Source organism: Shewanella insulae, from assembly GCF_009831655.1.
GTDB classification, from domain to species: domain Bacteria; phylum Pseudomonadota; class Gammaproteobacteria; order Enterobacterales; family Shewanellaceae; genus Shewanella; species Shewanella insulae.
In genome coordinates, this window is record NZ_WRPA01000005.1 from 54,858 (window position 1) to 112,060 (window position 57,203).

A 57,203-nucleotide genomic window follows, 5' to 3' on the forward strand; every position below is an offset into this window, starting at 1 on the left:
TGACCCTAAATGGCGAGAACCCAACTCTCTTGTATGCCTACGGAGGTTTCTCTATCTCACTGACACCAAGATTCAGTCCGGCAAACATTGCCTGGATGGATATGGGGGGCATCTACGCCGTGCCAAACCTGCGCGGCGGTGCGGAGTATGGCGAGAGCTGGCATCAGGCAGGCATGTTCGATAAGAAGCAAAATGTGTTCGATGACTACTTTGCCGCAGCAGAGTATCTGCTCGATAACAAATACACTAATCGCAGCAAGCTTGGCGCCTATGGCCGCAGTAACGGCGGTCTTTTGATGGGCGCTGCCGTGACTCAGCGTCCGGATCTGTTTGCCGCCGTACTGCCTGCAGTAGGTGTTCTGGATATGCTGCGTTTCCACAAGTTTACTATCGGCTGGGCTTGGACCAGCGAATATGGTAGTGCCGATAATGCCGAGCAGTTCCCAGCGCTACTGGCCTATTCGCCTTATCACAACATCAAAGAGCGCGATTATCCAGCGACTATGGTGATGACGGCGGATCATGACGATCGCGTGGTGCCGCTCCACAGCTTCAAGTTTGGCGCGCTGCTGCAGGACAGACAGACAGGTGATGAGCCTATCATCATGCGTATCGAGTCTAAGGCGGGCCATGGTGCAGGTAAGCCAACGGCGATGAAGATAGATGAATTTGCCGATATTTACAGTTTCTTAATGCATAGTTTCGGCCTTGCGGTGCCGAGTAAGATAGGCAGCTAAGTAAATGCACCTAAAAAGGGAAGTGAATAACTTCCCTTTTTTATTAACAAAATTTTATGCACTAAGTCCCAGTCACCGGGGTGTCAAGCATTCACAATTGCCTGGGCACTCGGTATAGTAGGCCTCTGTTTAATCTGAATGCTGAGCCTTTGTTCTCTATGTTTCGTTGGCCTATATCCGTTTACTACGAAGATACCGATGCCGGTGGAGTGGTGTATCACTCTAACTATCTTAACTTCTTCGAACGCGCCCGCACCGAGTGGTTAAAACAGATAGGAGTGAAGCAGACGCAGCTGCTGGCCGACGATATCGCCTTTGTGGTGAAACACGCCGACATCGATTTTAAGGTGGCTGCGCGTTTCGAGCAGGACCTTTTCGTCGAGTCTGAGGTCATAGAGATGAAGAAGGCCTCCATGGTGTTTCGCCAGCGTCTACTGGACCAAGACGAAACCCTCTATTGTGAAGCACACATTCAGGTGGCCTGTGTGGCGCTATCGCGCATGCGGCCAAAAGCCATTCCCCATCATATTGTTCAGGAGTTAAAGGGTGGAAGCTGATATCTCTTTTATCGGGCTGTTTTTACAGGCCAGTCTATTAGTTAAATTCGTCATGTTGACGCTGCTGACATTGTCCGTGGTGTCTTGGGCGGTGATTATTCAGCGTAGACGCCTGCTGACATCGGCTCGTCAGCGTTCGCTCAAGTTTGAAGATAAGTTTTGGTCTGGTGTCGATCTCAATAAGCTCTATAAGGAACTGTCCGCTAGGCAGGAGAATATCACCGGCCTAGAAGCGATGTTTTATGCCGGCTTCAAAGAGTATGCCCGTCTGAGTAACCTCAATGGCAAGGTGCCGGCCGCCGTGATGGATGGTAGTTATCGCGCCATGCGCGTCTCGCTCTCCCGTGAGCTTGAGAAGCTGGAAACCCATCTGCCATTGCTGGCGACAATCGGTTCGACCAGTCCTTATATTGGCCTGTTTGGTACTGTATGGGGGATCATGAACTCCTTCATCGCCCTGGGCGCCGTTGAAAACGCTACCCTGGCCATGGTGGCGCCGGGTATCGCCGAGGCACTTATCGCCACGGCCATGGGCTTGTTTGCGGCGATCCCTGCGGTTATTGCCTACAACCGCTTCTCCACTCAGGTGGAAAAGATTGAGATGTCTTACGCCAACTTTATGGAAGAGTTCTCCAGTATCTTGCATCGTCAGGCCTATAGTGAGAAGGAAGCCGGTTAATGCAGCAGGGTTATCAACGTAAGAGGCGTCGCCCGGTAGCCGAGATCAACGTTGTACCTTATATCGACGTGATGTTGGTACTGCTTATCATATTCATGGTAACGGCGCCTATCGTAACTCAGGGGGTAAAGGTAGATCTGCCCCAGGGGGAGGCCGAGAGTCTACCTGCCGATAGCAAGCCGCCCGTGGTGGCCTCAATCGATGCCGATGGCGATTATTATCTGGATATTGGCAGTGCCAGCAGCAAAGAGGTGCTGGATCTCGAAGAGATCGCCGTCAGAGTCAGCGCCATAGTACAGTTGGAGCCCGAGCGCCCGGTGGTGGTCAAGGCCGATAGAAGCATCCCCTATGAGCGGGTGATCCAGCTGATGGTGACGTTACAAAAAGCAGGCGTACCTTCGGTAGGCCTGATGACAGATTCGCCTGAGGAGTAGCAGGTGGCAGGGAAATCAGATTTTACCGTTCCATTCATTATTTCAGCCGGCATTCATGTTGGCGTGATAGTGATCTTGGCCATGGGCGTCGATTTTAGTGAGAAGCCCAAGGTGGTGCCTCAGGCCAGTGCCCCGGCGGTGCAGGCCGTGGTTGTGGATCAGAAACGGGTCAATGCACAGGTTGAGAAGTTAAAAGCCGAGAAGCTGGCGGCTGAGCGCAAGGAGAAGGCGCGTCAGGAGGAGCTAGACCGTAAGGCCAGAGAGGCGCGTCAGGCCCGCGAACGAGAGCAGGCTCGGATCAAGAAGCTGGAGCAGGAGCGCAAGCAGAAAGAGCTAGAGACCCAAAACGCGGCTAAGGCAGCAAAGGCGGCCAAGCTCAAAGAGCAGCAGGAAAAGGAGAAGGCTGCTAAGGCGGAGGCTCAGCGTAAGAAGAAGGAAGCCGAGCGCAAGGCAGCCGAAGAGGCTGCTGCTAAAGCCGAGGCCAAGCGTAAGGCAGAAGAGGCAGCCGCTAAGAAGGCCGCCGAAGAGCGTAAGCGTAAGGCGGAAGCCGAGGCGAAACGTAAGGCGGAAGAGGCCGCGCGCCGTGAGCAGGAGCGTATGATGCAAGAGGCGTTGGCCGCCGAGCAGGCCGCACTGTCTCAGACCCGCAACAAGCAGGTGATGAGTGAGGTGCAGCGTTATACCTCGATGATCCGCGCCACGATTCAGCGCCACCTAGTGGTCGACGAGTCGATGCGAGGCAAGAGTTGCCGGGTATTCATTCGTCTGGCTAAAGATGGCTTTGTGACCGGTAACGAGATAGTGTCTGGCGATCCGGTTGTGTGCCGTGCGACTAAGGCGGCAATCAACAAGGCGGGACGTCTGCCTGTTTCGCCCGAGGCCGATGTCTATAACAAGCTAAAAGAGATTAATCTCACCGTACAACCGGAGTTTAATTAGAGGAGTTCCATGAAAAACTTGGGAAGATGGCTCATCTTGGGGCTGGCATTTTTAACCATTCCGGCCAAGGCGGCACTGGATATTGTGATCACCGAAGGGGTCGATGCGGCGCGTCCTATCGCAGTGGTGCCTTTTGTGTGGCAGGGGAGTACACCCATGCCGCAACAGATCTCTGATGTGGTGATGTCGGATCTGACCCGCAGCGGTACCTTTAAGCCGATGGACGAGTTGGGTCTGCCGCAGCGCAATTTAGGTTCGCTGGCGCAGATGGATTTAAAAGCCTGGTCGAACGTGGCCGCCGAGGCTGTGGTCATGGGAACGGTTAAACCCTATGGCCCAGACCAGTATCTGGTGAACTTCGAGCTTATCGATCTGGTTAAAGCCCAGATGCAGTCAGGTGGTCCACAGTCGGCCAGTGAGTACCTGCTCGACAGCCGTGAGACAGTGATCAGCAGCGCCCAGTTTAGGCAGTATGGTCATCGAATCAGTGATATCGTGTATGAGAAGCTCACCGGTATTCGTGGTGCCTTCCTGACCCGTATCTCCTACGTGGTGGTAGATCACAAGGCGAAATCGCCTTACAAGCTGATGATCGCCGATTACGATGGTTATAATGAGCAGATGTTACTGCGCTCGCCCGAGCCGCTGATGTCGCCAGTCTGGTCACCGGATGGTCGCCGTTTGGCTTATGTTAGTTTTGAGAACAAGAAGGCCGAGGTTTTTGTTCAGGATATCTATACTCAGCAAAGAACCAAGGTTACCAGCTTTCCTGGGATCAATGGTGCGCCTTCCTTCTCGCCAGACGGCAAGAAGTTAGCACTAACCCTGTCGAAAGATGGTCAGCCAGAGATCTATGTGGTCGATATTGCCACCAAGGCGATTAAACGTGTTACCAACCATTATGCCATCGATACCGAGGCCTCTTGGACGCCTGATGGTAAGTCGCTGATCTTCACCTCGGAGCGTGGTGGTCGTCCGCAAATTTATCAGGTGGCCTTGGCATCGGGTAAGGTCACACGACTGACCTTCGAGGGGGAGTGGAACCTGGGTGGCTCTATCTCGCCCGATGGTCGGAGCATGGTGTTTGTGAATCGCACCAACGGCAAGTTCAATATTGCCCGCATGGATCTTGAGACGCGTTTTATGCAGGTGCTGACCTCTACACGTTTGGATGAGTCGCCAAGCATAGCGCCTAACGGTACCATGGTTATCTATGGCACTACCTATCAGGGTCAACAGGTGTTGGCGGCGGTCTCTATGGATGGACGATTTAAGGCAAGATTGCCAGTAGGTCAAGGGGAGGTAAAGTCTCCTGCTTGGTCACCTTTCTTATAAATTTACTACTGAGAACAAGATTAAGGATTACAAAATGGATCTGAATAAGCTGTTTAAAGCTATGGTTGTTGCCCTGCCGATTATGGCGATCAGCGCATGTAGCTCAACATCTGAGTCACAAACCGATGCGACCAGCTCGATGAGCGGCAGCGAAAGCAGTGAGATGAATGCCGGTGGTGGTGTTGAGACTGGTGGTGTAGCACCTATTCTGACGCCAGAAGAGCAGCAGCGTATTAAGTACCAGGAACTGCGTAAGGAACATATCATCTACTTCGATTTCGACCGCAGCTCGGTATCGTCTGACTTCTCAGAAGTGCTTAATGCTCATGGTGAGTACCTGCTTGAGCATCCTAATGTTCGCGTGATGATTGAAGGTCATGCCGATGAGCGCGGAACCCCTGAGTACAACATCGCTCTGGGTGAGCGCCGTGCCAAGGCCGTTGCCAAGTACCTGCAAAGCATGGGTGTACTGCCGAGCCAGATGAGCATAGTGAGCTATGGTGAAGAGAAACCACAAGATTTCTCTCGCACCGATGATGGCTTTGCTAAGAACCGTCGTGCGGTATTGGTTTACTAAGCGTTAAATAGGGTTAACTATGAAGACTGCCGTTGTTACCGCGGCGATTCTGATGAGTGTAGGCGTCGCGGTAGCGGCGCCTGCGCCCGTTGAGGATGTTGCCGGTGGTTCCTCCGAAGATAGGGTTGCGCGCCTTGAGCGTATTATAAAGGCCAAGCAGGCCGCAGAGTTTGAGATGCAGCAGCGTTTAGATACGCTCCAGCAAGAGGTGCTTGATCTGCGTGGCTTAGCTGAGCAGCAAAGTTATCAAATTAATCAGATGCTGCAGCGTCAGCGTCAGCTTTATGATGACATCGCAAACCTGAGTAAGGCCAAGACGACTCAAGTGGTGGCAGCGCCAGTGGCTTCGAGTTCTGAGACCTCCTCACTCGGGGAAACCGCCAGCTATGAGCGCGCCGTTAATCTGGTGCTGAAAGAGCGTCAGTACGACGAAGCGATTCCTGCGTTTCGTGAGTTTATTGTGCAATACCCCAACTCGACCTATGCGGCGAATGCTAATTATTGGTTAGGCCAGTTACTCTATAACAAGGGTGAACTTGCCGATGCGGCCAAGGCCTTTAATACTGTGGTGAACCAGTTTAAAGAGTCGAATAAGCGTGGTGATAGTCTGGTGAAACTTGGCATGATTGCGCAGAAGCGTAACGATAATGCCGCTGCAAAACGTTACTACCAGCAAGTCGTTAGCGAGTACGCTAATAGCGCTGCGGCGCGTATCGCCAAACAGCAGATGGTGGGGCTTTAATCTCTATTTAACCAAAAAACATACTCTTAGTCTGTTTTTCATGCAAACAAAAAAAAATGGGGAATTTGCACTTGCATGAGAAGATGAAAAAGGTATTATAGGCGCCCTCGAAGCGACGTAGTCGTTTGGGCGCTAAATCAAAGAGATTTAGTTGGAATTGGGTCGTTAGCTCAGTCGGTAGAGCAGTTGGCTTTTAACCAATTGGTCGAAGGTTCGAATCCTTCACGACCCACCACTTTTCTAGCAGTGGTTAAACAGTTAGGCACCTAAGATGGGTCGTTAGCTCAGTCGGTAGAGCAGTTGGCTTTTAACCAATTGGTCGAAGGTTCGAATCCTTCACGACCCACCACTTCTCTGACAGTGGTTAAACAGTTAGGCATCCAAGATGGGTCGTTAGCTCAGTCGCTATTTTTAGAGAAAGGGCAGTTGGCTTTTAACCTCTGATACAAGGTTAATCTTCATCAGTATCAACAATATGGGTCGTTAGCTCAGTCGGTAGAGCAGTTGGCTTTTAACCAATTGGTCGAAGGTTCGAATCCTTCACGACCCACCACTTTCTCTAGGTGGTTAAATCAAGAGAGGGATTTAGAAAGTTGTTCGCTCGGTCGATGCTTTTAAAGCAAAGAGGTAGTTGGCTTTACTTTTTAACTCCACATTGGTCGAAGGTTCGAATCCTTCACGACCCACCACTTTCTCTTGCTAGTTAATTCCTTCATTGCATTTTCCTATTTGAAATCGTTTTAACTGAGCAGATATTAATTCTTTGAGATTAGCATCTAGTCAGTTGACTCTACTTTTTACCGCTATGTTGGTTTAAGGCTTGAATCCTTCGCGATCCCCCCCCCTTTCTAGGTGGTTAAATCAAGAGTAGGATTTAGGCAGTTGTTAGCTCAGTCGATGCTTTTAAAGCAAAGAGGCAGTTGGTTTTACTTTTTAACTCCACATTGGTCGAAGGTTCGAATCCTTCACGACTCACTTCTTCTGTTTTCAGTTGTCTCGCTTACCTAATTTTTTACTTTGCAGATTCAGTTCTAAGTCGCTAAGCATTGGTTGCCTTATTCAGCCGCATGGCTGCGAGTTAGGTTTGATGATGATTGAATTTGCCCCAACCTAGACTAATTCACTAGGTTTTTCTCGCATATTAGTCCTAGCTGTTCGACCTTGGTCTTATAGACGTTTTGCTAATGTTACTTGTTTGTTAACTCCGTCATATTCATTGCGATAATAATGAAAAGGGAGAGGACAGATGAAAAATGCAAAAGTGTCTTTGCTGGCTGCGGCGACCTTACTGGCGCTAGGTTCCAGTGCTGCAATGGCTGAGACAGAGTTCAAGTTTGGTGGCTATGTGAAGGCCGATGTCATGTTCAGTGACTACAGCAATGGCGCACCGGACTCAGGCAATCTTTCTCGCCAGTTTTATGTCCCTGGTACCATTTATGGTACGCCGGGCAATGGCAAACAAGTTGTCGATTTCCAAGCGAGAGAGTCTCGCTTTAATTTTAAGACGACGACAGATCTCGATGGTCATAAGCTGACAGGTTTTATCGAGTTGGACTTCATGACCCATTCAGACGGTAACGAGAGGGTATCTAACAGCTACTCTCCCCGTATTCGTCATGCATTTGTGAGTTTTGACAACTGGACCGTGGGTCAGACCTGGAGTACCTTCATGAATCCAGGCTCTCTGCCCGAGAACCTCGACTTTGTGGGCGCGGCCGAAGGTACACCTTTCGTACGCCAGACGCAGGTTAGATACACCAATGGCGGTTTCCAGTTTGCCTTGGAAAACCCTGAAACCACAGTGACCCCTAATGGCGGTGGGGCGCGTATCACCAGCGGTAGCGGCATAGTGCCAGATTTCGTGGCGCGTTATAACTTCAAGACCCAAGGTGGTGCAAAGTTCACTCTGGCAGGTATTGGGCGTCAACTTAATCTTGAGAAGAATGGCATTGACTCTCAGACCATGGGCTATGGCGTGAACTTTACCGGGGTGATTCCGGTTGGCGATGATGACCTTAAGTTATCGGCGACCGCGGGTGATGGCTTAGGGCGTTACATGGCGCTTAACTATGCCAATGCCGGAGTGCTGGACGCCGACGGTGACATCAAGACCATCAGCTCTTTCGGCGGTTTTGTCTCTTATCGCCACTGGTGGAATGATAAATGGCGTTCAAGCTTTACCCTGTCAGGCTTTAAGGCCGATAACGATGTGGCCTTGACCGGCGGTGCGGTGAACGAAGAGTCTTACTCTGGTTACATTAACCTGCTCTATTCTCCAGTGAAGCCTATGACGGTTGGGGTGGAGTATATGTATGCGGAGAACACTAAACAAAATGGTGACAAGGGCGAGTTGAATCGCGTGATGTTCTCGGTGAAATATGTCCTATAAGGGCGTGAAGTGAGCATAAAAAAGGAGGCTTAGCCTCCTTTTTCTTTGCTGTCGTTACAGCAGATTGTTGTCGCGAACATATTGTTCAAATTCGGTGCAGCCACCGATATGCTCTTGATCGATGAAGATCTGCGGCACGGTTTCAACTGGCTTGCCTACCGTCTTTTCCAGATCGGCCTTGGTGATACCCTCTGCATGAATATCGACATACTTAAATTTGAAATCATCGCGAGATTCAACCAGTTGCTCTGACAGTTGAACGGCTCTAACGCAGTAAGGGCAGCCTGGACGGCCGAAAATTACAACAAACATATTCGCTCCAGAAGTAAATGTTGGTGACTTTATACCATAGGCCGGCGGCGTTTGCATATGACTGATCATACAAACTTATGCTGGCTGTCGAATCGGCCACGATAGTCGAAGAAACGCTCGACAAGTTCCCAGCCTCGTTTGCCCTTCTTGAGGAGCAGCAGATCCGGCATGCGAAAATGATCCCGGGCTGCGACCACCTGGTCAACCTTGTTAAAGGTGGGTTGTTTCTGGCCAGGAGTGCGGGTGTGTTGATGCACAAACACGCCATAGAAGGCGCGGATCTGCGCCTTGGTGGCAAAATTGAAGTAACAGCAGAAATCGTTGCCTTCGATATCTAGGTAACGCACCCTGAGTCTGTCGTTGTCGGCCTCAAGTAGCATCTCCTGGCAGCGGAACAGGTGATGATGTTTCTGTTGCAAAACCTCTTTAAGGCGCTTGTCGGGGTCGATCAGTGTCGACTGGCAATGCTGACACACCTTGGCGGCTATATCATTTTCTTCGCCGCAATTTGGGCAGGCCTTGGAGCGGAATCGAAAGTCGCACTGGTGTTTGCCGTTGCTGTCATCGATCACGGCCTGACAGCGTCGTCCGAAGTGCTCGATAATATCACCATCATCATCTACCAGCCCCCAGAAGATGTTGGCAAAGCCACAGACGGGGCAGGGGACCTGTACTGGTACGCTCTTGCTGTCGGGTTTTGGACGACCCACCTCGGGAAAGAAGAGGTCGAAGCCATTGGCGGCATAGTCGATCACCAAACAGTCCCGCTTGCCTTCACAGATCCTCAGGCCTCGGCCGACCATCTGCTGGAACAGGCTCACGGAAGCTGTAGGTCTCAAGATGGCGATAAGGTCTACATGGGGGGCGTCGAAGCCTGTGGTGAGTACGGCGACATTGACCAGGTAGCTGAGCTCGCGGCGTTTGAAGGCTTCGATAATGGCATCGCGCTCCTGGCTAGGTGTGTCTGCCGTGATGAGCCCCGCCTCGGGGCTGTCCAGCAGCGTCATGATCTCTTGGGCATGACGCACGGTTGCCGCGAATATGATGGTGCCGGCGCGGGTGTTGGTGAGCTGTTTTATCTGCTCCACAATCGCCTTGGTGGCGCGTCCCGCATGATGTAGCAGGGAATCGACTTCGGCCTCACTGTACTCGCCACTTGCATTGGGTGAGAGTTCGCTAAAGTCATACTGGGCCGACAGGCCGTCGAGCACCTTGGGTGGTGTCAGAAAGCCCTGTTTAATCAGTGGACGCATCGGCAGTTCGAAGATGCAGTGCTCGAACACAGGGTGCTCGGTGTTGCCAATCTTGCCATGGTAGTGATAACGGTAGATCCAACCGCTTCCCAGGCGATAGGGTGTGGCCGTCAGGCCCAAGAGCCTGAGTTGCGGATTCTGTGTTCTTAGATGGCTGATAAGCTGTTGATATTGGCTCTCTTTCTCGTTGGAGACCCGGTGGCACTCATCGATGATCACCAGGGAATAGGGCTCATCAAACTGCTTAGGGTTACGCACCGCCGACTGGATGCTGGCCACGACCGTCTTGTTACGAGTCGATTTCTGTTTCAGGCCGGCGGAAAAGATGCTGGCCTCATCGGCCAGTAACCCTACCTTCTCGGCGTTTTGCGCCACCAGTTCCTTCACGTGGGTGAGCACCAGGGTGCGTCCCTTGGCGATGCGGGCAAGTTCGGCGATGACAATACTCTTGCCGGCTCCCGTTGGCAGCACGAGTAGGGCAGAGTCATCGCAGCGTTTAAAGTGGCTGATGGCCGCATCCACGGCTTGGCGTTGGTAATCTCTGAGTTGCAAAGCAAATGCTGGTCTGTGATTGGGGCTATCAGGATACCAGCGGCTAACATGGCCTGCTAGGGTAGGCATAAAAAAAGCCCCTCATAGAGGGGCTAGAAGAGAGAATCTAGTGCTGCGAGCTGTTATTCGCTGCGATTGAGACGTGTCTCGATCAGGGTATCGATCACCGCTGGATCGGCGAGTGTCGACGCATCGCCTAAGTTGGTCACTTCGTTGGCGGCGATCTTACGCAGGAAGCGGCGCATGATCTTACCCGAGCGGGTCTTAGGCAGACCGCCGGCCCATTGGATCAGATCCGGCGTCGCCAGTGCACCAATCTCTTTTCTGACCCATTGACGCAGCTCTTGACGCAACTCTTCGCTCTCCTGAGTGCCCTTGGTCAGGGTGACATAGGCATATATACCCTGGCCCTTGATGTCGTGGGGATAGCCCACCACGGCGGCCTCGGCGACATGCTCATGAGCCACCAGGGCGCTCTCGACTTCGGCGGTACCCAGGCGGTGGCCCGATACGTTAATTACGTCGTCGACACGGCCTGTGATCCAGTAGTAGCCATCTTCGTCGCGGCGGGCACCGTCACCGGTAAAGTACATGCCACGGAAGGTCTTGAAGTAGGTCAGGGCAAACCTGTCATGGTCGCCGTATACGGTGCGCATCTGTCCAGGCCAGGAGTCGAGGATCACCAGGTTACCCTCGGCCGCGCCATCTATGATGTTACCCATGTTGTCCACCAGGGCTGGCTGCACGCCGAAGAAGGGGCGAGTTGCAGAGCCTGGCTTAGTGTCTGTCGCGCCCGGGAGCGGCGAGATCAGGATGCCACCGGTTTCGGTTTGCCACCAGGTATCGACGATAGGGCAATTCTCATGGCCGATCACCTCATGGTACCAGCGCCAGGCCTCCGGGTTAATGGGTTCACCCACTGAGCCCATGATGCGTAGTGAGCTGCCATCGAAACCATCGAACTGCTCCTTGCCCTCGGCCATCAGGGCTCGGATAAGTGTCGGTGCCGTGTAGAGGATGTTGACCTTATGACGGTCGATCATCTCACCTAGACGGGCCGGGCTTGGATAGTTAGGGACACCTTCGTGGATCAATATGGTCGCGCCGTTGGCAAGCGGCCCATAGACCATGTAGGAATGACCCGTGATCCAACCCACGTCGGCAGTACACCAATAGATCTCACCCTCTTTGTAATCAAATACATATTCGTGGGTCATCGAGGCATAGACCAGGTAGCCGCCCGTGGTGTGTAGCACACCCTTTGGATTACCGGTTGAGCCTGAGGTATACAGCAAGAAGAGGGGATCTTCGGCGCCCATCTCTTCGGCCACGCAATGCTCAGAGGCGGTTTCCATCAGTGAATCCCACTTGATGTCGCGTCCCTCTACCCAGTTGACGGGGTTGCCGGTACGCTCAAGTACGATCACCTTCTCGACACAGTTTACGTCTGGGTGAGACAGGGCGGCATCTATGTTGGCCTTTAGTGGAATGGTGCGGCCACCGCGCACGCCTTCGTCGGCGGTGATCACTACCTTGGACTTACCGTCGATCACACGTGAGGCGATAGAGTCAGGCGAGAAGCCACCGAATACCACGGAGTGGATTGCGCCGATGCGGGCACAGGCCAGCATGACCACGGCAGCCTCGGGGACCATTGGCATGTATACAGTTACCACGTCACCGCGACGCACCCCTTGGCTGCGCAGGGCGTTGGCAAACTTACACACTTCTTTGTGGAGTTCACCATAGGTGAGGGTGCGTTGCTCGGCGGCATCATCACCTTCCCAGATGATAGCCAGCTTATCGGCATTTTGTTCGAGATGACGATCGAGACAGTTGACCGAGGCGTTCAGGGTGCCGTCATAGAACCAGTTGATCGACAGGTTGTGATCGTCGAAGGAGGTTTTCTTGACCTTAGTAAAAGGCTTCATCCAATCGATGCGCTGGCCATGCTCTCTCCAGAAACCTTCGGGGTTAACCACAGATTCCTGATACATCTTCTTATATTTCTCGTCATTGATATGGGCATTTGCCGCGATTTCGCTTGGAACTTTGTAGAGAGACTGGGTGCTCATCTGACTTCCTTTTATTTCTAATTGTGCGTGGATAAAGTATGGAATGCTTAGGCTATTTACCTCTATTAGACCTTGGTCTAGTAAAAAAATATCCTTTATTTTTAGTCTGTTGTGATTATATTTGAACGAGATTTAAGCTAGTATTTAGCGCAGAATAATTAAAAGAATTGGAATTGCTATGAATCTGACTCTGGTTGTCGGCGTGATCGCCCTGTTATACGTGTCGCTACTCTTCCTGTTGGCCTGGGGAGCAGAGCGCTGGTTTGGACGGATCACCAAGAAGATACAGACCTGGATTTATGGTTTAAGTTTAGCGGTTTACTGCTCCTCATGGAGCTTTCTCGGCACAGTCGGTCAGTCGGCCCAGGATCTCTGGTCCTTCCTGCCTATCTTCGTTGGCCCCATACTCATCTTTACCTTCGGCTTCGGCCTGCTTCGTAAGATGGTGATCGTATCCAAGGCGCAAAACATCACCTCCGTCGCCGACTTTATCGCCGCCCGTTATGGTAAGTCCCAGACCATCGCCGCCATAGTTACTCTGATCGCCCTGTTTGGCATCATGCCCTACATCGCCCTGCAGCTTAAGGCCATGGTGTTCAGCCTCAACCTGTTTCAGCCAGAAGACGCCCAATACGACGGCGCCTGGGTCTCATTGATCGTTACCGCTATCCTTGCGATGTTTGCCATCTTGTTTGGTACCCGTAAGCTCGACGCCACCGAGCACAATCCCGGTATGATGTTGGCGATTGCCTTCGAATCTTTGGTCAAGCTGGCGGCCTTTCTCTTGGTGGGCTGCGTGATCAGTTTCGGTTTCTTCGATGGCTTTGGTGACATCTGGGCTCAGGCCAGTGAGCGTCAGTTGATCAGTAACCCCGAGTTACGGCTGGAAAACCTGATGCCCCAGCTACTGGTGGGCATGGCGGCGTTTCTCTGTATGCCGCGCCAGTTCCACGTGATGATGGTGGAATGTAAAGACGAGCGCACCTTAGTTAAGGCCAAGTATCTGTTTCCCCTCTATCTGCTGCTCTTCGGCATGTTCGTGGCGCCCCTGGCGCTGGCGGGTAAGCTGATGTTAGGGGATAGCGTGGCGGCCGATACCTATGTGATCAATCTGCCGCTTGCACTGGATCAGCCCATGCTGGCGGTGATCGCCCTGTTAGGCACGCTGTCGGCTGCCACCGGCATGGTGATCGTTGCCGTGGTGACCATCAGTGTCATGGTGAGTAACGAGTGGCTGGTGCCTCTGATGTTGCACTCGGGCAAGATCCGTCAGAAGAACTTCAGTCAGTTTTCGCAGTTTCTGCTCAACGCCCGCCGCATAGCCATCGTATTGATCTTAGGGCTTGGCTATTTCAGTTACCTCTCCTTCATGAACAGCGACTCGCTCTCGGCGCTGGGCATGCTCTCCTTCGGTGCCTTCGCCCAACTGGCGCCTGCGCTGATAGGTGGCATGTACTGGAAGCACGGCAATCGCGGCGGGGTGTACCTGGGGCTTATCGTTGGCTTCGGCCTCTGGTGTTACATACTGGCGCAGGGGATGAGCTACAGCCAGGGGGTCTTTGGCGGCGAGCTAGCACTGCTCGAAAGCATCAACCCCAATATTCGAGACATTCTCACCGCGCTGCTGGCAAACCTTGCCTGTTATGTGCTCGGCTCCATCTGGTTTCGCGCCGGGGTGGCCGAGCGTATTCAGGCCAGCGCCTTCGTGACCCCGGGAGAGCTGAAGAACACCAGCAACCGCAAGACATCGCCCATCTCTCAGCAGGATCTCTTGATCCTGGCAAGTCGCTTCGTCAGCCCTACACGCGCCTACGAGAGTTTCTCCCGCTTCTCCGATGAGGCGGTGCGCAGCGATAGCTGGCACAAGGTGGCTTCACCTGAGCTTATCGCCCACACCGAGCATATGTTGGCAGGCGTCTTGGGGGGCTCAAGTGCCTCCTTGGTAATGGACTCTGTGCTGCAGGGGCGCGACTTGGCGCTCGATGAGGTGTTCAGCCTGGTGGATGAGGCTTCCTCTAAGATCATACTCAGCCAGGATATGCTCAGAGGCGCCATAGAGCACGCCTATGAGGGGATGAGCGTGGTGGACAAGGAGCTGAATCTGGTGGCCTGGAACTACAAGTATGTGGAGCTCTATGATTACCCTGAGGATTTTCTACAGGCGGGCATGCCCATTGCCGATGTGGTGCGTTTCAACGCCGAGCGTGGCTATTGTGGCCCTGGAGACGTGGAGGAGCAGGTGGCCAAGCGGGTGCAGCATATGCGTAATGGCACGCCCCATGTGTCTGAGCGTGAACGCCAGGATGGTAAGGTGATCAAGATCCAGGGTAACCCCATGCCCAGTGGCGGTTTCGTGATGACCTTTACCGATATTACTCAGTATAAAGAGCAGGCCAAGGCGCTGCAGGAGGCCAATGAGACCCTGGAAGCCAGGGTGAAGGAGCGTACCTATGAGTTGGCACTGCTCAACAGTCAGTTGCTGGAGGCCAAGGCCCAGGAAGAAAATGCCAACGCCTCCAAGAGTCGCTTCCTGGCGGCTGTCGGTCATGATCTAATGCAGCCTCTGAATGCCGCCCGCCTGTTTACCGCGTCCCTGGCGCAATACCCAAACCTGGATCAGGAGGGACGTACCACGCTCTCTCACGTCAATAGCTCGCTCAAGATCGCCGGCGAGCTGCTGACGGATCTGTTGGATATCTCTAAGCTGGATTCCGGCATGGTGGAGGTAAACCGCCGTGACTTCTCGGTAGCCGAGTTGCTAGAAGGTTTGGCGGTAGAGTTCGATGCCATGGCCAAGGATTACGGTATCAAGTTCTCCATGGTGGCCAGCTCCTGCATAATCAGCTCAGATCTCAGCCTGCTCAGGCGGGTGCTGCAGAATTTTCTCACCAATGCCTATCGTTATGCCAAGGGTAACCGGGTACTGCTGGGTTGTCGTCACCGCGCCGGGGCGCTGGAGATCCAGGTAATCGACACTGGCTGCGGTATCGACGAGCAGGAGCTGGGGGAGATCTTTAAGGAGTTCAAGCGTCTGGAGAACCCTGAGAGTAAGAGCGTCAGCGGCTTAGGGCTGGGCCTTGCCATCGCCGATCGCATCGCGCGGGTGCTGGATCATGATATTAAGGTGGTCTCCAAGTTGGGACTGGGCTCCATGTTTTCTATCACAGTGCCGCTAGGGGAGAAGGCCAAGGTGGCGCCGCCTAAGAAGGCCAATCCCGTCATGCAGCCGCTTGCTGGGGTGAAGGTGCTCTGTATCGATAACGAAGAGGCGATACTGGCCGGACTCGAGAGTCTGCTTAGCCGTTGGCAGTGCGAGGTGATCTGCGCCAGCGATCTGGCCGATGCCCGTATCAAGCTGGGGCTCAAGGGGGTCGCTCCCGATATCGTGCTGGCCGACTACCATCTGGATCATGGCCAGAATGGCGTCGATGCCATGGATGGGATCCGTGCCCTCTATGGCGCTCATCTGCCGGGGATCTTGATCACCGCCAATACCCGTAAAGACTTGGTGGAAGATGTGCAGCAGCGCGGCTATCACTACATGGCCAAGATGGTTAAACCCGCGGCGCTGAGAGCGCTGATATCCAGTTTAGTAAAGTAAGAATAAATAAGTAGTAAAGGAGTGAAGATTGCGCTTGGTTAAATATCTAGAGCAACAAGTGACACCGAGTAAGATAGTCTGCGTCGGGCGAAATTATGTCGAGCACATCAAGGAGCTTAACAACGAGATGCCCGAAGAGATGGTGCTGTTCGTTAAGCCTAATTCGGCTATATCCGAGACGCTACTCAGTACAGATCAAGAGCCGCTTCACTATGAAGCCGAGCTTTGTTTCTTGGTGAAGGAAGGGCGTTTCGAGGGGGTGGGTGTCGGCTTAGATCTCACCAAACGCCATTTGCAGAGCCGGCTCAAGACCAAGGGGCTGCCCTGGGAGCGGGCCAAGTCTTTCGATGGCGCCGCGCTGTTTAGCGAGTTTGTGCCTTTTGATGGCGATCTCGACTCACTCTCATTTCGCCTGATCGTCGACGGTGAGCTGCGCCAGCAGGGAGATGTGGCCCTGATGCTCAATCGCCCCGAGGCCATGTTAGCCGAGATAGCCAGTTTCATGACCCTCGAAGATGGCGACATACTAATGACGGGGACACCCAAGGGGGTAGGGCAGATAGCCAAAGGTGAACGCTTCACCCTAGAGCTCTATCAAGGGGAAAGACAGCTCGTCAGCCAAAGCTGGGTCGCAAAGTGAAGTGCGAATGCCTTAGTGCCATCTTCTTGAAACACTCAAATGCACGCCAGACGTGGAAAAGTTTGAGTACGAGTAACAACAGGTTTTAAGATGAAAAATTATTTTGATAGCCCTTTTGCCGGTCAATCGCTAAAGGAGCAGGTCACCAATCCCAATATCATCGTGGGCGAGCATAGCTACTATTCTGGCTATTATCATCAACACAGCTTCGATGACTGCGCTCGCTACCTGGCACCCGATAGGGCGGATGTGGACCGGCTTATCATAGGTAACTATTGTTCCATTGGTTCTGGCGCCGTGTTTATGATGGCAGGTAATCAGGGTCACAGAAGCGACTGGGTCAGTAGCTTTCCCTTTTTTTTATCAACAGGGTGATAGCTTTACGGGTGCACAAGATGGCTTTGTCCGCGCTGGTGATACCCAGATAGGCAACGATGTCTGGATAGGCTCTGAAGCGATGATCATGCCTGGAGTCACAGTAGGGGATGGCGCCGTCATTGCGAGTCGTGCCGTGGTGACCAAAGACGTGCCCCCCTACGCCATAGTGGGTGCCAACCCTGCGAAACTGATCCGCTATCGCTTCCCGGATGAAGAGGTCGCCATGTTAATAGAGATGCAGTGGTGGCACTGGAGTGATGACAAGGTGAAAGCGGCGATGCATCTACTTTGTAGCAAGGATATTGCCGGCCTGTACGCCTATTGGCAGCAGATCCGATAACGTCTGCAAACGCGCCGCTTCGCGCGGCGCGTTAACGCTTCTATTTTCTCGTATTACCCTTCTTTCTTATTCTCCCTGAGCTTAGTTTTGGCCTTTCTACTGCGCACCGCGTGAACTAGTTGACCTGAAATTGCACCCAGGTATACTCGAATATCAAACGTGTTGTAAAAAATATAAAACAAAGCCGCATCATGGCGGCGCAACCTAACGATTACTAAGGAAAGCTGCATGTCACTCGCTCGCTGTAACTCTTATTACAATGCCACCATCAAGCAGGAGACCCATTACCCAAGCCTTGAAGGGGAGCTGGATGTCGATGTGGTGATCATAGGCGCAGGTTTTACCGGCGTGGCGACCGCTCTCGAACTCGCCGAGCGTGGCGTTAAGGTGGCCGTTTTGGAGGCGAATAAAGTGGGCTGGGGAGCAACCGGTCGCAATGGTGGTCAGGTGACCGGCAGCCTATCGGGCGACAACGCCATGGTGAAACAGTTACGCAATCGTATCGGCCATGAGGCGGAGGAATTTGTCTGGAACCTGCGCTGGCGCGGCCATGAGATCATCAAGAAACGAGTGGCGAAATACGAGATAGATTGTGACCTTAAGTTTGGTCATCTGCACACTGCTTATAAGCCGGCTCATATGGCCGAGATGCAGGCCACCTATGAAGAGGGTCTAAGGCGGGGCATGGGCGATGAACTAACCTTGCTGGCTAAGGCCGACATTCCCGACTATCTGGACACGCCGCTATACCATGGTGGTTTGCTGAATAGCCGCAACATGCACCTGCACTCGGTGAATCTCTGTATCGGCGAGGCGAGAGCCGCGGAGGCTAATGGCGCCTTGATCTTCGAAGGCTCACAGGTGTTGGATATTCGTGACGACAAGCGGGTCACAGTCACTACCGACAAGGGGCGTATCACAGCTAACTGCGCCGTGCTGGCGGGCAACGCCTATCATAGGTTGGCGCGCAATAAGTTAAAGGGCATGCTGTTTCCCGCATCACTGGGTAACTGCGCCACGGTAAGGCTCGACCCACAACTGGCCAAGCAGCTCAACCCCCATGACCTGGCCGTATATGATAGCCGCTTCGTGCTCGACTACTACCGCATGACCGCCGACAACCGATTGATGTTTGGCGGCGGCACCAACTATTCGGGCAGGAACTCTAAGGATGTGGCCGCCGAACTGCGCCCTGCGCTCGAGCGTACCTTCCCTCGGCTCAAGGGAGTCGAGATCGAGTTCGACTGGACTGGCATGGCGGGCATAGTGGTTAACCGGATCCCTCAGCTTGGCAAGGTGTCTGAGCACCTGTTCTATTGTCAGGGTTACTCGGGCCATGGGGTGGCCTCCTCTCACATCATGGGGGAGATCATGAGTCAGGCGGTTCAGGGGCAACTCGAAGAGTTCGACCTCTTTGCCCAGATGAAACAGATAAGGTTGCCGGTAGGCGATTGGCTCGGTAATCAAGGGATGGCGCTTGGTATGCTCTACTATCGCATGATGGAGTATTTCAGGTAGTCAAAAGCGGGGAAAATCCAAAGTGTAAAGGTGATAAAACGGCGCACTAAAACTTAATTTATCAATTCTTTGCAGTATTTTGTGAGGTGTATGCTGACCGGGGGCGTGATGGCGTGCTACATTTATGAACAAGGCATAAAATTTATCCATTTATCTGCTCAAGTAAAGGGGGCCTTATGCTAGGTGAAAACCACTCGCTCATTAACGACTTTCCTGATTATCAAGACCTGATCCTCAAACTCAGCGAATCTGACAATGGATTCGCCCAAGACAACAAGAAGTACAGTGCGTTAGACAAAGAGATCCGAACCTTAGAGCTTAACGATGCGCCTATCGATGATAGTGCCATGCATCAGTTAAAGCATGATAGAGCCGAGCTGAAAGATGCGCTCTATCAACGTCTGCTTGACGCCAGTAACTGATCGCTGCACAGACGTTAAGCTAACACTAAGTGTTAAATGCGTAGGCGTTAAATACTTAAGGGTTAAAACATGAGAAACGCGCCTTCATTTTAGATGGAGGGGCGTTTTTTATCGCCTAAAAATATTCGTGGAGTTAGGGCAGGGCGCGGTCTAGAAACTCCACCATCAACTTCACCTTAGGTGAAAGGTGGCGATTGTGCGGGTAGAGGGCCCAGACCCCTTCGTTGGGTTCCTGAAAGGCGTTGAGTAGAGAAACTAAGCGCCCCGCCTTGAGATCCTGACCGACATAATAGTTGGGTAGCTGCACCAGCCCCAGTCCCTTAAGTGCAGCATCTCTCAGGCCATGGCCTGTGTTACACCTCAGATTGCCCTTTATCTTTAGCTGCCGCTCACGGCCCTGCTCTAAGAAACGCCAGTAGTCATGGTTACCTATCAGGCAGTTGTGCCTACTTAGCTCTGACAGGCTATGAGGCTCGCCGAACCGCTTGAGGTAGTCCGGCGAGGCGCATACATAGTTGATGCGCTGACTGATACGCTTGGCGATCAGGCTGGAATCGGCCAATTTGCCGATGCGAATAGCCAAGTCTATCCCCGCATCCACCAGTCTCACCTGGCGGTTGGTGAGGGCGATATCCACCTCGACGTTGGGGTAGGCGAGCAGGAAGTCGTTGACGATAGGCAGGATATATTTTTCGCCATAGGCCACGGGCGCAGTCATCCTCAATAGCCCCTGAGGCAGGCCTCTTAAGCTGCTCAGGGCGCGCTCTGCTTCTTCCAAACCATCGAGCACCTGACGGCAATGCCGGTAGTATAGCTGACCCTCTTCTGTCATGGAGACCTTGCGAGTGGTGCGATAGAGCAGCTTGGTATCCAGCCTTTGTTCCAGCGCGCCTACCTGGCGACTCACCTGGGCTGTAGAGATCCCTAAGCGCTTGCCAGCTTTAGTAAAACTTTCTGTTTCCGCCACCGCGACAAATTCACTGACCCCTTCCCATTCCTGCATGGTGCCATACCTATTATTACTGTTTGGTAAAAATGATTTGTAAAAAACGGAGATTATCATCTTATGTGGAATAAATAAAATAGGTACAAGTAATCAAATCCACCGTGATGCAACTGCTGGCGAGACAAGGTAATGGTCAGCGACTACATTGAAGTGGGCAGACAGATACACAGATACAGACACTAAATGGAGCATATGAGATGACAGACAAGTTTATTAAATCTAAGGCCGCCATCGCCTGGGGACCGGGCCAGCCATTATCGATAGAAGAGGTGGATGTGATGTATCCCAAGGCTGGCGAGGTTTTGGTGAAGATAGTCGCGACCGGCGTCTGCCATACCGATGCCTTTACGCTCTCGGGTGACGATCCTGAAGGTGTCTTCCCGGCTATCTTGGGCCACGAAGGCGGCGGAATCGTCGAGGCTGTTGGTGAAGGCGTTACCAGTGTGGCGGTGGGGGATCACGTGATCCCGCTTTATACTCCTGAGTGTGGTGAATGTAAGTTCTGTAAGTCGGGTAAGACTAACCTGTGTCAGAAAATCCGCGAGACTCAAGGTAAAGGCTTGATGCCAGATGGCACTACACGTTTCTTCAAAGATGGTCAGCCTATCTTCCACTACATGGGTTGCTCAACTTTCTCCGAGTATACCGTGCTGCCTGAGATCTCACTGGCCAAGGTTAACCCTGAGGCACCACTGGAAGAGGTGTGTCTGCTGGGTTGCGGCGTGACTACGGGCATGGGCGCGGTACTCAACACGGCTAAGGTTGAGCCGGGTGCTAGCGTTGCCATCTTCGGCATAGGCGGCATAGGCCTGTCGGCCATCATAGGTGCGACCATGGCGGGCGCTACTCGCATCATCGCCATCGATATCAACGAGAGCAAGTTTGAGCTGGCCTGCCAGCTAGGGGCCACCGACTGCATCAACCCCAAGAATTACGACAAGCCTATCCAGGAAGTGATTGTCGAGCTGACCGATGGCGGCGTGGATTATTCCTTCGAGTGTATCGGTAATGTCGATGTGATGCGCTCGGCGCTGGAGTGTTGTCATAAGGGCTGGGGTGAGTCTGTGATTATCGGTGTCGCCGGTGCCGGCCAGGAAATCTCGACCCGTCCCTTCCAGCTGGTGACAGGACGCGTATGGCGTGGCAGTGCCTTCGGCGGCGTGAAGGGACGCTCAGAATTGCCTGAGATCGTCGAGAAATACCTGCGAGGCGAGTTTAAGCTGAGCGACTTTATCACGCACACCATGGCGCTGGAGGAGATCAACACCGCCTTCGACCTCATGCATGAGGGCAAGAGCATCCGCTCTGTGGTGCACTTTGAGCGATAGGCATCAATTGGCTTAGATTAGGCGCAGACGCTAGCGTCTGTGCCCTTTAGGGATGAGAGTATGACCATAGAAAATATCAGCAGCAATAAGTGCTTCGGTGGTTGGCATAAGCAGTATCAGCACCAGTCTCGCGTGCTAAATTGTGCCATGCGCTTCGCTATCTACCTGCCGCCACAGGCAAGCGAGCAGAAGGTGCCAGTGCTTTACTGGCTGTCGGGCCTGACCTGCACGGATGAAAACTTCATGCAGAAAGCTGGCGCCATGCGTATTGCGGCAGAGTTGGGTGTGGCGATCGTTGCGCCCGATACCAGCCCAAGAGGGGGGGAGGTGGCCGACGATGCCGCCTACGATCTGGGCCAGGGTGCAGGCTTCTACCTCAACGCGACCCAGGCGCCCTGGCAGGCCCATTACCAGATGTATGACTATGTGCGCGATGAGCTTCCCGAGCTCATCGAGAATCATTTTCCTGTGACAGAGTCACGCTCCCTGGCCGGTCACTCCATGGGGGGGCACGGCGCCCTGACTATAGGCCTTAAGCATCCAGATCTTTACCGCTCGGTCTCGGCCTTTAGCCCTATCGTCAACCCCATCAACTGCCCATGGGGACAGAAGGCCTTTACTCAGTATTTAGGTAAGAATCGTGACGCTTGGCTGGCCTATGATGCCTGTGAGCTGATGAAGCAGGCCAGTTGCGATCTGCCGATTTTTATCGATCAGGGCAGTAGCGATAACTTCCTCGAGGAGCAGTTAAGGCCCGAAGCTTTGATTGCGGTAGCTAAGGAGAAAGAGTATCCACTGATCCTGCGTTTGCAGGAGGGGTATGATCACAGCTATTTCTTCATCGCCACCTTTATTGAAGATCATCTGAGATTTCATGCCAGTCATCTAGTGTGACAGGTTCAGGTAATGGGTGAGAAAGACACTGGCCGTGAAAACAAACAGAAATAAATAAAGAAGCCGAACGAGAGTTCGGCTTTTTCGTGCTGTACTTTGCTTAGTTACAGCTCTACTTTTTCCATCTCCAGCTGCTGCAGGGCGATAACCGCCTGGGTACGATTTCTCACCCCAAGCTTTCTAAAGATGGCTGTGGCGTGGGCCTTGATGGTGGCCTCGGAGACGCCCAGATCGTAGGCGATCTGCTTGTTGAGCAGGCCTTCGGCGAACATCTGTAGCACCTTATACTGCTGCGGCGTGAGATCGGCGAGCTTGGCCGCCATCTGATCCGTCGCATCTTCGTTGATCTCTTGCAGCTCTATGTTGTCCGGTAGCCAGATATCGCCATACAGCACGGCTGTGAGGGCCTCTGAGAGGGTCTCCATGGAGGCGGACTTGGGAATAAATCCGGCGCTACCATAGTGGACGGCGCGGCTGATGGTCATGGCATCTTCATGGGCCGAGATCACTACCACAGGTAGTTCGGGGAAGTGGGTTCTAAGGTGTATTAAGGTGGAATAGCCATGGGACCCTGGCATCTGCAGATCCAGCAGGACTAAGTCATAGGTGGTATCGCCCTTGTCCAATAGGTCTTGTAGGGCTTCGGCACTATCGGCCTCAAACCATTGGGTGTCGGCAAAGGCGCCGCTCAATGCCTGTCGCAGCGCATTTCTAAATAATGGATGATCATCGGCGATGATGATGTGCAAGTTTTCTAGCTTCATTGCTTTTTGATTATCTTTGTTGCACTTGAAGGTAAAGTCAATGTAACAGATAAATGACTCAGTATTCTATTGCTTTTGCATCTGGGTGACGGGATTTTTTCATTTTCACAAAGGATTATTAGACTTAAGTCTAATAAGGTGCTGGGGGAGATGGAGAGCTAAGAGGTGTGAGGTGTTCGATGACAGGTCGGCAGGCGTGTGCCCACCGACAGGAGACCTTCTTATGTTAGTCTTCGCTCCACACCTTAGTGGGTTTACGATCTTCATCCAGCGCCACAAAGGTGAAGACGCCGCGAATGGCATGCTCGCGATGATCTTGGTACATATCTTCGACGAAGATATTGACCTCAACCTTGAGGGAGGTGTTACCCACATAGATAACGTTGGCGATGATCTCCGCCAGGGTGCCGGCAGGAATCGACTTGTTGAAGTCGATGCGGTCTGAGCTGACGGTCACTAGGGTCTTGCGGCAGAAGCGGGTAGCGGCGATAAACGCGGTTTCATCCATCCAGGCTAGGGCCTCGCCACCAAAGAGGGTGTTATGGTGGTTGGTGATAGAGGGGAAAATCGCTTTGATCACCCGGGCTTCTGACTGCGCGATGCGCGCGCGAATGGCGTCAGAATACTGAGTTTCTGTATCGGTTAGGGGCATACGGCAACCTTAAGGTTATGCATTGGAAAAAACCGGCGGATTATACTGACAATCGCGGGAGAATGACAGCGCTGTAACCCGGTAATGTGGCGCCTTTCATGGCATTAAAAAAGGCTTCCGTGGAAGCCTTTTTAAAATAATCACATTAGGTATTAGCTAAGCTTTGCCATGCGCGCCTTGGAGGCATTAGCTAGATCTCTCAGCAGCTTTTCAGAGTCGGCCCAGTCGAGGCAGGCATCCGTGATGCTCTTACCGTAAACCAGTGGCTCACCGGCCACCACCTTCTGGTTGCCCTCTTCGATGAAGCTCTCTGCCATGATGCCGGCAATCGCGGTCGAGCCTGAGGCAATCTGTGCCATGATGTCTTTGGCGACCTCGAGTTGACGCTTATGCTGTTTCTGGCTGTTGCCATGGCTAAAGTCCACCACCATGCGGTGAGACAGGCCCACACCTTTGAGCTTCTGCGCCGCGGCCTGAATATCTGCCTCATGGTAGTTAGGCTGCTTGCCACCACGCAGTATGATGTGGCCATATGGATTACCGCTGGTGCGGTAAACGGCCATGGCACCATCTTTATCGGGCGAGTAGAAGATGTGCGGCTCTTTGGCGGCGCGCACCGCATCGATGGCGATGTTGATGTTGCCATCGGTACCGTTTTTAAAGCCGACCGGGCAGGAGAGTGCCGAGGCCATCTCGCGGTGGATCTGACTCTCAGTGGTACGGGCGCCAACCGCGCCCCAGGTGATGAGGTCGGCAATATACTGACCGTTAACCATATCCAAAAACTCGGTGGCGATCGGCAGGTTAAGCTCGGTGATCTCTTGCAATAGGTGACGCGCCAGGCGCAGGCCCTTGTTGGCATTGAAGCTACCGTCGAGATCCGGATCTGAGATAAGCCCTTTCCAACCGACCGTCGTACGAGGTTTCTCGAAGTAGACGCGCATTAGGATGCAGAGTGAGTCTTTAAGCTCTTTATGCAGCACGGCCAGACGCTTAGCGTAGTCGATGGCTGCCTGGGTGTCGTGGATAGAGCAGGGGCCGATGATCACCAGAAGACGTTTGTCTTCACCGGTGAGAATGGCTTCAACTTCACGTCTCTGTTGAACCAGGTAGTCGGCGGCGTCTTGAGTAAGCGGGTATTCAGATGCGAGTTTAGCAGGTGAAATGGCCTTACATAGTAATGTGGTGCGTAGTTCGTCTGTTTTAATGGTCATTCAATATACCGAGCGTTTGTCTTGGCTTTCGCCTGATTGCCTCGGATTATAACCAATAGTTGCTAGCTGCACAGGGGTAAACAGATGAAAATTTCCGGTATTTGTCTACATCTGTGCAGTTAGCTTGCCATTTGGGGCTTTTAGCTTGCCCATTATGACTGTCTGTTTAGAACATGTGGCGTTCCAGGCCAGTGACATCCAGAATCTTAGTAGCGATCTCTTCTACCGAGTGGTTGGTGGTGTTAACGAAGGGGATACGCTCTCGCTTATACATCATCTCTACCTCTTTCACCTCGATGCGACACTGTCTCAGTGACGAGTAACGGCTGTTCTCCATGCGGCTCTGACGGATCTCGTGCAGGCGCACAGGATCTATCGTTAAGCCAAACAGCTTGTGCTTATTACGCTTAAGGACCTCTGGCAGCTTTAGGTTGTCCATATCATCTTCGATGAAGGGGTAGTTGGCCGCCTTGATGCCAAATTGCATCGACAGGTAGAGGCTGCTGGGGGTCTTGCCGCAGCGGGATACGCCCAGCAGCACTATGTCTGCCTTGTCGATATGTTTGAGGGTCTGGCCATCGTCGTTTTCCATGGCGTAGTTGATGGCGTCGATACGCGCCTCATAGCTGTGATTTGCCTTGCCATGAGTTCTGTGGGTGACGGGAACCGCCTTGACGCCCAATTGATCTTCCAGTGGGGCGACGAAGGTGTTCAAGAAGTCATAGTCTATGCACTCACTGCTGTAGATGATGTCTCGGATCTCGGCTTTGACGATAGAATGGAACACAAGTGGTCGTTCGCCTGTTGTAATAAAACAATCATTAATTTGTGCTTTTACTGCCTCAGCTTTCTGAGCTGTCTCGACAAATGGAATAGTAAGTGCTTCAAACTCAACTGGAAATTGAGACAGTACCGCATGGCCAAAAACCTCGGCCGTGATCGCCGTCCCATCTGAGATATAAAAGACTTTACGTGACATTTTGACCTCTTGTAGTAATAAAATTACAAATAAAATTATAGATTTACGCGTCTTGCTGTGGAGTGTAAAATGCCGCTGCCCTCGTGTGAAGGGGCCACACTGAAATAAACTTGCGGAGATAGAACTGTGCAGCAATATGTACTCTGGTATCAAGAATTAGGCATGGGTGACGTCAACAAGGTAGGCGGTAAAAATGCCTCTCTTGGGGAGATGATCAGCAATCTAGCTAATGCAGGTGTTCAAGTGCCTGGTGGCTTTGCGACCACTTCTTTTGCGTTCAATGAATTTCTTGAACAAAGCGGACTTAACCAGAAGATATACGAGACGCTAGAAACTCTAGACGTCGACGACGTGAATGCACTCGCGACCGCAGGTGCACAGATCCGACAGTGGGTTATCGATACCCCATTCCATAGCGAATTTGAGCAGGTTGTACGCGAGTCGTACGACAAGCTTGCCTCAGAAACTAACGATGCATCGTTCGCAGTACGCTCTTCAGCGACTGCCGAAGATATGCCTGATGCATCATTTGCCGGCCAACAGGAAACTTTCCTGAACGTTAAGGGCTTCGATGCTGTACTGGTTGCTATCAAGCACGTATTCGCCTCACTCTTTAACGACCGAGCTATCTCATACCGTGTACACCAAGGTTATGACCACAAAGGCGTTGCGCTTTCTGCTGGCGTACAGCGTATGGTTCGTTCAGACACCGCCGCTTCAGGTGTTATGTTCACCATGGATACCGAGTCAGGTAACAACGATGTGGTCTTCGTGACCTCTTCATTCGGCTTGGGTGAGATGGTAGTACAAGGCGCGGTGAACCCAGATGAGTTCTATGTTCACAAGCCAAGCCTGACCGCCGGTCACAAAGCCGTTGTTCGCCGCAACATCGGCAGCAAGTTGATTCAGATGGTGTACTCTGATGACCTGAGCCACGGTAAACAGGTGAAGATTGAAGATGTACCTGCCGATATGCGCCGTCAGTTCTCTATCAGCGATGAAGAGGTGATGGAGCTGGCTAAGCAGGCCATGATCATCGAGAAGCACTACGGTCGTCCAATGGACATCGAGTGGGCTAAAGATGGTAACGACGGCAAACTGTATATCGTACAGGCGCGTCCAGAAACCGTACGTTCACGTGAAGATGTACAGCTTATCGAACGTTTCCACCTCAAGACTAAGAGCGATGTGATTGGCGAAGGTCGTGCTATCGGTCACAAGATAGGTAACGGTACCGCTAAGGTGCTGGCTTCTATCGAAGATATGGACCAGATCCAAGAAGGTGACGTACTGGTTACCGACATGACTGACCCAGATTGGGAGCCAATCATGAAGCGCGCCAGCGCTATCGTTACCAACCGTGGTGGCCGTACTTGTCACGCGGCGATTATTGCCCGTGAACTTGGCGTACCAGCGGTAGTTGGTTGTGGCGACATCACCGACAAGATCAAGCATGGTCAGGAAGTGACTGTTTCTTGTGCCGAAGGTGACACAGGTTACATCTACGAAGGCATTCAAGAGTTTGACGTCATGTCTTCTCGCGTCGATTCCATGCCTGAACTACCTATGAAGATCATGATGAACGTAGGTAACCCAGACAGAGCGTTCGACTTCGCTCGTCTGCCTAACGAAGGTGTGGGTCTGGCGCGTCTCGAGTTCATCATCAACCGTATGATCGGTATTCACCCTAAGGCGCTGCTTGAGTTTAACGACCAAAGCGCCGAGCTGCAGCAAGAGATCCACGAGATGATCGCCGGCTACGAGTCACCTGTAGAATTCTACGTGGCGCGTCTGGTTGAAGGTATTGCGACTATCGCATCGGCCTTCCATCCGAAGAAAGTTATCGTACGTATGTCAGACTTCAAGTCTAACGAGTACGCTAACCTAGTTGGTGGTGACCGTTACGAGCCGGAAGAAGAGAACCCAATGCTGGGCTTCCGTGGTGCGAGCCGTTATATCTCTGAGTCGTTCCGTGACTGTTTCGCCCTAGAGTGTGAAGCTATCAAGCGTGTACGCAATGAGATGGGGCTGACGAATGTAGAGATCATGATCCCATTCGTTCGTACGCTGGAAGAAGGCCGTCAGGTTATCGAACTGCTGAAAGAGCAAGGCCTGGAGCGTGGTAAAGATGGTCTACGCGTCATCATGATGTGTGAGCTGCCTTCTAACGCCCTACTAGCCGACCAGTTCCTCGAGATCTTCGACGGTTTCTCAATCGGCTCGAACGACTTGACCCAGCTAACCCTAGGTCTAGACCGTGATTCAGGCATCATCAGCCACCTGTTCGACGAGCGTAACGAAGCCGTTAAAGCCCTGCTGGCAATGGCTATCAAGGCTGCCAAGGCTAAAGGTGCTTACGTGGGTATTTGTGGTCAAGGTCCTTCTGACCACGCCGATTTTGCTGCCTGGTTGGTTGAACAGGGCATCGATACAGTATCGCTAAACCCAGATACAGTGATCGATACCTGGTTATACTTGGGTGAAGCTCACGCCTAATTATTCTTTAGATAGAATAAGCTAATTGACGAAAGCCGCTTTTTAGCGGCTTTTTTTTGTTTATAATGGCAACATTATTTTAATAAACACCAATTAAAAAGAAGTCATCATGCTCCCTAAGTTATCCCATCAACAGACCCTAGAGCCTGTCTATTTGGCGTTTCTCGACGCCCTTGCCCAGAGCAATTATTGTGGCGATATCGATAAGCGTTACAGCGCGCGTCTCGCCCAGGCAACGGATAACTCTGTCTACCAGTTTCTGCCTCAGGCGGTCTTGTATCCCAAGACTCAGGCCGATGTTAAGCTGATCATGACTCTGGCGACTAAGCCAGAGTTCAAACAGGTAGTCTTTAGTGCGCGCGGGGGCGGCACAGGCACTAACGGTCAGTCGCTGACCCATGGCCTCATTCTGGATCTGTCGCGTTATTTCAATCAGGTGATTGAGATCAACGAGAAGGAGCGCTGGGTGAGGGTACAGGCCGGAGTGGTCAAAGACGCCCTCAACGACGCGCTGCGCCCCCATGGTTTCTTCTTTAGCCCAGATCTCTCAACCTCTAACCGCGCCACCATGGGCGGAATGATCAACACAGACGCCTCGGGCGCCGGCTCGCTGGTCTACGGCAAGACCTCTGATCATGTGCTTGAGCTGACCAGCGTGCTATATGACGGTAGCGAGCTGGAGACCAAGCCGCTGGACCTTAAAGCACTAGAAGCGCTGGATGCGCTGGAGTCTCCAAGCCTGGGGCAGGCTTTGCAGCGTGATATCGCCCGCATGACACGTGAGCACAGAGACGAGGTAGAGAGCCGCTTTCCTAAGCTGAATCGTTTTCTGACAGGTTATGATCTGAAAAATGTCTGGAACGAGACAGTCGATGAGTTCAACCTGTCGCGCATTCTTACTGGCTCCGAAGGCACGCTGGCGGTGATCATCGAGGCCAAGCTGGATATCACGCCGCTGCCCAAGACCCGCATGATGGTGAATATCAAGTATGACTCTTTCCAGTCGGCGCTGCGTCATGCGCCGGACCTGGTCAAGGCTAAGGCGACTGTGGTGGAAACCGTGGACTCTAAGGTCCTGAATCTAGCCAAGCAGGATATCATCTGGCATTCGGTGTCGTCTCTGATTGAAGAGGTGCCGGGCGCCTCCATCGATGGCCTCAACATGGTGGAGTTCGCCGGTGAGCCTGACGAGGTGGAAGCGAAAATTAAACAGCTAGAGGCGATGCTCGATACCCAACTTGCCGCTAACCAGGCTGGCCTGCTGGGATATCAGGTCACCGCCGATAAGGCGAGCATTAACACCATCTACGCCATGCGTAAGAAGGCGGTAGGGCTGCTGGGTGCCACCAAGGGAAGCCGTAAGCCTATCGCCTTTGCCGAAGATACCGCTGTGCCGCCTGAGAAGCTTGCCGACTTTATCATGGAGTTCAGGGCGCTGCTGGACAGCCATGAGTTGCAATATGGCATGTTCGGTCACGTGGATGCGGGCGTGTTGCATGTGCGTCCGGCGCTGGATATGTGCGACCCTCAGGATGAGCGCCTGCTCAAGACGGTATCGGATCAGGTAGCGGCCTTGACCCTCAAGTATGGCGGCCTGATGTGGGGCGAGCATGGTAAGGGGGTGCGTGGCGAGTATGGCCCATCCGTCTTCGGTGAGAGCCTGTTTGGTCTGCTCGAAGAGGTTAAGGGTTATTTCGACCCCAATAACAAGCTTAACCCCGGTAAGCTGGTGGCGCCTAAGGGCAGTGGTCCGCTGCTCTATAACGTCGACAGTACCAAACGCGGCGCGTTCGATCGTCAGATCCCGGTCAACACCCGTGAGGCATTCCCCGATGTGATGAACTGTAACGGCAATGGCCTATGTTTCAACTACAGCGTCTATTCGCCCATGTGCCCCTCATTTAAGGCGACTGGAGACAGGGTACAATCGCCAAAAGGGCGCGCGGGTCTGATGCGCGAATGGCTGCGTTTATTAGAAGCCGAGGGCGTGGATGTCGATGCCCTAGCCAGGGCCAAGCCCCTTGGCTGGCTGCAACGCACCCAGAACACCCTGAAGAAAGAGCGCGAATATGATTACTCCCATGAGGTGATGGAGTCGTTGAAGGGCTGTCTCGCCTGTAAGGCGTGCTCGTCTCAGTGTCCGGTGAAGGTTGATGTGCCCAAGTTCAGGGCGCAGTTCTTCAACATCTATTACCAACGTTACCTCAGACCTGTGAAAGATTACCTGGTGGCGGGGATTGAAGAGAGTCTGCCATTGATGGCCAAGGTGCCTCAAATCACCAACTTTGCCTCACAGAACAAGCTGAGTCAGTGGGTGATTAAACAATCTATCGGCTATGTGGATGCACCTGCGCTGTCAGTGCCGACGCTTAAGCAGCGCCTTGAGAACCACGCCTGCCGTGGCTATGATCTCAATGCCTTGCAGCAGATCCCACAAGTCGATCGTGACCAATATGTGTTGGTGGTGCAAGACCCGTTCAATAGCTTCTACGAAGCCGAGACGGTTTATCACTTTATCAAGCTTATCGAGAAGCTGGGCTTCAAGCCAGTATTGCTGCCCTTTAAGCCCAATGGTAAGCCGATTCATATCAAGGGTTTCCTGGATAAGTTTGCCAAGACGGCCCAGTCCAGCGCCGATTTCTTGAATCAGGTGCATGCACTTGGCATGCCTATGGTGGGGGTAGATCCTGCCATGGTGCTTTGTTATCGCGATGAATATAAAGAGATCTTGGCAGAAAATCGTGGTGACTTTAACGTATTGCTGGCCAACGAATGGTTGCTTAAGGTGATCGACGCCAAGGCCCCTTTGGGTGAGGCGAAAGAGTCGACTAAGCAGTTTACCTGGTTCAGCCACTGTACCGAATCGACGGCTAAACCCAATACGGCCAAAGAGTGGCAGGCGATCTTTAGTGCATTTGGCGCCGAGCTAAGTACAGTCAGCCTGGGCTGCTGTGGCATGGCGGGCACCTATGGACATGAGAGCGATAACCTTAAGCGCTCCAAGGCCTTGTATGAGATGTCTTGGGAGAAGGCCATAGATTCGCTGCCTCACGAGCAGATATTGATCTCGGGCTACTCCTGTCGTAGCCAGGTGAAACGTTTCGGTGGCTTCAAACCTAAGCACCCGGTTCAGGCATTGTTGACGCTGCTCGATAATGACTGAACTCGAAGTCGCCGCCCAGTTGCGGCAAATCAACCAGGGGGCGCCGCTATGCGATGAGGCGCCGCTGTTTCATATCGATAGCCAGGGGCGCTGGTTTTATCGCGGCGAGTCCCTGCCCGATAAATTTTGCCGGCTTTTTGCCACCATTTTGCACCTAAAGCCTGAGGGGTATCTGCTGATGACCCCGGTGGAGACGGTGAGGGTGGAAGTTGCCGAGTTCCCCTTTATTATCAATGATTATGAAGAGGAAGAAGATGGGCAATTTACTCTGACCAGCTCCATAGACACCCAGTTTCAGGTGGCCAGCCGTGATGCTTTTGTGGTGGACGAGGCGGCAATATCCGTCTCCTTAGCCAGAGGATTATCGGCTAAACTTGGAAGAGCCTGTTATTATCGTTTTATCGAGCAATACCTGCTCAATGTCGACGGCGACGCTAAGTAAGACTTAAGCCTTTCTTAGATAAGACAATTGGTTTTTCGTTACGAATTAGCGTTAGCCGAGCCCTAGTTTCTTTAGGACCAGATGTTAGTATTAATGCATGACCGCTGTATCTGGAGGTGCTGATTGAAACATTATGAAAGCTTGGGATACCTGGTGTCTCATCTTAATATCGAGCTTCAAAAGGCCTTGGATGAGAGGCTAAGGCGCTATGAGCTGGACATTAAACTCTGGCCTGTCCTGTTCGCCCTGTGGCAGGAGGAGGGTATTACCCAGACAGAGCTATCTAAGCGCTGTGACGTGGCTAACTACACCATGACCCGCCTGTTAGATCAGTTGCAGGTGCAGGGCTATATAACTCGTTATCAGGAGGCGGACAATCGCCGCGCCTTTAAAATTCTCCTTACCGATAGCGCCAAGGCGTTGGAGCAAGATCTTGTCCGCGAGGCTGAGCGAGTCAACGAGCAGTTTCTCGGTAATTTATCTGAGTTTGAGTCGCAGCAATTTATCTATCTACTCAATAAGATCAATGGTCTGCCCTAGGCAATCTTATCTAATAAATATCTCACCTTATTTATTTCAACCCATGATGAAAATGCAGAATCCTTTGCTATCGGTGAAGCTGGTGGTGAGTCTGTCTGGTTAGTTTTGCGCGCTTAATGTCTGCGTGTTTTTGGATATGCGGTTAAGGTCGGGATATCGTATCTTTGGGTTACACCACCAATAACATGCCAATGCTGGAGACGGCCATCACTATGATGACAGACTGTAGTAGCATACGGCTTTGCATCAGATTTTCCTTTCCCTGTTTGATGCTGGTGATCAGGCGGTTTTGCTTGTAGATGCGGCAGATCATCTGCTCGCTATTGGGATCGATAAACAGTTGAAACTTACAGGGATCGCCGCTGTGTAGTTGTACCTCATGTTCGCTCTTGGGGCCGAAATTCAGCTTACGCGAGACTCGCTTGCCGTTAACAAATACCTGCTCCAGACCTATCCAGTTACTGGCCTGTAACTCCACCAAATCCCGATTAAAGTGGTACTTGAAACTAATCATAATGCAATCCTAGCGAAGATGATGAGCCTCTAAGTCAAGCAGAGGAATATGACATTTTCCAGTACGCCTGTGTGAAAAATCTGTGTCTGAAAATTATCTCTTTGGCGCCAAAAGAAAAATCTAAGCAGAAAATTTTAAGGCATTTTGGGGGCTATCGGAGGGAGAGGAGAACGAGCGAAACTTAGACTGCCGGCAATAAAAAACCACCGAATGTGTCGGTGGTTTTTATGGCTTTCGTCAGCGATTAATTTTCGCCGTTGATGATGGCGCGGGCCAACTCATCGGCAACATCTGCTGTGGTGCGGTTCTGCGCATCAGACAGTTCGAAGATCTTCAGTAGGGTGTTGTAGATCTCTTCTACCTTGGCGGTAGATTTCTGCGCGTCATAATCTTTTTCGAACGAGACGTTGATGATACCGCCGGCGTTGATCACATAGTCTGGTGCATACAGTATGCCCAGCTCTTTGAGCTTCTCGCCATGGCGAAGTTCGGCAAGCTGGTTGTTGGCACAACCTGCCACAATCGTGGCCTTAAGCAGCGGAATCGTGGTGTCGTTGATGGTGGCACCCAGGGCACATGGTGCGTAGATATCGACATCTTGATGGTAGATATCTTGATGTGCAACGACGGTAGCGCCAAATTCGCTAGCTACCTTGTCCAGTGATGACTGGTGAATGTCGGTCACGATCAGCTCGGCGCCTTCTTCGTGCAGGTGACGGCACAGGTAATAACCTACGTGGCCAACACCTTGAACGGCAATCTTAAGGCCCTTGAGGCTGTCCAGGCCACGCTGATGTTTAACGGCTGCCTTAATACCCAGATAGGTACCAAGCGCAGTAAATGGCGATGGGTCGCCGCTCTGACCTTCAAGACCCGCCATGTATGGGGTTTCCTGGTGAGCAATCATGATGTCGCTGGTAGACACGCCCACATCTTCTGCTGAGTAGTACTTACCACCCAGAGTATGAATACAACGGCCGAAGGCGCGGAACAGGGCTTCACGGTTTTCCACTTTAGGATCGGCGATGATCACCGACTTACCACCGCCCATGGCCAGACCGGCGAGGGCGTTCTTGTAGGTCATGCCACGAGAAAGACGCAAAACGTCGGTCAGCGCTTCGTCATCAGACTCATAGTTCCACATTCTACAACCGCCAACCGCTGGGCCCAGGTTGGTGTTGTGGATGGCTATGATTGCACGTAAGCCACTTTCTTTATCATGACAAAATACGACCTGTTCGTGGTCATCAAATGAGATATGATTAAATACTGCCACTTTATGAGTTCTCCGCTTGGGAATTAAAACGCCGAATGCCATAGAGGCGCCTTCGACGGCTTGTTATATTTATTGCAGAACGATAGCATTTAGCGATACTCTCAACAAAGCAAAGATTGGGATTAATTGTGATCGGCGTGGCAATTTTGCTTTCCACTTTACGTTAACGTAAAGTTGTGTGTGAATTTTCACTCAATATGCAGCTTGTCAGCACTATTTCGCCCTTCACAGCATAACTATAACAATAGGAAGCAGTATGACGGAACAAGCAGTCGAAAACACTAAACCACTCACTCCAGAAGAACAAGAAGCCCTTACACAACAATGGGTTAAAGAGCATTTCCAGAAAGCAAACCGCTTTCTGGCAGAAAAAGGGGTCATCCCAAGTAAAGTGATTGCCGAAGAGAGCCGTTACCTTGCGCCTTTCCTCGCGGTCTGGAAGATGGAGGCTAAGCAGCCAAAGCCGCAGACCTTTTGGGTGATGTCTGGTGATTTGCCTTCAGATTATGTGGATGTTCAGGTCGCCGCCACCGCGCGCGATGCGATTCGTCATTTCTCTATGATGTGGCAGCTTAAAGCGGAAAACCTGATTAAATCTGGTGCCGTAAAAGATAAGACTCAGGCTCAATTTGCTCAGCTGTTGGTGTCACGTGCCGAGAGCCTGTATCAGATCCATAACGACGAAAAATTGTGGAAAGAAGGCTAAGCGTTTTAAACAGCCATTGTGTTTAATCGCGCCTTTAAAATGCGCTTGAAATACGAGTGTTAATTTCAATAAAAAGCCGCCCATATGAGGCGGCTTTTTGTGTTCTGCTGTTCTACTCTTTCTCGGGAGCATTTACTGGCTTTTAAATACTCGCTAGGCCAGGTAGGCGTAGCCCGAGTTGAGCAGCCAGACAAAATATTGCCCTATGGCCTCATGCTGGCACAGGCTCAGTGCCTGCTCGCCCTCGAAGCTAAACTGATCGGCTAACAGCATGAGCTCTTCATTCGAGGCATTGGCTTCATTAAAGTCGTAGATCTCGCCATTGATAAAGAGCCTGACAAGTTTATCGCCTTCGAGACGAATTACCTTAAGCCCGCCGATGCGCTGTATGCTGGCGCCATCTTCCACGGCCTCAAGCAGCTCTTCTAGGGTGTAATTATCCTCTTGCTCAGCCAGATCCAGCTCGAAGCGGTTCTGACTCAGGGTCTGGCCCAGCACCGTCTGATAGTGTTCGGGCTGAGATAAGATCTCAGAGACCAGGGCTAACATGCCTTCTTGCTGCTCGATGCTCAGCAGGCTAGGGCTTGCGGGTTCCTGATTCGAGGTAAAGCGCTTGTTGCCGCCGTTGGTGTCGATCAAGTGATCGGCTATGCTGCTAAAGAGCTCCTGCTGGCTGGGCGCGCGAAAACCTATGGAGTAGCTCAGCGCCGTCTCCAGGGTCTCACCACGGTGGGGAAAGCCTGGCGGGATATAGAGCATGTCGCCGGCCTCGAGCACAACATCCAGTATGGGCTCGAAATCATCGATAAGTGCCGTGTGAGTATCGCCGCCACGGGGTGAGTATTGTCCCTTGGCACCGACCTTCCAGCGTCGTCTGCCTTCACCCTGCAGCAAGAAGACATCATAGTTGTCTATGTGAGGGCCGACACCACCGCCGGGCGTGGCGTAGGAGACCATGAGATCGTCGAAGCGCCAGTCGGGGATGAAACGAAAGGCGCTTACCAGGGGCTCTACATCTGGATACCAGTGGTTGACAGCCTGAACCAGGAGCTGCCAGTTGGCATCGCCAAAGGGGCTGTAATCTTCGATGGGACCCTGGATGATCTCCCAGTTATCTTTTTTGGTCAGGACAATGCGCGAGGCGACTTCCTCTTCGCAGGCGAGTCCCGCCAGTTCATCGGGGGCGATAGGGTCTTGAAAGTGTGCGAAGGCGCCTTTGATCACCAGAGGCTGCTTCTGCCAATGATGGGCTAAAAACTCTAGGGTATCGAAGTCGGGTGTATACATGGCGTAGCTCATCAGGCCTGAATAATTAAGGGGCAGTATATGCCGAAAATAACATAATCCGTAAATCACATATTCAGGAAACAGCATCTTCCTGAAACTAGGTTTTGCGGAAACTAGATATTCCTGAAATAAAAAGGCGGTAAGCTGCTGCCTACCGCCTTTACTAGGTTTCAGGGATGACTACTTGAGATCATCCACAAACGCTTCGGCACGGCCAATGTAGTTGGCAGGCGTCATCTTCTTCAGCTCAACCTTCACGTCGCTTGGTAGCTCGAGAGAGTCGATGAACTGAGCCAGTTGCTCGCCATCGATACGCTTACCACGAGTTAGCTCTTTGAGTTTCTCGTAAGGCTTCTCGATGCCGTAGCGGCGCATAACCGTCTGTACTGGCTCGGCCAATACTTCCCAGTTTTGATCTAGCTCTTCACGCAGGTGTGTCTCGTTCACTTCGAGCTTGCCGATGCCCTTCAGGGTTGCCTGATAAGCGATCAGCGAGTGCGCCATGCCGACACCCAGGTTACGTAGTACGGTCGAGTCGGTCAGGTCGCGCTGCCAGCGAGACACAGGCAGTTTCGCCGCCAGGTGCTGCATTAGGGCGTTAGCAATACCCAGGTTACCCTCTGAGTTCTCGAAATCGATAGGGTTAACCTTGTGCGGCATGGTCGATGAACCGATTTCGCCGGCTACCGTCTTCTGTTTGAAGTGACCCAGGGCGATATAACCCCAGATGTCGCGGTCAAAATCGATCAGCACGGTATTGAAACGGGCGACGGCGTCGAACAGTTCTGCAATGTAATCGTGTGGCTCGATCTGTGTGGTGTATGGGTTCCAGTTAAGGCCCAGGCTGGTCACGAAACGTTCTGACAGCGTGTGCCAGTCAACTTCAGGGTAGGCCGACAGGTGAGCGTTGTAGTTACCCACGGCGCCATTGATCTTACCCATGATCTCAACCGCTTGGATCTGCTTAAGCTGACGCTCGAGACGCACGGCAACGTTAGCCATCTCTTTACCTAGTGTAGAAGGCGAGGCTGGCTGGCCATGGGTACGTGACATTAGCGGTACAGAGCGGTATTCGCTGGCCAGTTTCTTCACGCCATCGACGATCTGCTGGCAGTATGGCACCAGCACCTGCTCGCGGGCTTCGCTAAGCATCAGGCCGTGAGACAGGTTGTTAATATCTTCTGAGGTACAGGCGAAGTGAACAAACTCTCCGATGGCGACCAGTTCGCTGTTGTCTGCGATCTTCTCTTTGATGAAGTACTCAACAGCCTTCACATCGTGGTTGGTGGTGGCCTCGATGGCCTTTACGCGTAGCGCGTCTTCTTCGCTGAAGTTGTCTTTGATCTGGTCGAGTAAGGCCAGTGCGGCTTCGCTAAAAGGAGGAACTTCTTCAATTTCTGGGCAGCTGGAAAGCAGCTTTAGCCAGTTTATTTCGACTTGAACACGGTATTTGGTCAGGCCGTACTCGCTGAAAATCCCTCGCAATGAGGCGGTTTTACTACCATAACGACCGTCTACCGGAGAGATAGCAGTTAGTGCGGAAAGTTCCATTAGAAGCTCCTTTAATGAACTTAACTTATTATTTATAGGGTGAGGCTTTTCTTAGCTGTATCAACTATTGTTTTTCGCGAGAAGACAAGGTGCCTGCGCTTGCCTCCAAGTTGGCGCCACAAGACTGCGCTGCGCATGGCAGCCAGCAGCAGGGCGCGTATCTTATGTTGCACCATAGGCTGTTTCAGATACTCGGGATTGCCAGAGATCTGTATCTTGGGGCCTAAGGTGCTGATTATATCGCTGTAGATGCCGGCGAAGTTGGCGACTACCTGCTCGTCGGTAATGGCAAAGTGGTGCAGTTGGCGGTGTACTTGGTTAATGCGCTCGGCCAACATGCCCATGGCGTTTGAGTTGCGTGACAGCTTACGCTCCAGGGCCAGGATACCGATCAGGTAGCGGGTCACCTCGACATCTTTCAGCTTATCATCGCCCAGCTGGTTCAACACCAGTTGGTAGCCGCGATTCAGTGCAACTTTGTCTTGATATACATCGGCAGTGCTATCTGGATTGGTCACCATGATAGTATTTAGACAGGCGCCAAGCATCTCATCATCTGCCTGGCCGTGTCTGGCCACCTTTTGTACCTGACCTATCGCCTGCAATATACCGGCAAAGGCCATGGTTCTGTCGAAAATCGGCTCGCTCACGGCTTACTCTCTAATCAGGCTGTCTATGATACCGCCGCCCAGGCAGACCTCGCCGTCGTAGAATACGGCGGACTGACCAGGGGTTACTGCCGCAACCGGCTCGTCGAAGATCACCTTGATGCGATCGTCCCCTTCATAGGTGAGGGTGCAGGGCACATCCTGCTGACGGTAACGTGTCTTGACTGTGATCTTGGCGCCATCTTTAGGCCCTTTCCTGTCTACCCAGTGCAGCTGATCGGCATGGAAACCCACTGACATGAGGCGAGGGTGATTGCCACCTTGACCGACAACTAACACGTTGCGATCGAGATCTTTGTCTACCACATACCAAGGATCGTCGTTGCTGTTCTTCATGCCCCCGATGCCCAGGCCCTTACGCTGACCTAGGGTGTGGTACATCAAGCCTTGGTGTTCGCCTATGACTTCGCCTTCGGCTGTCTCTATCTTGCCGGGCTGCGCAGGCAGGAAGGTGCGTAGAAAATCGGTGAACTTGCGCTCGCCGATAAAGCAGATGCCTGTGCTGTCCTTCTTGTCATGGGTAACCAGTCCCATCTTCTTGGCGATCTCGCGCACTTCATTCTTTTCCAGTTCACCCACAGGGAACAGGGAGCGGGCGATCTGCTCATGGCTCAAGGTGTAGAGGAAGTAGCTCTGATCTTTGTTGCCGTCGACGCCACGTAGCATCTGGCTCTGGCCCGAGGCATCGCTGCGGCGCACATAGTGGCCCATGGCAATGTAGTCGGCGTCCAGGATGTCGTCGGCAAACTCGAGAAATGCCTTAAACTTGATCTCTTTGTTGCACATGATATCTGGGTTAGGGGTACGTCCTGCCTTGTATTCGGCGAGGAAGTACTCGAACACGTTGTCCCAGTATTCGGCGGCAAAGTTAACCGTGTGTAGCTTGATCCCGAGTTTGTCGCAAACGGCTTGGGCATCTTTAAGATCTTCGGCGGCGGCGCAATATTCGTCGGTATCGTCTTCTTCCCAGTTTTTCATGAACAGGCCTTCGACCTGATAGCCCTGTTGCATGAGGAGATACGCCGAAACAGATGAGTCGACACCGCCGGACATACCGACGATCACTTTTTTACCGTTTGGATTGGGTTCGATTGCTGCCATAAATCCTAAAAACCATTAAATTCGTGTAGCTATGGTGACGTTTTCTGTGATTGAGCAAGCTCATTGGCCTACTTAGCAGAGTGCCTTCTTACAAGTAAATTGCGCACTAATTGCCGGAAAAACCGTCACCATAATATGCGGGGGCATATTCTATCATGCAATGTGACTTTGGGCTAACTAGAGAAAGCGGCTATTGACCACTTGAGTCGAAAAGAGTTTTCCCTGACGAAAGTCGTGAATACATTGTAGTACCAGGGGGCTTCTGAGTTGGCTTTTAAGCTGGGTTATCTCATCGAGCGTCATCCACAGGGCGCGGCGAATCGCGCTGTCTTGGGGCTTTGGCGTAATCGCCTCATCTAAGATGCTGGCATAGGTGAAGCGCAAGAAGGCTAGCTCTTCACTTGCCTGAAATTGATAGATGTTGATTAGCGACTCAGGCTTGACGGCAAGACCTGTCTCTTCCCAAACCTCGCGCTCGCAGGCCTGCTCAAGGCTCTCAAAGGCTTCTAGATGACCCGCGGGTTGGTTATAGGTGAGCTTGCCGTCGATTAACTCCTCGACCATCAGGTATTTGTCGTCACAATTGATGACGCAGGCTACGGTGACATTGGGTTTATAACGTTCCATCTATTACCTCTTTAGGATTGGGGCAGCACCTTATATTCACCGTTTGCGATCTCATCCAGGCTCCATTGACCTATTTTATAACGAATCAATCTTAGGGTCGGGTAGCCCACGTGGGCGGTCATGCGCCTGACCTGACGATTACGTCCCTCGCAGATGGTGATCGCCAGCCAGCTGGTGGGGATCTGTTTACGCTCTCTCACCGGCGGGTTACGGGGCCAGATGTTCGGCTCGTCGATGCGCTCGACCTTGGCGGGCAGAGTCGGACCATCCTTTAGGGTGACGCCCTCTCTCAATGCCTGAATCGCCTCGTCGCTGGGAATGCCTTCTACCTGAACCCAGTAGGTCTTATTGGTTTTCTTCTTTGGTTCTGTGATGCGCGACTGCAGCTGACCGTCGTTGGTGAGTAGCAGTAAGCCTTCGCTGTCTCTGTCGAGCCTGCCGGCGGCGTAGACATCTTGAATCGGGATGAAATCCTTCAATGTCTGACGGCCTTGCTCATCGGTGAACTGGCACAAGACATCGAAGGGCTTGTTAAACAAAACGATGACTGGGTTTTGCGGCCTGGGCTTCTGCTTAGCCCCTAGCTTGCCTTTGGGACGGGGCTTGTAGTGACCTTTAGTCTTGGCACTTTTTGCCGATGTTGCAGCCGAACCCTGCTTGTGCTGGCGATGATTCCCCTTGGCATTGAAGTCAGGAGATTGGGACGATGTGGCGTCTTTTCTTGCGCCCCTGCGTTGATTTACTGGCTTATTGGCTCCGGGTGTTTTTTGGGTCACGAGGCAAACTTTTGGCTGAGTGTATGCTAATGCTGACATTGTACTGTGCATTGGCCATTAGTGGAATTTGAATATTGGCGTGAATGATTTATGATGTCGGCCAACTAAATGTGATCGATAGCAAAACGTGAACAGCTTTTGAGATGTTAACCGCGCTTTGTTTTGCATTAAATCGGTTTAAGTGTCAGGGCATGGCCCCAGGGCGTTCACCCTTGCAGTTTCTCCTTTTCATGCCTCGCATTCGCCATCGTAAAATTATAATAATGACATCATAGTTGTTTGATTCATAAACGATTTATTTTACAAAAACGTAGGAAGTAATAATGAACGATAATCCAACGATCATCTATACGGAGACAGATGAAGCTCCGGCTCTCGCGACCCTCTCTCTGTTACCTATAATCAAGCATTTCACCGCAGCCGCCGGTGTCGGCGTCGAGACTCGCGACATCTCTTTATCTGGCCGCGTTATTGCCAATTTCCCCGAATTTTTAACCCCAGAACAGCAGATCTCTGACGCCCTTGCCGAACTGGGTGAGCTGGCCACTAAGCCAGAAGCCAACATCATCAAGCTGCCTAACATCAGCGCCTCGATTCCACAGCTAAAGGCCTGTATCAAGGAGCTGCAAGATAAGGGGTATGCACTGCCTAACTACCCTGATGAGCCGCAAAATGACGCAGAAGCCGATATTAAGGCGCGTTATGACAAGATCAAAGGTAGTGCCGTTAACCCAGTACTGCGTGAAGGTAACTCAGACCGCCGCGCCCCGACTTCTGTGAAGAACTATGCCAAGAAGAACCCACACTCAATGGGTGCCTGGAGCAGCGATTCTAAGTCTCATGTTGCACACATGGAAGCGGGCGATTTCTACGGTAGCGAGCAGTCGGTGACTGTTGCCGAGCCAACCAGCATAGATATCCTGTTCGAAGGAAAAGATGGTAGCAGCAAGACACTGAAAGCTGGTCTTAAGTTACTGGCCGGTGAGGTGATTGACGCATCGACCATGAGCAAGAAAGCCCTGGTCGCCTTCATGGAACGCGAAATCGAAGCCGCTAAGGCCGAAGATGTATTGCTGTCTCTGCACCTTAAGGCGACCATGATGAAGGTGTCAGACCCTATCATGTTCGGTCATGCGGTCAAGGTATTCTACAAGTCACTGTTTGATAAGCATGGCGAGCTGTTTGAAGAGCTGGGCGTGGATGTTAACAATGGTTTCGGTGATGTCTATGCCAAGATAGCTAGCCTGCCAGCCGACAAGAAGGCCGAGATAGAAGCCGATATCGCCGCTATCTACGCCGAGCGTCCTGCCCTAGCTATGGTCGATTCAGACCGTGGTATCACTAACCTGCATGTGCCAAGCGATGTGATCATCGATGCCTCTATGCCTGCGGCGATCCGCTCTTCGGGCCAGATGTGGGGGCCAGATGGCAAGCTGAAGGATACTAAGGCACTGATCCCAGATCGTTGCTATGCAGGTGTATACCAGGAAACTATCCAATTCTGTAAAGAAAATGGCGCCTTCGATCCAACCACCATGGGCAGCGTGCCAAACGTGGGTCTGATGGCTCAGAAGGCAGAAGAATATGGTAGCCATGACAAGACCTTCGAAATCGCCGCCGACGGTGTGGTCAAGGTTGTCGATGCCGCCGGTAACCTATTGATGTCTCACGACGTCGAAGCCGGTGACATCTGGAGAATGTGTCAGGTTAAAGATGCGCCTATCCGTGACTGGGTTAAGCTAGCCGTTAACCGTGCGCGCCTGTCATCTACGCCAGCCGTGTTCTGGTTAGACGAGAACCGTGCCCACGACGCACAGCTGATTGCCAAGGTGAACAAGTATCTGCCTGAGCACGACACCGATGGACTAGAGATCCACATCATGGCGCCTGTAGCGGCGACTCGCTTCTCACTGGAGCGCATCAAGCAAGGTCTGGATACCATCTCGGTAACGGGTAACGTACTGCGTGACTACCTCACCGATCTCTTCCCGATCCTTGAGCTGGGTACCAGCGCCAAGATGCTGTCAATCGTGCCGCTAATGAGTGGTGGTGGACTGTTTGAGACAGGTGCCGGCGGTAGTGCGCCTAAGCATGTTCAGCAGGTCGAGAAAGAGGGTCATCTGCGTTGGGACTCTCTGGGTGAATTCCTGGCACTGGGCGCCTCACTCGAACACCTGAGCCAGAACTACGACAATCCTAAGGCACAGGTATTGGCCGATGCGCTGGATAACGCTATCGGTAAGTTCCTCGATGAGAACCGCTCGCCTTCGCGTCGTGTGGGTGAGCTGGATAACCGTGGTAGCCACTTCTACCTGGCGATGTACTGGGCTCTGGCTCTGGCCGCTCAGGAGACTGACGGTGAGCTAAAGGCGCAGTTTGCACCGCTAGCCGAAGCCTTAACCAGTAACGAAGCTAAGATAGTTGCCGAGTTAAATGGTGCTCAGGGCCCTGCGGTTGATTTGGGCGGTTACTACCGTCTGGATGCCGTTAAGGCGGCAAAGGCGATGCGTCCGAGTGCGACGCTGAACCAGATGGTCGGCTAACCTTAGGTATAAAAGAAAGAGGGCGCCATGGCGCCCTTTTTTATTGCTTTGTAGGTTTCTGTTAGCGGTGAAAAAACAGCAATAAAAAAGGCAGGGATAACCCTGCCTTTTTTGTTTTGGTCCCACTATTTAGTGGGCGATATCGCTGACGCGTGCATCCCTTTAGGCCCCTGTTCCACCTCGAATTGGACTGATTGGCCTGCTTTTAGAGTTCGATAGCCTTCCATTTCAATGGTAGAATAGTGTGCGAAAACGTCTTCACCACCAGCTTCAGGGCAGATAAACCCGAATCCTTTGGCGTTGTTGAACCATTTCACAGTTCCGTTTGCCATACTTCCACTTCCTTCTGTTGTTTACTGACCGGTAAGATAGTAAAACTTATGAGGCGGGGTAAATTCACCGCTCGATGAACAGAATGAAACCAGTAAAAGCGGATGTCAAGACCAATTTAACAAAAAGGCAACATTTGCGCCGAATTCGTCAGCAATTGCTTCTAATGGTCGGATGAGTAACAGGTTTATCCCGGGTGGTCAGCAACTTTTGGAAGAAGCCAAAACTAGAGGCTAATATTGAAATATGGGTAAAGTAGGTAATATTGAGCATATTGAAGAGCGTGCGGAAACTGAACTCATGCCGCCTTCGATGTACAAAGTGATCTTAAATAACGACGACTATACCCCGATGGACTTTGTCATCGAGGTGTTACAACTCTTTTTTAATAAAAATGAACAAGAAGCCACAGATATCATGTTGGCAATCCATCATCAGGGTAAGGGCATTTGCGGCATTTTCCCTTTCGGCATTGCAGAAACCAAGGTCGCACAGGTAAATCAGTTTGCAAGGCAAAACCAACATCCGTTACTGTGTTCTTTAGAGAAAGCCTGAATATCGAAGTTTTGTGATTATTTTAGGGGGTGCTTATGTTAAATAAAGATTTAGAGGTCACCTTGAATCTGGCATTTCAACAAGCCAGAGACGCGCGACACGAATACATGACCGTAGAGCATCTGCTATTGGCGTTAATCGATAATCCTGCGGCTCAAGAGGCGCTGCTCGCCTGCGGTGCTAATCTAGACAAGTTAAGAGAAGAGGTGTCGAGCTTTATCGAACAGACTACACCTATCATCAGCGATCCCAACGACGACAGAGAAACCCAGCCAACCTTAGGCTTTCAGCGTGTGCTGCAGCGCGCCGTCTTTCATGTGCAATCTTCGGGTCGTAATGAGGTGACCGGTGCCAACGTGCTGGTGGCCATATTTAGTGAGCAGGAGTCTCAGGCGGTATATCTGTTGCGTAACGGCGAGATCACCCGTCTTGATGTGGTCAACTACATCTCCCACGGCGTGGCCCGTGATGAGCTGGATAATGCTCAGGAACCCGAGCAGATTGAAGATCACAGCGAATCGGAAGAGCGCAGCAAACTGTCGCAATTTACCGCCAATCTTAACGAGGAGGCCCGTAAAGGCAATATCGATCCTTTAATCGGCCGCTCAGATGAGATAGAACGTTCGATTCAGATCCTGTGTCGCCGTCGCAAGAATAACCCGCTATTGGTCGGTGAGGCCGGTGTCGGTAAGACGGCGATTGCCGAGGGGCTGGCCTATCGTATCGTTAATGAGGAAGTCCCAGAGGTGATGACAGATGCTACTGTTTATTCCCTGGATCTCGGCGCCTTGCTGGCGGGCACCAAATATCGTGGCGACTTTGAGAAGCGCTTTAAGAGTTTGCTTAAAGAGCTTGCTCAAGATAAACACGCCATTCTGTTTATCGATGAGATCCACACTATTATCGGGGCAGGGGCGGCGTCTGGTGGTGTGATGGATGCGTCTAACTTGCTTAAGCCTCTGCTCTCTAGCGGTAACCTGCGCTGTATGGGCTCAACCACCTTCCAGGAATATCAGAGCATCTTCGAGAAAGATCGCGCCCTGGCCAGACGTTTCCAGAAGGTCGATATTAACGAGCCTTCGGTGGCAGAGACCACCAAGATTCTACAAGGTCTCAAGAGCAAGTATGAGGAGCATCACGGCGTACGCTATACCCTAGCGGCCCTGTCGGTGGCGGCGCGTCTGGCGGATAAACATATTAACGACAGACATCTGCCCGATAAGGCGATCGACGTGATCGACGAGGCGGGTGCACGCATGGCGATGCAGCCAACGAGCAAGCGCAAGAAAACCATAGGACAGGCGGAGATAGAGTCTATCATTGCTAAGATGGCGCGTATTCCGGAGAAGACGGTATCGGCAACCGACAAGGATATGCTGAAGAACCTAGAGCGGAATCTCAAGATGGTAGTGTTTGGCCAAGATAAGGCGATTGAAGCCTTAAGCTCGGCGATTCGTCTGTCACGCAGTGGCCTGAGTGGTGCCCACAAACCTGTGGGTAGCTTCCTGTTTGCCGGCCCGACAGGTGTGGGTAAGACAGAGGTCACCAGCCAGCTGGCGTCCTGTCTCAGCCTTAAGTTGGTGCGTTTCGACATGTCCGAGTATATGGAGAGTCATACCGTGTCTCGTCTTATCGGTGCGCCGCCAGGCTATGTTGGTTACGATCAGGGGGGCTTGCTGACCGATGCGGTGATCAAGAACCCACATTGCGTGGTACTGCTCGATGAGATCGAAAAGGCTCACCCGGATGTCTATAACCTGCTGCTGCAGGTGATGGACCACGGTACCCTGACCGATAATAATGGCCGCAAGGCGGACTTTAGACACGTGACCCTAGTGATGACCACCAACGCCGGCGTGCAGGAGACGGTGCGTAAATCCATCGGCTTCAAGCAGCAAGATCACAGCCAGGATGCTTTGTCTGAGATCAACCGCGTCTTCTCGCCCGAGTTTAGAAACCGCTTGGATGAGATCATCTGGTTCAACCATCTGGATATGACGGTTATCGCCAAGGTGGTCGACAAGTTCCTGGTCGAACTGCAGGCGCAATTGGATGAGAAATCTGTGGTGCTGGATGTGAGCGATGATGCCAGAACCTTACTGGCCGAGAAGGGCTATGATAAGGCGATGGGTGCACGGCCTATGGCTCGTGTAGTCACCGAGATGATTAAGCGGCCACTGGCCGATGAGATCCTCTTCGGTAAGCTAGAGAAGGGCGGTATTGCCCATGTGGATGTTGACGGTGATAAGCTGAGCATAAAGGTCGAGCGACCGGAAAAGCTGACAAAGGCATAAAGAAAAAGGCTGCATCTGCAGCCTTTTTTTCATGATTTGGCCTATCAATCCGATTCGCCTTGGGCGGGGTTATGTTATTTCTGCCAGTTGCGCTTTCGATTAGGAACAAAAAAACCGGCATTGCCGGTTTTTATCATAGGTAAGCTAACGTTTAGCGTGAACGGAAGACGATGCGCCCTTTGCTCAAATCATAAGGGGTCAGCTGAACTGTGACCTTATCACCCGTAAGAATACGGATGTAGTTTTTACGCATTTTGCCTGAGATATGGGCGATTACTACGTGACCATTCTCTAGCTCTACTCGAAACATTGTATTTGGCAAGGTTTCAAGAATAGTGCCTTGCATCTCAATGTTGTCTTCTTTCGCCATTAATCAGTTATCCTGTTAGCCTTCAAATATTAAAAACGGGCGTATCATGCCGCAAATTACCGCTTCTGTAAAGAGGTGTTCGTTATCTGGGCAAATATCTGTTTGCTTTATTTTTTCTAATTAGGCGCACTTATTCGTTTCGCTGCCAACCATTTGCAGTCAATATCTCGTAGGGATGGTAGGCCGTCTTGTAATTCATCTTACGTGACTCATTGATCTGATAACCCAGATAAACATGCTCCTTGTGCATCTGTCTGGCGAGATCGCACTGCAACAGAATCATCAAGGAACCCAGGGAGCGTTTGTCGAGCTCAGGGTCAAAGAAGCTGTAGATGGCCGACAGGCTGTTTGGTAACACGTCTGTGACCGCCACGCCTATCAGCTCATCGTCGAGCCTTAGTTCAAGCAGCTTTGGTGGATGCCAGCTGCACTGCACGAAATGATCGTACTGTTCTCTCGATGGCGGGTACATGGGACCGTCGTGATGGCGCGCCTTTATATATCTCTCATAGAGTGCATAGTGTTCTTCGGTGCAGGTATCGACCAGGCTCCAGCTGACATCTTTATTCTGTTTCAAGGTGCGCTTCTGCCTTCGTGATGGTGTAAAGCGAGCGGCCGGAATGCGAATGGGTAGACATGCCTGACAGTGAGGGCAATGAGGTTTATAGATGGTCTCGCCGCTACGACGAAATCCGAGTGCTAAAAGCTTCTCAAACAGGGTGAGGTCGAGTGATTCTTCCTGCAGCACTAACAGCTGTTCCTGCTTGCCCGGCAGGTAGCTGCAATCGAAGGTATGTGTCATACCTACCTGTATGGTGTCGGACCTAGAGTTCAAGCTGCACCTCTTGTGGGTGCCAGGCATCGCTGGCGACCTCGATATCGCGAAAGCGCTTCAACAGGTTGATGAAGTCGGTTCGCTTTAACGCCTTGGCGCCCAGTGAGGCCAGATGGGGATTCATGACCTGGGCATCGATCAGCCTGTACCTGTGTGATAACAGGTGCTGGTGCAACATAGCCATGGCCGCCTTGGAGGCATTGCTCTGTAGGTGAAACATGGATTCGCCGCAAAACACCTGGCCAATGGCAACGCCATAGAGGCCGCCGATCAGTTTTTCGCCGTCCCATACTTCAATCGAATGGGCCTTATTGTATTGGTGCAGTGCCTTATAGGCCTGTTGGATCTCTAAGGTGATCCAGGTGCCTTCCTTACCCTGACGGGTGAGGGCGCAGTGCTCGATCACACTGTTAAAGGCGCGGTTAACGCTGAAGCGCCACTGACGGCGTTTTATATCACGTTTCAGGCTGCGGCTGACCTTGAGCGCACCGGGGACAAACACGGCACGGGGATCGGGTGACCACCAGAGGATAGGGTCGTTCTCGTTGAACCAGGGAAAGATCCCCTCGTAATAGGCGTTGAGCAGCCGTTTAGGGTGCAGGTCTCCGCCGATGGCCAAGAGTCCATTTGGATCGGTCAGCGCAAATTCCGGAGAAGGGAACTTAGCCAGCTCATGATTTAAATAGGACAGTGAGTTCACAATTGAGTAAAATTAGTTATCGGCCTCTTTATAAGTTAGCGGAAAACCTCTTATGTTGAAACCTACAGCCCGCCTCTTTCGCGCTATTTGGTCAGTTTTTATCTTGTTTGCGAGCCTGGGTCTGAGCAGCATTGCCTGTGCCGCCTATGAGCGAAACCAGGCCGTTCCTGTTGAGAAGGTCGAGTATGGTCATGTCATTTCGGTACGTAATATTACTCAGAGTCAGTTGGTGGAAGATCGCAACCAAGGCTGGCGTACATTTGGCGGCGCCTTGATCGGCGGCGTCATAGGTCATCAGTTTGGTGGCGGAAGCGGTCAGGATGTGGCAACCGTATTGGGCGCCTTGATTGGTGGCGGCTTAGGCCATAGCAGTGGCGGTGATTACTATCAGAAGTTGAAACTGGTGGAGTTGATGATTCGCTATGAAGATGGCCAAGAGGTGATGGTGATTCAGGATTTTGACCCTGGAATGATTTTTAATGTCGATGACGAAGTACGCGTCGTTTATCTTCAGGGGAGTGTGCGAGTCGACCTGGCGATGTAGAAAAATTTTGTTTTGAAAGCATAAAAAAGGAGCCTAATGGCTCCTTTTTTATGGCGACATATCCTTATGAGGATTGCTGCTTGTTTAGAAGCCGCGAGGAAGCTGTCCTTTACCCGCCAGCTTAGCACGCCAAAGCTCTTTAGGTGTCATGCCACCTGAGGTTGACTTTGCGGCTTTCGCTGCAGCTTTAGGCTTTTCAGCTTTCGCTGGAGCCGCTTTCTTAGGAGCTGCCTTAGGCTTTTCCGCTTTCGCCGGTGCCTTAGCCGCTGGAGTTTGCTCACCTTGTTCAGCCAACATAGCTTCTAAGTCACTAAAACGAAGAGACTTACCACCATCGATCTTATACCAGCTTCCTTTCTGCTCGATAGTGACACTCTTACCCTGCGTCTTACTCAATGCAGCCTCGAGTGCGCTGATCACCTCTTCTTTGGTCAACTTTGACATAGTATTAACCTATTTCTTTTAATGTGTAATTGAAGGTTTGGCCTAATTTTATAGCCGAAACGCCTGAATTGTCCAATTTTCACAGAAATTCAACGTATTTCTATGAACTGAGGCCCAGATATGGCTAAACTAGGCGCTATCGTCACGGTCATTTTTTCAGTCTTTGAGCGCTGGAACGGCCAAAGTTATTTGATTCATATGAGGAGCTTAGATGAATCGCACAGCATTGACTCGATACCTCACGGAATTTCTGCAGGTAGGCAACTACAAGGACTATGCCCCCAATGGGTTACAGGTCGAGGGCAAAGAGCGGATCAAGACGATTGTCACCGGGGTGACCGCCTGTCAGGCACTAATCGACAGGGCGGTTGAGTTAAATGCCGATGCCTTGCTGGTGCACCATGGCTTCTTCTGGAAAGGAGAGCCTGAGACCATTACCGGGATGAAGTATCGTCGCATCAAGTCGCTGATCACCAATGACATCAACCTATATGGTTATCATCTGCCGCTCGACGGTCATCCCATGTTAGGCAATAACGCCGAACTGGCGCGGGAGCTTGGGATCATAGATGCCGAATCTGTGGAGGGCGTTGCCCAGGGACTGGTGTGGCAGGGGCGTCTCGATGAACCTATGGCGCCGAGTGCGTTTGCCGAGCACCTGGCGGGTGTTCTGGGCCGTAAGGCCCTGCATCTGGGAGTGAGCGACAGGCCTATTCATCGTCTGGCCTGGTGCAGCGGTGGGGCGCAAGATTACATCGATATCGCCGTGGACTTGGGCGTCGATGCCTTTATCAGCGGTGAGGTGTCTGAGCGCACCTTCCATAGCGCGGTCGAGCAGGATATCCATTACTTTGCTGCGGGTCATCATGCCACGGAAAGATTTGGTATCAAGGCATTGGGCGAACATCTGGCAAATGAGTTTGGTCTAATTCATCATTTCGTGGATATCGACAATCCTGTGTAGAGATCTTATATGCTAATGCTGGCTTATCCACAGCATCTAAAAGAAAAGGCCGCTAAATAGCGGCCTTTCTTGTGTCATCTCGGTTATGTACCGAACAATGCGACTTATTTAACGCGCATGCCAGGTTGGGCACCTTCATGGGGCTCGAGGATCCACAGATCTTTCTTGCCGGGTCCCGCCGCAAGCACCATGCCTTCAGACATGCCGAAACGCATCTTACGCGGCGCCAGGTTAGCCACCATCACGGTCAGCTTGCCTTCCAGATCTTCCGGGGCATAAGCAGACTTGATGCCGGCAAACACTTGCTTGGTGACGCCGCCTAGGTCCAGTTGCAGCTTAAGTAGCTTGTTGGCTTCAGGCACATGTTCCGCCTTGGCGATGCGGGCGATACGCAGATCTAACTTGACGAAGTCGTCGAAGCTGATCTCTTCGCTGATAGGGTCAAGGTCAAGCTCGCTCTTAGGCGCCTCGGCCACCTGCAGGTTTTCGGTCGATGCTTCTATGATGGCTTCGATGTTCTTCATCTCGACGCGCTGCATCAGGGCCTTGAACGGTGCGATCTCATGACCGCTGAGATCCTTGGCCAGATCGGCCCAGGTCAGTTCAAGTTGCAGGAAGGCTTCCACATCCTGAGCCAGTTTTGGTAGCACGGGCTTGAGGTAGGTCACCAGGATGCGGAACAGGTTCAGCGCATTGCTACATACCTGATGGGCTTCCTCTTGTTTATCTTCTTGCTTCACCAGTTGCCATGGGGCGGCATCGGCCACATAGGCGTTGGCAATATCAGCCAGAGCCATGATTTCACGCATCGCCTTACCAAATTCACGAGTCTCGTAAAACTCGGCGATGGCATCGGCCTTGGCGAGGAAGGTCTCTGTCAGGCTAGTGTCGGCGACTTTGGCCAGCTTGCCGTCGAAACGCTTGCTGATAAAGCCAGCGGTTCGAGAGGCGAGGTTGACCAGCTTACCCACTAGATCTGAGTTGACGCGCTGGGCGAAGTCTTCCAGGTTAAGGTCGAGATCGTCGATGCGGCTGCTGAGCTTAGCCGCGTAGTAGTAACGCAGGTACTCAGGGTTCAGGTTATCCAGATAGGTTCTGGCCTTGATGAAGGTGCCCTTAGATTTTGACATCTTGGCGCCGTTCACCGTCACATAGCCGTGAGCGTAGACGCTGTTTGGCTTACGGAATCCCGCGCCTTCGAGCATGGCTGGCCAGAACAGGCTGTGGAAGTAGACGATATCCTTACCTATGAAGTGGTAAACCTCGGCGGTAGAGTCTTTCGCCCAGAACTCGTCAAAGTTAAGATCGCCACGTTTGTCGCACAGGTTCTTGAACGAGCCCATGTAACCGATAGGGGCGTCTAGCCACACATAGAAGAATTTACCCGGTGCATCTGGGATCTCGAAACCGAAGTAAGGGGCGTCACGGGTGATGTCCCACTGCTGCAGGCCTTGTTCGAACCACTCGCCTAGCTTGTTCGCCATCTCTTGTTGCAGTGAACCTGAACGTGTCCACTCCTTCAGCATCTCTTCGAAGGCGGGCAGATCGAAGAAGAAATGCTCAGTCTCTTTCATCACCGGCGTGGCACCGGATACCGCCGACTTAGGATCGATCAGATCCGTTGGGCTGTAGGTCGCGCCACAGCTGTCACAGTTGTCGCCATATTGATCTACTGACTTACACTTAGGGCAGGTTCCCTTAACGAAGCGATCCGGCAGGAACATAGACTTTTCTGGATCGAATAGCTGTGAGATGGTCTTAGACTTGATATAGCCGCCATCGCGTAGTTTGAGGTAGATCTCGCTCGCCAGCTCGCGGTTCTCGTCGCTGTGGGTGCTGTGGAAATTATCGAACTGAATATTAAAGTCGGCAAAATCCTGCTGATGCTCTTTCTGTACCTGAGCGATCATCTCCTCTGGCGCCATGCCCAGCTGCTGTGCCTTAAGCATGATGGGTGTGCCGTGGGCATCGTCTGCACAGATATAGTGACATTCGTGGCCGCGTAGCTTTTGAAAACGCGCCCAGATATCGGTTTGAATATATTCAAGCATGTGACCTAAATGTATGGGGCCATTGGCGTACGGTAGTGCGCTGGTCACGAGAATTTTACGTTGTGAAGTTGCCATCTTGTCTCTAAATCAGTAAGTGCCCAAAAAGAATGGCATAGATACTAACCGATCATCGCTAAAGTTTCATCAAAAGCTGCTTTAAGTGAACTAAATCTATCCGAATATGATGAGTTTTTCTGATACACTTAGCCAAATTTATTTTTGGAGGTAGTCGTTTTGTCTTCAGCGTCTCAGAATTATCATCTTAGTGATGATCTGCTCGGTCCGGTTTTGGCTATTTTAGATGCCCATCAAGACCCCTATTTAATGCAAGGTCTGGTGACCGCAGGTTGCGTGACCAAGCTGGATATTGAAGGCAAGCGATTGCAGCTTGGGTTGTGTTACCCCTATCCCTGCCAGAGCCAGTATCGCGATACTGTCATGGCGCTCACCAACAAGCTGGCGGTGCTCGATGCCATTGACGAGGTCGAGTGTGAAATCGATTTCCAACCCGCGGTGATCTCATCGGGCGCCGTCGAGCCATTACCCAATGTGAAGCAGGTGATTGCCGTCGCTTCGGGTAAGGGTGGTGTGGGTAAGTCGACCACCTCGGTTAACCTGGCGCTGGCGCTTGCGGCAGAAGGCGCCAAGGTGGGGATTCTCGATGCCGATATCTATGGCCCCTCTATTCCTTTAATGCTGGGTGTGCCCAACTTTAACCCTGTCTCACCGGACGGCAAGATGATGACAGCCGCAGAGGCCCATGGTATCGCCGCTCAGTCGATCGGTTTTATCGTCAGTGGTGATGAGGCCGCCGTATGGCGCGGCCCTATGGCGGCCGGTGCACTGGCGCAGCTGTTAAACGAGACCCTGTGGCCCGAGTTGGATTACCTGGTGATCGACATGCCACCGGGAACCGGTGACATTCAGCTGACCCTGTCACAGAAGGTACCGGTAAGCGGCGCCGTGGTGGTTACCACCCCGCAAGATATCGCCCTGGCCGATGCCAAGAAGGGGATCAGCATGTTCCAGAAGGTCAACATTCCCGTGCTGGGAATCGTCGAGAACATGAGTTTCCATATTTGTAGCGACTGTGGTCATAAGGAGCACCTCTTCGGTGAGGATGGCGGCCTTAAGATGGCTGCGCGTTACAATGTACCACTATTGGGGCAGCTACCGCTGCAACTTAATATCCGCGAGGATGTGGATAGAGGCACGCCGAGCGTGGTGGCGGATGGTGAGAGCCAGGTGGCCTTGTTGTATAAGGAGATCGCCAGAAAGGTGGGGGCACAACTTGCCCTGAGCCAGACACAGAGTGTCGTATCTATTTCAATTTCAGATGATGAGTAAGGTTTACAAAGCATGAATTCGCAATGTGTCATAATTGGTATCGCAGGGGCATCGGCATCGGGTAAGAGCCTAATCGCGAAGACGATTTTCGAGGAGCTATGCCGTGATCTAGGCACGGATCAGATAGGGGTTATCGCCGAGGATGCCTACTATAAGGATCAGAGCCATCTGTCGATGGATCAGCGTGTCTTGACCAATTACGATCACCCAAAGGCGCTGGATCATCAGCTGCTGTGTGAACACCTCAGCACCCTGAAAAATGGCGAGGCGGTGGAGATCCCGCAATACAGCTATACCGAGCATACCCGTATGGCCGAGACGGTCACCATGACACCGAAGAAGGTGATCATTCTCGAGGGGATCTTGCTACTGACAGATCCTAACCTGCGCGAACAGATGGATGCCAGCGTCTTCATGGATACGCCACTGGATATCTGTTTCATGCGCCGCCTGACCCGCGATGTGGCCGAGCGTGGCCGTACCATGGAGTCCGTGATGCAGCAGTACACTCAGACCGTGCGTCCTATGTTCCTGCAATTTATCGATCCTTCTAAGCAATATGCCGATATTATCGTGCCGCGTGGTGGTAAAAACCGCATCGCAACCGATATATTAAAGGCGAGAATTCAGCACCTTTTAGCAAAATAATCGCTTGATATGGGGAGTTAGGCTGGGATGCGTTTAACGGATTTAGAGATTGAAGCATGTCTGGACGATGGGTCTATTATCCTTGAGCCTCGTCCGAGCAATGATGCCATCAATGGTGTCAGCGTCGATGTGAAACTCGGCGATCAGTTCCGCGTCTTTCAAGACCATACGGCGCCCTATATCGATCTCAGCGGTCCTAAGGCCGAGGTTCAGGCGGCCCTAGACAGGGTGATGAGCGACAAGATAGTGATCCCGGAAGGAGAGGCGTTTTTCCTCCATCCCGGTGAGCTCGCCTTGGCGGTGACCCATGAGAGCCTGACCCTGCCTGCCGACATTGTCGGCTGGTTGGATGGTCGCTCCTCCCTGGCAAGGCTCGGGCTCATGGTGCATGTCACGGCTCATCGAATCGACCCAGGTTGGCAGGGAAAGATAGTGCTTGAGTTCTACAACAGCGGCAAGCTGCCCCTGGCCTTGAAGCCCATGATGACCATAGGGGCCCTCAACTTCGAGCGCCTAAGTTCGCCCGTTGCGCGCCCCTACAATAAGCGCAAGAGCGCTAAGTACAGGGATCAACAAGAAGCCCTTGCCAGCCGCATTAGCCAGGACAAGTGATGTCGAAGGCTATCTGGGTAAACGGTCAGCAAGAGGACAGTGTTTCGGCGTTCGACAGGGGACTCGCCTACGGCGATGGCCTGTTTGCCACCATGCGCTGCAGAGGCACTAAGGTACTCTTCTTAGAGAACCATCTGCTTCGCTTGGCCCAAGGGGCTAATCGTCTTGGGTTACCGCTGCCAGAAGCCGCGCTGACAGAGCAAATAGCAAAGGCCTGCGAGCAAGGGGCTAAACAGTTCTCTCAAGATTATTGTCTTAAGGTCCTGATAAGCAGAGGCACTGGTGGGCGTGGCTATATGCCGCCGCAAACGCCCGCGCCGACTTGTGTGTTGTCGCTGCATGAGATCCCCGCGCATTACCTTCAGTGGCAAGCTGATGGCATCAAGCTGCAAGTTAGCCAGGTGACACTTGGTCAGCAGCCGCTGCTGGCGGGCATGAAGCATCTTAATCGTCTCGAGCAAGTGCTGATCCGTACACATCAATTAGATGTTGGCTTCGATGATTGGCTGGTCTGCGACACGGCTGGCAATATCATCGAGGCCTCTATGGCTAACCTCTTCTTTATTAAGGGACGCACCATAGTTACGCCAAGCCTGGAACAGGCGGGGGTTGCCGGTGTGATGCGCGAGCAGTTGCTACTCTGGTTTGTCGAGGCTGGCTTTAATCTTGAGGTGCGCCGCGTGTCGCTGGAAGAACTCGCGCATTTTGACCATGTTCTGGCCTGCAACAGCCTGTTTGGCGCGGTCGCCGTGAATGGCATCGCGGAGCATTCATTCGGCCATAGTCCTTTGATAAAGCAATTGCTACACGATCTAAAAATAATATTATGAAAAAACTGATCATAGGTGTGCTGACCGCACTCTTTAGCCTATTAACCTTGAGTGCGATTGGCCTGTATTGGGTCTATCAGAGCGTAGTGAGTTACGGCCAGATGCCGCTTAGGCTCGATAGCCCCGTCGAGTTTGAGGTGGCGCGTGGTACCTCCTTTTCACAGATGGCGAACGCCTTGGCACAAACCGGTGCGGTGGACGAGTTATGGAAGCTCAAGGTACTGGTAAAGTTGCGCCCAGAGCTTGCCAAGATCCGCAGCGGTCTGTATCAACTCTCCCCCAACGACACTGTGGTTGAGCTGCTTGAAAAGCTACGTCAGGGCAAGGAAATGGTCTTTACCGTGACCCTTGTTGAAGGGCAGAGTATCAAAGAGTGGCGCGAACAACTCAAACAGTTACCACGCCTGAAATGGCAGGATGGGGCTTTTATGCAGGTGCTGGAGGATAATGGCGATGAGTCTAAGCTGCCCGAGGGCAAGTTCTACCCCGACACCTACCACTATGGCAATGGCGATTCGGTCAAGGTGATCCTGCAGCAGAGCTATCAAAAGATGCAACAGGAGCTAGACAGGGCCTGGCAGGAACGTGATCAGAGTATCCCGCTTAAGAGTCCCTATGAGCTGCTGACCATGGCATCGATCATCGAGAAAGAGACGGGCAAGGCCAGCGAGC

52 protein-coding genes, 4 tRNA genes and 1 pseudogene (2 of these 57 cut by a window edge) are annotated in these 57,203 nt (G+C 52.2%); 35 read left to right on the forward strand and 22 right to left on the reverse strand.

Features of this window, described 5'->3' with window-relative positions; translation table 11 throughout:
* From GNT65_RS07310 to GNT65_RS07370, 13 genes are all read left to right on the forward strand, one after another.
* A protein-coding gene (locus GNT65_RS07310; RefSeq protein WP_420853510.1) for a prolyl oligopeptidase family serine peptidase crosses the window boundary here: on the forward strand, nt 1-737 show its final stretch. It extends 1,354 nt beyond the left edge of the window; only the last 737 of its 2,091 coding nucleotides appear in the window; the start codon falls outside the window, past its left edge; its stop codon occupies nt 735-737.
* Nucleotides 738-895: 158 nt separating this feature from the next.
* Nucleotides 896-1,294 carry a tol-pal system-associated acyl-CoA thioesterase gene (gene ybgC / locus GNT65_RS07315; RefSeq protein ID WP_160794826.1) on the forward strand — a complete coding sequence of 133 codons (399 nt, stop codon included), beginning with the start codon at nt 896-898 and terminating at the stop codon, nt 1,292-1,294.
* Nucleotides 1,284-1,973, forward strand: a complete 690-nt coding sequence (gene tolQ, locus GNT65_RS07320; RefSeq protein ID WP_160794828.1) for a protein TolQ — start codon at nt 1,284-1,286, stop codon at nt 1,971-1,973. Before ybgC ends, tolQ begins: the two co-directional genes overlap by 11 nt.
* Nucleotides 1,973-2,407 (forward strand): protein TolR, encoded by a 435-nt coding sequence (gene tolR, locus GNT65_RS07325; protein ID WP_011865324.1) that lies wholly within the window; start codon nt 1,973-1,975, stop codon nt 2,405-2,407. The genes tolQ and tolR overlap by 1 nt, the downstream gene beginning before the upstream one ends.
* Nucleotides 2,408-2,410: 3 nt before the next feature.
* Nucleotides 2,411-3,346, forward strand: coding sequence for a cell envelope integrity protein TolA (gene tolA, locus GNT65_RS07330; RefSeq protein WP_160794830.1), 936 nt, complete (start codon nt 2,411-2,413; stop codon nt 3,344-3,346).
* 9 nt (nt 3,347-3,355) lie between these two features.
* A complete protein-coding gene (gene tolB / locus GNT65_RS07335; protein WP_160794832.1) occupies nt 3,356-4,681 on the forward strand; it encodes a Tol-Pal system beta propeller repeat protein TolB in 1,326 nt (441 codons plus the stop codon).
* Between the two features lie 34 nt (nt 4,682-4,715).
* Nucleotides 4,716-5,258, forward strand: a complete 543-nt coding sequence (gene pal, locus GNT65_RS07340) for a peptidoglycan-associated lipoprotein Pal (RefSeq protein WP_011865327.1) — start codon at nt 4,716-4,718, stop codon at nt 5,256-5,258.
* A 19-nt stretch (nt 5,259-5,277) separates the two neighbouring features.
* Nucleotides 5,278-6,000: a tol-pal system protein YbgF gene (gene ybgF, locus GNT65_RS07345; protein ID WP_160794834.1), complete on the forward strand. Its 723-nt coding sequence runs from the start codon at nt 5,278-5,280 to the stop codon at nt 5,998-6,000.
* Between the two features lie 159 nt (nt 6,001-6,159).
* Nucleotides 6,160-6,235: transfer RNA gene (locus GNT65_RS07350), tRNA-Lys, on the forward strand.
* Nucleotides 6,236-6,273: 38 nt separating this feature from the next.
* Nucleotides 6,274-6,349, forward strand: a tRNA-Lys gene (locus GNT65_RS07355).
* Nucleotides 6,350-6,477: 128 nt separating this feature from the next.
* Nucleotides 6,478-6,553: transfer RNA gene (locus GNT65_RS07360), tRNA-Lys, on the forward strand.
* Between the two features lie 327 nt (nt 6,554-6,880).
* Nucleotides 6,881-6,975, forward strand: a tRNA-OTHER gene (locus GNT65_RS07365).
* A gap of 271 nt (nt 6,976-7,246) precedes the next feature.
* The gene (locus GNT65_RS07370; protein WP_160794836.1) at nt 7,247-8,389 is read left to right on the forward strand and encodes a DcaP family trimeric outer membrane transporter; all 1,143 of its coding nucleotides are present in this window, start codon (nt 7,247-7,249) and stop codon (nt 8,387-8,389) included.
* Between the two features lie 54 nt (nt 8,390-8,443).
* On the opposite strand, the gene GNT65_RS07375 is transcribed toward GNT65_RS07370, so the two are convergent.
* From GNT65_RS07375 to acs, 3 genes are all read right to left on the reverse strand, one after another.
* Nucleotides 8,444-8,701 (reverse strand): GrxA family glutaredoxin, encoded by a 258-nt coding sequence (locus GNT65_RS07375; protein ID WP_011865330.1) that lies wholly within the window; start codon nt 8,699-8,701, stop codon nt 8,444-8,446.
* Nucleotides 8,702-8,766: 65 nt separating this feature from the next.
* Complete coding sequence (radD, locus tag GNT65_RS07380; RefSeq protein WP_160795117.1) at nt 8,767-10,506, reverse strand: DNA repair helicase RadD; 1,740 nt, start codon at nt 10,504-10,506, stop codon at nt 8,767-8,769.
* Nucleotides 10,507-10,628: 122 nt separating this feature from the next.
* Nucleotides 10,629-12,581 (reverse strand): acetate--CoA ligase, encoded by a 1,953-nt coding sequence (gene acs / locus GNT65_RS07385; RefSeq protein WP_160794838.1) that lies wholly within the window; start codon nt 12,579-12,581, stop codon nt 10,629-10,631.
* A 178-nt stretch (nt 12,582-12,759) separates the two neighbouring features.
* Between acs and GNT65_RS07390 the strand changes: the two genes are divergently transcribed.
* The 5 genes and pseudogenes from GNT65_RS07390 (at nt 12,760) to GNT65_RS07410 (ending at nt 19,480) form a co-directional block, all read left to right on the forward strand.
* Nucleotides 12,760-16,182, forward strand: a complete 3,423-nt coding sequence (locus GNT65_RS07390) for a hybrid sensor histidine kinase/response regulator (RefSeq protein ID WP_160794840.1) — start codon at nt 12,760-12,762, stop codon at nt 16,180-16,182.
* Between the two features lie 28 nt (nt 16,183-16,210).
* On the forward strand, nt 16,211-16,822 hold the full coding sequence (locus GNT65_RS07395) for a fumarylacetoacetate hydrolase family protein (protein WP_160794842.1): 612 nt from the start codon (nt 16,211-16,213) through the stop codon (nt 16,820-16,822).
* A gap of 90 nt (nt 16,823-16,912) precedes the next feature.
* Nucleotides 16,913-17,540, forward strand: a pseudogene (gene catB, locus GNT65_RS07400) (type B chloramphenicol O-acetyltransferase).
* A 228-nt stretch (nt 17,541-17,768) separates the two neighbouring features.
* Complete coding sequence (locus GNT65_RS07405) at nt 17,769-19,058, forward strand: NAD(P)/FAD-dependent oxidoreductase (RefSeq protein ID WP_160794844.1); 1,290 nt, start codon at nt 17,769-17,771, stop codon at nt 19,056-19,058.
* Between the two features lie 176 nt (nt 19,059-19,234).
* Nucleotides 19,235-19,480, forward strand: coding sequence for an HP1242/YdcH family protein (locus tag GNT65_RS07410; RefSeq protein WP_160794846.1), 246 nt, complete (start codon nt 19,235-19,237; stop codon nt 19,478-19,480).
* Between the two features lie 133 nt (nt 19,481-19,613).
* Here the strand turns inward: GNT65_RS07410 and GNT65_RS07415 are convergent, their stop codons facing one another.
* On the reverse strand, nt 19,614-20,483 hold the full coding sequence (locus GNT65_RS07415; protein ID WP_160794848.1) for a LysR substrate-binding domain-containing protein: 870 nt from the start codon (nt 20,481-20,483) through the stop codon (nt 19,614-19,616).
* 200 nt (nt 20,484-20,683) lie between these two features.
* Here GNT65_RS07415 and GNT65_RS07420 point away from each other — a divergent pair, with 200 nt between their 5' ends.
* Together GNT65_RS07420 and fghA are read left to right on the forward strand one after the other, a co-directional pair.
* Nucleotides 20,684-21,814 carry an S-(hydroxymethyl)glutathione dehydrogenase/class III alcohol dehydrogenase gene (locus GNT65_RS07420; protein WP_160794850.1) on the forward strand — a complete coding sequence of 377 codons (1,131 nt, stop codon included), beginning with the start codon at nt 20,684-20,686 and terminating at the stop codon, nt 21,812-21,814.
* Nucleotides 21,815-21,874: 60 nt separating this feature from the next.
* Nucleotides 21,875-22,708: an S-formylglutathione hydrolase gene (fghA, locus tag GNT65_RS07425; RefSeq protein WP_160794852.1), complete on the forward strand. Its 834-nt coding sequence runs from the start codon at nt 21,875-21,877 to the stop codon at nt 22,706-22,708.
* A 104-nt stretch (nt 22,709-22,812) separates the two neighbouring features.
* On the opposite strand, the gene GNT65_RS07430 is transcribed toward fghA, so the two are convergent.
* The 4 genes from GNT65_RS07430 to ppsR all read right to left on the reverse strand — a co-directional run bounded on the left by GNT65_RS07430 (nt 22,813) and on the right by ppsR (nt 26,317).
* Nucleotides 22,813-23,472 (reverse strand): response regulator transcription factor, encoded by a 660-nt coding sequence (locus GNT65_RS07430; RefSeq protein WP_160794854.1) that lies wholly within the window; start codon nt 23,470-23,472, stop codon nt 22,813-22,815.
* Nucleotides 23,473-23,698: 226 nt separating this feature from the next.
* A complete protein-coding gene (locus GNT65_RS07435) occupies nt 23,699-24,124 on the reverse strand; it encodes an acyl-CoA thioesterase (RefSeq protein ID WP_160794856.1) in 426 nt (141 codons plus the stop codon).
* Nucleotides 24,125-24,276: 152 nt separating this feature from the next.
* Nucleotides 24,277-25,338 carry a 3-deoxy-7-phosphoheptulonate synthase gene (locus GNT65_RS07440; protein WP_160794858.1) on the reverse strand — a complete coding sequence of 354 codons (1,062 nt, stop codon included), beginning with the start codon at nt 25,336-25,338 and terminating at the stop codon, nt 24,277-24,279.
* 166 nt (nt 25,339-25,504) lie between these two features.
* On the reverse strand, nt 25,505-26,317 hold the full coding sequence (ppsR, locus tag GNT65_RS07445; RefSeq protein WP_160794860.1) for a posphoenolpyruvate synthetase regulatory kinase/phosphorylase PpsR: 813 nt from the start codon (nt 26,315-26,317) through the stop codon (nt 25,505-25,507).
* Nucleotides 26,318-26,443: 126 nt separating this feature from the next.
* Between ppsR and ppsA the strand changes: the two genes are divergently transcribed.
* The 4 genes from ppsA (at nt 26,444) to GNT65_RS07465 (ending at nt 32,958) form a co-directional block, all read left to right on the forward strand.
* Nucleotides 26,444-28,813: a phosphoenolpyruvate synthase gene (gene ppsA / locus GNT65_RS07450; RefSeq protein ID WP_160794862.1), complete on the forward strand. Its 2,370-nt coding sequence runs from the start codon at nt 26,444-26,446 to the stop codon at nt 28,811-28,813.
* A gap of 109 nt (nt 28,814-28,922) precedes the next feature.
* Nucleotides 28,923-31,976: a D-2-hydroxyglutarate dehydrogenase YdiJ gene (gene ydiJ / locus GNT65_RS07455; protein WP_160794864.1), complete on the forward strand. Its 3,054-nt coding sequence runs from the start codon at nt 28,923-28,925 to the stop codon at nt 31,974-31,976.
* Nucleotides 31,969-32,418, forward strand: coding sequence for a DUF1285 domain-containing protein (locus GNT65_RS07460; protein WP_160794866.1), 450 nt, complete (start codon nt 31,969-31,971; stop codon nt 32,416-32,418). Before ydiJ ends, GNT65_RS07460 begins: the two co-directional genes overlap by 8 nt.
* Before the next feature lie 123 nt (nt 32,419-32,541).
* Nucleotides 32,542-32,958 carry a MarR family winged helix-turn-helix transcriptional regulator gene (locus tag GNT65_RS07465; protein WP_160794868.1) on the forward strand — a complete coding sequence of 139 codons (417 nt, stop codon included), beginning with the start codon at nt 32,542-32,544 and terminating at the stop codon, nt 32,956-32,958.
* A gap of 169 nt (nt 32,959-33,127) precedes the next feature.
* On the opposite strand, the gene GNT65_RS07470 is transcribed toward GNT65_RS07465, so the two are convergent.
* The gene (locus tag GNT65_RS07470) at nt 33,128-33,472 is read right to left on the reverse strand and encodes a hypothetical protein (RefSeq protein WP_160794870.1); all 345 of its coding nucleotides are present in this window, start codon (nt 33,470-33,472) and stop codon (nt 33,128-33,130) included.
* Between the two features lie 244 nt (nt 33,473-33,716).
* Nucleotides 33,717-34,748, reverse strand: coding sequence for a Glu/Leu/Phe/Val dehydrogenase dimerization domain-containing protein (locus tag GNT65_RS07475; protein ID WP_160794872.1), 1,032 nt, complete (start codon nt 34,746-34,748; stop codon nt 33,717-33,719).
* 256 nt (nt 34,749-35,004) lie between these two features.
* Here GNT65_RS07475 and GNT65_RS07480 point away from each other — a divergent pair, with 256 nt between their 5' ends.
* Complete coding sequence (locus GNT65_RS07480; protein ID WP_160794874.1) at nt 35,005-35,454, forward strand: DUF4826 family protein; 450 nt, start codon at nt 35,005-35,007, stop codon at nt 35,452-35,454.
* A gap of 153 nt (nt 35,455-35,607) precedes the next feature.
* Here GNT65_RS07480 and GNT65_RS07485 read toward each other — a convergent pair whose 3' ends face one another.
* The 6 genes from GNT65_RS07485 to rluE form a co-directional block, all read right to left on the reverse strand.
* The gene (locus tag GNT65_RS07485) at nt 35,608-36,741 is read right to left on the reverse strand and encodes a ribosomal protein uL16 3-hydroxylase (RefSeq protein WP_160794876.1); all 1,134 of its coding nucleotides are present in this window, start codon (nt 36,739-36,741) and stop codon (nt 35,608-35,610) included.
* Nucleotides 36,742-36,921: 180 nt separating this feature from the next.
* Nucleotides 36,922-38,292 (reverse strand): adenylosuccinate lyase, encoded by a 1,371-nt coding sequence (gene purB / locus GNT65_RS07490; protein WP_160794878.1) that lies wholly within the window; start codon nt 38,290-38,292, stop codon nt 36,922-36,924.
* A gap of 32 nt (nt 38,293-38,324) precedes the next feature.
* Nucleotides 38,325-38,942, reverse strand: a complete 618-nt coding sequence (hflD, locus tag GNT65_RS07495) for a high frequency lysogenization protein HflD (protein WP_160794880.1) — start codon at nt 38,940-38,942, stop codon at nt 38,325-38,327.
* A 3-nt stretch (nt 38,943-38,945) separates the two neighbouring features.
* Entirely contained in the window at nt 38,946-40,061 is a 1,116-nt protein-coding gene (gene mnmA, locus GNT65_RS07500; protein ID WP_160794882.1) for a tRNA 2-thiouridine(34) synthase MnmA, read from the reverse strand.
* 177 nt (nt 40,062-40,238) lie between these two features.
* Nucleotides 40,239-40,688 carry an NUDIX hydrolase gene (locus tag GNT65_RS07505; protein WP_160794884.1) on the reverse strand — a complete coding sequence of 150 codons (450 nt, stop codon included), beginning with the start codon at nt 40,686-40,688 and terminating at the stop codon, nt 40,239-40,241.
* Between the two features lie 11 nt (nt 40,689-40,699).
* Complete coding sequence (rluE, locus tag GNT65_RS07510; RefSeq protein ID WP_160794886.1) at nt 40,700-41,515, reverse strand: 23S rRNA pseudouridine(2457) synthase RluE; 816 nt, start codon at nt 41,513-41,515, stop codon at nt 40,700-40,702.
* 272 nt (nt 41,516-41,787) lie between these two features.
* Here rluE and GNT65_RS07515 point away from each other — a divergent pair, with 272 nt between their 5' ends.
* Complete coding sequence (locus GNT65_RS07515) at nt 41,788-44,007, forward strand: NADP-dependent isocitrate dehydrogenase (RefSeq protein WP_160794888.1); 2,220 nt, start codon at nt 41,788-41,790, stop codon at nt 44,005-44,007.
* A 125-nt stretch (nt 44,008-44,132) separates the two neighbouring features.
* Here the strand turns inward: GNT65_RS07515 and cspD are convergent, their stop codons facing one another.
* Entirely contained in the window at nt 44,133-44,339 is a 207-nt protein-coding gene (gene cspD, locus GNT65_RS07520) for a cold shock domain-containing protein CspD (protein ID WP_011865363.1), read from the reverse strand.
* A gap of 244 nt (nt 44,340-44,583) precedes the next feature.
* On the opposite strand from cspD, the gene clpS reads away from it, so the two are divergent.
* Together clpS and clpA are read left to right on the forward strand one after the other, a co-directional pair.
* Entirely contained in the window at nt 44,584-44,892 is a 309-nt protein-coding gene (gene clpS / locus GNT65_RS07525; RefSeq protein ID WP_160794890.1) for an ATP-dependent Clp protease adapter ClpS, read from the forward strand.
* Nucleotides 44,893-44,927: 35 nt separating this feature from the next.
* Complete coding sequence (clpA, locus tag GNT65_RS07530) at nt 44,928-47,186, forward strand: ATP-dependent Clp protease ATP-binding subunit ClpA (protein WP_160794892.1); 2,259 nt, start codon at nt 44,928-44,930, stop codon at nt 47,184-47,186.
* A gap of 151 nt (nt 47,187-47,337) precedes the next feature.
* Here the strand turns inward: clpA and infA are convergent, their stop codons facing one another.
* From infA to aat, 3 genes are all read right to left on the reverse strand, one after another.
* A complete protein-coding gene (gene infA, locus GNT65_RS07535) occupies nt 47,338-47,556 on the reverse strand; it encodes a translation initiation factor IF-1 (RefSeq protein WP_011865366.1) in 219 nt (72 codons plus the stop codon).
* Nucleotides 47,557-47,686: 130 nt separating this feature from the next.
* Nucleotides 47,687-48,391, reverse strand: a complete 705-nt coding sequence (locus tag GNT65_RS07540; protein ID WP_160794894.1) for an arginyltransferase — start codon at nt 48,389-48,391, stop codon at nt 47,687-47,689.
* On the reverse strand, nt 48,381-49,091 hold the full coding sequence (gene aat / locus GNT65_RS07545) for a leucyl/phenylalanyl-tRNA--protein transferase (protein WP_160794896.1): 711 nt from the start codon (nt 49,089-49,091) through the stop codon (nt 48,381-48,383). Before aat ends, GNT65_RS07540 begins: the two co-directional genes overlap by 11 nt.
* A gap of 52 nt (nt 49,092-49,143) precedes the next feature.
* Here aat and GNT65_RS07550 point away from each other — a divergent pair, with 52 nt between their 5' ends.
* Nucleotides 49,144-49,635, forward strand: coding sequence for an outer membrane lipoprotein (locus GNT65_RS07550; RefSeq protein ID WP_160794898.1), 492 nt, complete (start codon nt 49,144-49,146; stop codon nt 49,633-49,635).
* Nucleotides 49,636-49,719: 84 nt separating this feature from the next.
* On the opposite strand, the gene GNT65_RS07555 is transcribed toward GNT65_RS07550, so the two are convergent.
* Nucleotides 49,720-50,079, reverse strand: a complete 360-nt coding sequence (locus GNT65_RS07555) for a hypothetical protein (protein ID WP_160794900.1) — start codon at nt 50,077-50,079, stop codon at nt 49,720-49,722.
* A 211-nt stretch (nt 50,080-50,290) separates the two neighbouring features.
* Between GNT65_RS07555 and GNT65_RS07560 the strand changes: the two genes are divergently transcribed.
* Nucleotides 50,291-51,043 carry a Nif3-like dinuclear metal center hexameric protein gene (locus GNT65_RS07560; RefSeq protein ID WP_160794902.1) on the forward strand — a complete coding sequence of 251 codons (753 nt, stop codon included), beginning with the start codon at nt 50,291-50,293 and terminating at the stop codon, nt 51,041-51,043.
* A 104-nt stretch (nt 51,044-51,147) separates the two neighbouring features.
* Here the strand turns inward: GNT65_RS07560 and metG are convergent, their stop codons facing one another.
* Nucleotides 51,148-53,169, reverse strand: a complete 2,022-nt coding sequence (metG, locus tag GNT65_RS07565) for a methionine--tRNA ligase (protein ID WP_160794904.1) — start codon at nt 53,167-53,169, stop codon at nt 51,148-51,150.
* 159 nt (nt 53,170-53,328) lie between these two features.
* Here metG and apbC point away from each other — a divergent pair, with 159 nt between their 5' ends.
* The 5 genes in view from apbC to mltG are tightly spaced (at most 27 nt apart) and all read left to right on the forward strand, a layout consistent with a single transcriptional unit that may run on beyond the window.
* Nucleotides 53,329-54,441 carry an iron-sulfur cluster carrier protein ApbC gene (gene apbC / locus GNT65_RS07570; RefSeq protein WP_160794906.1) on the forward strand — a complete coding sequence of 371 codons (1,113 nt, stop codon included), beginning with the start codon at nt 53,329-53,331 and terminating at the stop codon, nt 54,439-54,441.
* 12 nt (nt 54,442-54,453) lie between these two features.
* Nucleotides 54,454-55,089, forward strand: a complete 636-nt coding sequence (gene udk / locus GNT65_RS07575) for a uridine kinase (RefSeq protein WP_160794908.1) — start codon at nt 54,454-54,456, stop codon at nt 55,087-55,089.
* Nucleotides 55,090-55,116: 27 nt separating this feature from the next.
* Complete coding sequence (gene dcd, locus GNT65_RS07580) at nt 55,117-55,701, forward strand: dCTP deaminase (RefSeq protein ID WP_160794910.1); 585 nt, start codon at nt 55,117-55,119, stop codon at nt 55,699-55,701.
* Complete coding sequence (pabC, locus tag GNT65_RS07585; protein WP_160794912.1) at nt 55,701-56,531, forward strand: aminodeoxychorismate lyase; 831 nt, start codon at nt 55,701-55,703, stop codon at nt 56,529-56,531. Before dcd ends, pabC begins: the two co-directional genes overlap by 1 nt.
* Nucleotides 56,528-57,203 carry the 5' portion of an endolytic transglycosylase MltG gene (mltG, locus tag GNT65_RS07590; protein WP_160794914.1) on the forward strand. 332 nt of this gene lie beyond the right edge of the window, so 676 of the gene's 1,008 nt are visible here — the first part of the coding sequence; it begins with the start codon at nt 56,528-56,530; the stop codon falls past the right edge of the window. The genes pabC and mltG overlap by 4 nt, the downstream gene beginning before the upstream one ends.

Coding starts and splice junctions, on each gene's coding strand:
- ybgC (WP_160794826.1), top strand. CDS start 896: ATGTTTCGTTGGCCTATATCCGTTTACTACGAAGATACCGATGCCGGT.
- tolR (WP_011865324.1), top strand. CDS start 1,973: ATGCAGCAGGGTTATCAACGTAAGAGGCGTCGCCCGGTAGCCGAGATC.
- tolB (WP_160794832.1), top strand. CDS start 3,356: ATGAAAAACTTGGGAAGATGGCTCATCTTGGGGCTGGCATTTTTAACC.
- pal (WP_011865327.1), top strand. CDS start 4,716: ATGGATCTGAATAAGCTGTTTAAAGCTATGGTTGTTGCCCTGCCGATT.
- ybgF (WP_160794834.1), top strand. CDS start 5,278: ATGAAGACTGCCGTTGTTACCGCGGCGATTCTGATGAGTGTAGGCGTC.
- GNT65_RS07370 (WP_160794836.1), top strand. CDS start 7,247: ATGAAAAATGCAAAAGTGTCTTTGCTGGCTGCGGCGACCTTACTGGCG.
- GNT65_RS07375 (WP_011865330.1), bottom strand. CDS start 8,701: ATGTTTGTTGTAATTTTCGGCCGTCCAGGCTGCCCTTACTGCGTTAGA.
- acs (WP_160794838.1), bottom strand. CDS start 12,581: ATGAGCACCCAGTCTCTCTACAAAGTTCCAAGCGAAATCGCGGCAAAT.
- GNT65_RS07390 (WP_160794840.1), top strand. CDS start 12,760: ATGAATCTGACTCTGGTTGTCGGCGTGATCGCCCTGTTATACGTGTCG.
- GNT65_RS07405 (WP_160794844.1), top strand. CDS start 17,769: ATGTCACTCGCTCGCTGTAACTCTTATTACAATGCCACCATCAAGCAG.
- GNT65_RS07410 (WP_160794846.1), top strand. CDS start 19,235: ATGCTAGGTGAAAACCACTCGCTCATTAACGACTTTCCTGATTATCAA.
- GNT65_RS07415 (WP_160794848.1), bottom strand. CDS start 20,483: ATGCAGGAATGGGAAGGGGTCAGTGAATTTGTCGCGGTGGCGGAAACA.
- GNT65_RS07420 (WP_160794850.1), top strand. CDS start 20,684: ATGACAGACAAGTTTATTAAATCTAAGGCCGCCATCGCCTGGGGACCG.
- fghA (WP_160794852.1), top strand. CDS start 21,875: ATGACCATAGAAAATATCAGCAGCAATAAGTGCTTCGGTGGTTGGCAT.
- GNT65_RS07430 (WP_160794854.1), bottom strand. CDS start 23,472: ATGAAGCTAGAAAACTTGCACATCATCATCGCCGATGATCATCCATTA.
- GNT65_RS07435 (WP_160794856.1), bottom strand. CDS start 24,124: ATGCCCCTAACCGATACAGAAACTCAGTATTCTGACGCCATTCGCGCG.
- GNT65_RS07440 (WP_160794858.1), bottom strand. CDS start 25,338: ATGACCATTAAAACAGACGAACTACGCACCACATTACTATGTAAGGCC.
- ppsR (WP_160794860.1), bottom strand. CDS start 26,317: ATGTCACGTAAAGTCTTTTATATCTCAGATGGGACGGCGATCACGGCC.
- ydiJ (WP_160794864.1), top strand. CDS start 28,923: ATGCTCCCTAAGTTATCCCATCAACAGACCCTAGAGCCTGTCTATTTG.
- GNT65_RS07460 (WP_160794866.1), top strand. CDS start 31,969: ATGACTGAACTCGAAGTCGCCGCCCAGTTGCGGCAAATCAACCAGGGG.
- GNT65_RS07470 (WP_160794870.1), bottom strand. CDS start 33,472: ATGATTAGTTTCAAGTACCACTTTAATCGGGATTTGGTGGAGTTACAG.
- GNT65_RS07480 (WP_160794874.1), top strand. CDS start 35,005: ATGACGGAACAAGCAGTCGAAAACACTAAACCACTCACTCCAGAAGAA.
- GNT65_RS07485 (WP_160794876.1), bottom strand. CDS start 36,741: ATGTATACACCCGACTTCGATACCCTAGAGTTTTTAGCCCATCATTGG.
- purB (WP_160794878.1), bottom strand. CDS start 38,292: ATGGAACTTTCCGCACTAACTGCTATCTCTCCGGTAGACGGTCGTTAT.
- mnmA (WP_160794882.1), bottom strand. CDS start 40,061: ATGGCAGCAATCGAACCCAATCCAAACGGTAAAAAAGTGATCGTCGGT.
- GNT65_RS07505 (WP_160794884.1), bottom strand. CDS start 40,688: ATGGAACGTTATAAACCCAATGTCACCGTAGCCTGCGTCATCAATTGT.
- rluE (WP_160794886.1), bottom strand. CDS start 41,515: ATGCACAGTACAATGTCAGCATTAGCATACACTCAGCCAAAAGTTTGC.
- GNT65_RS07515 (WP_160794888.1), top strand. CDS start 41,788: ATGAACGATAATCCAACGATCATCTATACGGAGACAGATGAAGCTCCG.
- cspD (WP_011865363.1), bottom strand. CDS start 44,339: ATGGCAAACGGAACTGTGAAATGGTTCAACAACGCCAAAGGATTCGGG.
- clpS (WP_160794890.1), top strand. CDS start 44,584: ATGGGTAAAGTAGGTAATATTGAGCATATTGAAGAGCGTGCGGAAACT.
- clpA (WP_160794892.1), top strand. CDS start 44,928: ATGTTAAATAAAGATTTAGAGGTCACCTTGAATCTGGCATTTCAACAA.
- infA (WP_011865366.1), bottom strand. CDS start 47,556: ATGGCGAAAGAAGACAACATTGAGATGCAAGGCACTATTCTTGAAACC.
- GNT65_RS07550 (WP_160794898.1), top strand. CDS start 49,144: ATGTTGAAACCTACAGCCCGCCTCTTTCGCGCTATTTGGTCAGTTTTT.
- GNT65_RS07555 (WP_160794900.1), bottom strand. CDS start 50,079: ATGTCAAAGTTGACCAAAGAAGAGGTGATCAGCGCACTCGAGGCTGCA.
- GNT65_RS07560 (WP_160794902.1), top strand. CDS start 50,291: ATGAATCGCACAGCATTGACTCGATACCTCACGGAATTTCTGCAGGTA.
- metG (WP_160794904.1), bottom strand. CDS start 53,169: ATGGCAACTTCACAACGTAAAATTCTCGTGACCAGCGCACTACCGTAC.
- udk (WP_160794908.1), top strand. CDS start 54,454: ATGAATTCGCAATGTGTCATAATTGGTATCGCAGGGGCATCGGCATCG.
- dcd (WP_160794910.1), top strand. CDS start 55,117: ATGCGTTTAACGGATTTAGAGATTGAAGCATGTCTGGACGATGGGTCT.
- pabC (WP_160794912.1), top strand. CDS start 55,701: ATGTCGAAGGCTATCTGGGTAAACGGTCAGCAAGAGGACAGTGTTTCG.